Raw genomic sequence first — 57022 nt, 5'->3', positions numbered from 1 at the left:
AAAGAGGAGGAGTTGGAATGACGCATACTTTCAGAAAATACATGCTTGCCGCGGCCTCGGTGATTGCCCTTGCCGGCGCAAGCCCGGCTTTTGCCGCCACCGAACTGACGGTTCAGCGCTTTTTCGGCGCGTGCGATGCCGACTTCGGCACCAATACCGATGTCAGCAAGGCTGTCGGGGAATGCGGTATCATCACCTCGCTTATCAACAAGTTCAACGCGGACAATCCGGATGTGCATGTGACGGTGACGACCGTGGAATGGCCGGGTTATGACCAGCTGACGGCACAGTTTGCTGCCGGCGACCCGCCGGATATCGTCACTATCCACCAGTCGGTACTGGCTGACTATCAGTCCAAGGGCCTGCTGATGCCGCTGGACGACGTCCTGAAGTCCGTTGGCGTTGCGTCTTCCGACTTCACCGATGCCAGCTTGAACGGTGTGACCAAGGACGGCAAGATCTACGGTCTGCCGATCGACAACTGGACCATGCTGTACCACATCAACTTGGACCTTTTCAAAAAGGCCGATCTCCTCAACGCCGACGGCACGCCGAAGTTGCCGACCAGCGTTGATGAACTCACGGCTCAGGCCAAGCAGTTCAAGGAAAAGACCGGCAAGCCATACTTTGTCCAGAACCTGGCGAACGAAGTCGCGCTTTATACCCGCAATCTTTATACCTACCTGTTCCAGCAGGATTCGAACTTCTTTGCCGATCCGAAGCAGGTGAAGATCAATACGCCCGAGGCCAAGAAAGTCCTCGAGATGTACAAGGCGATCTACGACAACGGCTATACCACCAAGGATCTCGACTATGCGGCCGGCATCAACGCCTTCCTCGCAGGCGAGGGCGGCGTTCACCTGAACGGCACCTGGGTCATCGGCGACTATACGGCATCCTCCGAAAAGGCAGGTACCGCGCTGAACGCCGGCGGCTATGCCGTTTATCCCTATCCGCAGCTCTTCCCGGGCAAGAAGGCGCAATATGCCGACGGCCACAGCTGGGCAGTGTCGCAGAAGGATCGCAGCGACGAGCAGACAGCTGCCATCGGCAAGTTCCTGAAGTTCTTCCACGACAACGACTTCGACTGGTCGCGGACCGGCCACCTGCCGGCTGTCAAGGCGGTTCTGGCTTCCGATCAGTTCAAGGCTCTGCCGCATCGTGACACGATTTCGGCAATCGCCACGCTCGGCACTCCGCTGCCGTCTTCCGTCCAGCGCCAGTTTGCGATCCAGGACATTATCGGCCAGGAAATGAGTGCTGCGATCACCGGTCAGAAGGAGATCGATGCAGCGCTCACCGATATGGAACAGCGCATCAACGAGTTGCTCGCCAACATCTGAGGCTTATTCTCCCAAGCCAAGAGAGCAAATGCCCGCCGCAGTCCGCGGCGGGCATTTGCAGTTGAAGGGGGTTGGTTGGAGATTTTTCCGGTCTCAGCGCCGTTTGTCGCCGTCAAAGAAAAGCAGCAGGAAAAGCCCGCAAAGCCCTGCTGCAGCACCGATGATTGCCGTGCCGGAATAGCCGCTGACGCCAGTGCCGATCGCAAAGAGAAGGGCGCTCAGCCCCGCGCTGACAAAGATGTTGACGGATATCAACGCACTGCCAAGGCCCGGCCGCTCGGCGATCAGATCCTGCAGGTAGGTGATCGGAATGCTGATGAGTGCTGCCGCGCCGACACCACTGATGAGGGTCAAGGCGTAAACATGCCATGGCGCAGAGGCAAAGCCGAGCAACAGAAGGTACACGACATAGATGATCGTGCCGATCGCCAGCGCCGTAACGTGGCTCATGATCCGTTGGGCACGGCCCCAGACGACGATGAAGACCACCTCGAGCAGGGCAACGATGCCAACCAGGATCCCGATATCGCCGACCGTCCCGTGTGCGGGGCCCGTAACGATCAGTGGCAGGATGGCACCGTTCACGTGAAGGGTGCTGCTGATCAGCGCCACCGCGATCACGCGGACGAAGACGCGAGGTGAGATGACTTCTGCGAGTGCAGCAAGATAGGAAAGATGATGCGTGGCTGCATTGTCGGTTCCGCTCTGGCGTGGCAGGAACGCGGCGATCAGGCAGAGGCACACCAGGCAGGCAAGGCTTGCGAAGAGATAGGCGGGCAGCATGCTTGTTGACCGCGACAGGAGTATGCCGACAAACCCTGGGACCAGCACCCAGGAGAGTGAAATCATCGCTCTCACGCCCGAGTTTACCGTCGCCACGTCACCGCGTGGCATCCCGTTGGTGGTGGCTCGCACATTGGCAAAGAGCAGGGAATTGAGCGCGTTGTAGATCGGCAGCAGCAACAGCGCACTGAGGACAAAGGTTGCCTGTGTCGGAAAGACGTAGACCGCGCCATAGCCGAAGATGCCGAACACGGCGACCGACAGCATCAGCCTGCGGAACTCACCAAGTCTGTCCGCAAGATTGCCGAGCAGGATGCTGACGGTGACATTGACGGCTGCTGCAGCAAAGATCAGCGCCGAGTAGAGCCCATTGCTCAGGCCAAGCTCGCGGATCGCGATGACCGCTTGATACGGCGAGGTCGCCGCGCCGGCAAAGCCAAAGGCGAAGATCGCAAGCATGCTGACCCGAACTGTCGGGTTGCGGAATACGTCAGGCAGAAAACGGGTCATGATGGGTCGAGGGAAGGAAATCAACCGGCGATGCGGATCGAGACGCCTTAACAGGTTCGACGCGAGGCCGAAACCTGCCAGGAAAAAATCAGTCATTCCAGCGCGCCGAAAGGCGTGCCTGCGGCGTATAGGCAAAGTCGCGGTCAAAGGGAAAGACCGGCCGGATGCGTCGTTTGCTCACCAGAGCTTCGATGTCCTGGTTCACCACCCCCTCCGTCAGCGCCATCAGGTTCGGGTTGGCGATCGGCGCAAGTTCCGGAGAGAGGTAGCCCGACTTTACCACCAGCATGCGCACTGACTTTGGATCGAGCCCAAGGCGCGTGAAATCGGCGATGTTGTGATAGGGCCGTCGGCGGCCAGCAAGCACGACCGTAATCCCTCCGGTCCGTACCACCGCCTGACGCTCGTCAAAGGTACCGGGATCATCGAGGAAGACAACCTCTGCTTCCACGTGGACAGGCGAGCTCGACGGGTCAAGCGTCGCACCGATATCGAGCCCGATCCTTGCGCCCTTGCCGGCGGCAAAGCACGCCTCGACAGCCGGCCGATCCGTAATGCCGGCAAGCAGTGCCCCGTCAAACCGCCGCTCCAGCAAAGCCTTGAGCACATCAGCGCGATCCCCGACACCGCCGCCTGTCGGATTGTCGGCTGAATCCGCTAGGATCACAGGCGCTGTAGAGGCTTCCTCCGCCAGTTCAAGCATTTGTTCGAGCGGCCCGGTCACCGGCCCAAAAACAAAGTTTTCCCGCGCATTCCAATAGGATGCGGCGATCTCTTCAACTGCCCGGGCCGCCGCCTGTCTGTCGGTCGCTGTGACAACCGCGCAGGCGCTCGCCCGCGGTTCGTCCGCCCAGACATAGCCGATCATCAGATTTGCATCGAGAATGCCGGCGCGCCGGTCGATGTCGGGCAGCGTCTTGTAAAGGCTTCTTGCAGGCTCGTCCTCGGTCGAGGTTCGCTCGCCCGGCCAGAGCACCGGCGCCGGTGCCCAGGCTACACCGGGTCGTCTGCCGGATCTCAAGGCGTCGACAAGCATCGACCAGGCACGCACCATTGTGTCCCTGACGTCGATGTGCGGTGCGGTGCGATAGGCCGCGAATATGTCGAGTTGGTCGACAATCTTCTGACTGACATTGCCATGCAAATCATAGCTTGCAGCGACCACGCAGTCCGGACCGACGACGGAGCGGGCCGCCGCGATCCAGTCGCCTTCGGCATCCTCCATGCCCTCGACATTCATGGCGCCATGCATTGCAAGGTAAAGCCCGTCGACCGGCAGGACAGCCTTCAATCGATCAAGAAACTCCGCCTTGAACGCCTGATATGCAACAGCCGAAACCGGACCACCGGGCACGGCGCGTGCGTGAAGTAGCGGGAGATGTTCAACCCCTTCCGCATCGAGAAAACTGAAATAGTCGGAAGCAAGGAGATCGGCCGCACGCAGGACGCGAAAATCGTCGACCGCCATCAGCACCGGCGAATAGGTGCTGCATTCCGTATGAATTCCGCCAACCGCAATCCGCATCGTCGGCCCTCACAGTTTTGGGCTAAGGGGAACGATCGCGGCGAAGCGATGCCAGTCCTTCATCGCCCGCGGCGTCCACGCGGCCTCGGCAATTGCCGGCAACCGTGGGAAGACCAGCCGGTTGAAATAGCCGCGCGACAGAAAGTGCTCCGACCAGATACAGGCCTGGACGCCCTTCATCCTGTCCTTCAGTTCCTCCGGAAATTCACCTTCTGCCTCATAGGCATAGGTGTGGGCCGGCGGCACTGTCCCGGCCCAGCTTGCACCGGGCTCCTGAAAGGCCTCCGCCTGCACCATGTCGAGATAGTAGGCCTGGCCAGGGGTCATGACGACCTCGTAGCCTTGCCTGGCAAGATCGATCCCGACCTGCGGGTTCTCCCAAGCCATCAGCAACGTGTCTGCTGCGGCGACACCGCCGCCATGAGCCACTTCGTTCCAACCGGCCAACTTGCGACCACGGGCGCTCAGCATGTCCTTCACGCGCTTGAGGAAATAGGACTGCAGCGCAAACGTTCCTGAAATCCCTTCCTTCTCCATCAGCGCCTTGGCAAGCGGGGAGGCAAGCCACGAGCCGTTCGCCACCTCGTCACCACCGATGTGGAGATAGGAGGAGGGGAAAAGCTCGACCATCTCGTCGAGCACGTTCTCGAGGAATTCGTAGGTCGCGGGGACGGCTGGATTGAGCGCGTTGTTCGGATAGCCCTGTACGGAGTGATAGCTGTCCGGCGCCTCCTGTCCGTCGGACAGATCGGGCAGCGCCGTCAAGGTGGCCGTGCTGTGGCCCGGAATATCGATTTCGGGGATGATCTCGACGCTCAAGCTTGCAGCGTGAGCGACAATGTCGCGAACGTCCTCCTGGGAATAAAAGCCGCCAACCGGTTCGGCACTGTTGCCGAGTTGAGGCAGGAGCGGCTCATCCGGGCCCCGCAAGACGCCCGTCGTCGTCAGTTCCGGATAGGCCTTGATCTCAAGCCGCCATGCCTCATCATCCGTCAGATGCCAATGGAAGATGTTTACCTTCAACCAGGCAAGGATGTCGATCAGGCGTTTGATATCAGCGACCGGATAGAACTGCCGTGAAACGTCGAGATGGCACCCCCGCCAACCGTATCGCGGCTTGTCGGAAATTGTCCCGGAGACGGGAAAGCGGAACGTCTGTGGATGGCTGCGGGCGCCATGCAGGAGTTGCGAAAGCGAAGTCAGCCCGTATTGCCGTCCGGCAGCATCGGCAAAGGATAGCGTGATCGTCGCGGGCGAGAAGGCAAGCTTGTAGCCTTCCGGAGCTATCGTCGGATCAACCGAAAACTGCAGGGACTGGCCCTGCGGCGAGGCCACGAGATTGAAAGGTGCGTGGTCGCTCTCAAAGAGGCGCCGGCAGAGCGAAAGGGCAGTTGAGACGGCGCGCACGTCGTCAGCCGAGGATCCTTCGGCGGGATAGAGAACGACAGGAAAGCCATCGCCGGGCCTGGCGTCGATTTCAGCCGGCCACGGCTGCAACGAGAATGGAAGCGTGAGCCTGCCTTCCGGGAGAAGCATCGGCGGCGGTTCATTGACGCGACCTTCAAGCAGCAGGTCGGACACTCCAACCGTGACATGCTTGCCATCAGTCAGCGTCACATAGGCGGACTTGGCGCCATCGGTGCAGTGGCGCGCGGGCCTGTGCAGGCCACTGACGGTGAAAATCCAGCTCTTGCCCGGTTCGAGGACGAAGTCGGTTGGCGGTGCAAACTCGTGAAAATTGGCATTGCGGCGCACAAAGGTGGCATTTTCGCAGGCCTTGGCATCGATGACACGCGTCAGCGAGGTGTAGACCAGCGTGAAGCCGGAAAGCGCAACATCGGAAAGATTGAAAAGGGAAAAGGTAAAGCGGCCGTTCGGGCCACCATCCGGCTGCCACGAACTCTCCAGGCGGTAGGGCGCCACAGTCATATCTGTTCCTCTCTTGCTATGTCTTTCAGTAGTGCTCGGATTGCGAAAAGGTACGGGCAAGTTCCGCCTGACCGGCGGTCAGGCCGCAGTCCACCGGCAGGCAGACGCCGGTGATGGCGGCGGCCTGCGGGCCGGCCAGAAATGCAACGGCATTGGCGACATCCCGGGGATCGACAACCCGCTGCAGCGGGTACCAGCGGCGCGCTTCCTCAAAGACATTGGGATTGGCGGCAGCGCGCGCCTCCCAGGCCTGCGTACGCACGGTGCCGGGCGCAACCGCATTCGAGCGGATCCCGAGCTTTCCATATTCCACCGCAATCAGTTTGGTCAGATGCAGCAGTCCGGCTTTCGCCGCGCTATAGGCAGGATGGCCGAAGACGTTCATGCCATTGACGGATGCAATGTTGACCACCGAGCCCTTCGTCGCTTCGAGCTGTCCCTCGACGGCGCGGAAGCAGAGGAACGCCGCCTCGAGATTGAGGGCATTGTCCATCCGCCAGATTTCCGCAGTGGTATCGTGCAGGCTGACGGCGCGCGCAGCACCGGCATTGTTGACCAACGTCCTGACGGCACCAAGCGTCGCTGCACGCTTCGCCATCTCGGCAACACTTGCCTCGTTCGTTACATCACAGCCACAGGCGATGAAGCGTTCGGCCGCGCCCAGCCCATGGGCGGCCCTCTCGGCGGCGGCAAAGTCGATGTCGACCATCAGGATGGCATCGTGATCCTCGGCAAGCCGCTCGGCAATCGCACGGCCTATATCACCCGCAGCACCGGTCACGATTGCTACCGTCTTTGTCATTCTCTACCCCTCTCTGGCATGGAATGGTCAGTCCCCGAGCAGTTGCCGGTCATCGCCATCGCGGTGGGCAACGAGCTGCTGCTTGATGCGGCGCAGCGCTACTGCCGCCTTTGGCTGGATGGCATAGGCGACGAGGCTGGCGAGAATATCGACCGCCGCCAGATAGGCGATGCGGGTCGAGGTGGGCCGGAAGATATTGTTGCCCTCTTGCAGATCGATCGGCACGACGATTTCGGCTGCTTGCGCGACCGGGCTATTGCTCTGGGTGAGCGCGATCGTCGTCACCTTCGACTCGCGCGCAAGAGCGAAGGCACGCACGAGCTCGGTGTTGCGCCCGGTGAATGACGAGCCGATCAGCACGTCGTTCTGCTTGGCGGCGGCGGCCATCATCAATTGCATGCCGTGATCGGAGCTTGCGGTGACATGCAGGCCGAAGCGAAACAGGCGGTTTTGCAATTCACTGGCAATCATTGATGAATTGCCACCAGAACCGAAGGCATAAATCATGTCGGCGCGTGCAAGTCGCTCGGCGGCAAGCTCGATGGCAGCAAGGTCAAGTGAACGATGAAGCAGGAAAAGAGCGTTCTGGGCCTTTGTTATGATATCTTGCGCGACATCGCCCGGATTGGTGCTTTTCGGCTCAGGTTTCAGATATCGCATCCCGACATAGGCTGTTCGGGCAAGCTGGACCTTGAAATCGGAGAAGCTTTCGCAGCCAAGCCGCCGGCAGAAACGCGTGACCGTCGGCGGCGATACGTCAGCCTTTTCGGCAAGCTCGATGATCGAGGCGTTCACCGCGAACTCGAAGTCATTGAGGAGAATATCCGCGATACGGGTTTCCGAGGGCGAAAGCCGGGGCTTCTCTTCCTGCAATGTAGAGAAAATGTCCAACCGAGCTCTCCCGTCCTTTGCGCTACTGATCCTTCGGCTTATACGCGACGCAGTCGATTTCAACCTTGCAGTCGACCATCATTGATGACTGGACGCAGGCGCGCGCCGGCGGGTGGTCGCCGAAATATTGCTGATAGATGGCGTTGAAGGTCCAAAAGTCGCGAGGGTCGTCGAGCCAGACGCCGCACCGCACCACATGCTCGACGCCGTAGCCGGCTTCGTTGAGAATCGCGATCACGTTCTCGATCGTCTTGTGCGTCTGCGCGACGATGTTTCCATCAATGATCTCGCCATTTTCCATGGCAACCTGGCCGGAAACATAGAGCCATCCGTCTGCTTCGACGGCGCGGGCAAAGGGGAGGGACTTGCCGCCGGCACCCTTTTGAACCGTGCCATAACGCTTGATGGACATTGGTCGATCCTTGCAAATTATTTTCGTATTAAGTTGACAAGTCACCATAGAAAGCGGAATTTGACCAGCGAAAAACAGCATTCATGAAAAGAATTTCAATGCGGGGGAGATAATGCGCGATCCTTTCAAAAATCCGTTTCCTGCTTCGGACGCTGCCCGCCACTCGATCTGGGAGATGCTGGTAGCGCGCGATATCGACGCATTCCTGGCTGCCGACTGGTCGATGGTCGAGCATGATTTCGTCGAGGAAGGCTTCCTCGGCATCGACGGACGCAAGCAAGTCAGCCCCGACAAGTGGCGCCTGGCGTTTCCGACTTTGTCGGCCTACCGTGACGAGTGGCTGCGTCAGGCACGAGACTTTGCAACACAATCCTTCTCTGAGGACACCCGTAGCGCCATCTTCACGACCACCACGCTTGAGGACATCGAGATCGAAGGCGAAATGGCGCTGGTGCGCAAGAAGTTCGATGGCGGCCTTACCAAGGCCGATGGTACGCGTGATGTGATGCAGTGGCAGACGCTCTATTATTGCCGCCTGCATGAAGGCCGCTGGAAGATATGCGGCTTCACCGGCTACCTGCCGAACCCGATGGGCTGATCAACACAAAGGCAAACCCTTGCGCATTTTTACGGCGGCGCTCGCAACCGAGACCAATACGTTTTCCCCGATCTGCGTTGATCGGCGCGCGTTCGAGGCGTCCCTTTATGCGCCTCCAGGGCAGCACCCGGAAACCCCGACCCTCTGCACGGCGCCAATCACCGTAGGGCGGCGTGTTTGCGCCGAGAAGGGATGGGAGCTGATCGAGGGTACGGCGGCGTGGGCGGACCCGGCCGGACTGGTGAACCGCTCGACCTATGAGGGGCTTCGCGATGAGGTGCTGACCCAGCTTGAGGCCGCGATGCCGGTCGACGCCGTCATCCTCGGCCTGCACGGCGCCATGGTCGCAGCCGGGTACGAGGATACGGAGGGCGACATATTGGCGCGTGTACGCGCGATTGTCGGGCCTGATGTCCTTGTCTGTGCCGAACTCGATCCGCACAGTCATCTTACAGCCAAAAGGCTGCAGGCCGCCGACTTCTTTGTCTACTTCAAGGAGTTCCCGCACACCGATTTCGTCGATCGCGCGGAGGATTTATGGCGCATTGCCAGCCAGACGTTGGAGGGTCGATCAAAACCCGTCATGTCCGTCTTCGACTGCCGGATGATCGATGTCTTTCCTACCTCGCGCGATCCGATGCGCTCCTTTGTCGACAAGATCATGCGGCTTGAGAAGGAGGACTCTGATATCCTCTCGATCTCGGTCATTCACGGCTTCATGGCAGGCGACGTGCCGGAAATGGGTACGAAGCTGCTTGTCGTCACCGACGACAAGCCGGAGAAGGGTGAAGCCCTGGCGCGTGAACTCGGCCTCGAGCTGTTTTCGAAGCGTGGTACCTTCATCATGCCGCAGATCGACGAGATTGAGGCCGTAACGCAGGCAGTGGCAGCAACGTCCTGGCCGGTCGTCGTCGCCGACGTCTGGGACAATCCGGGCGGCGGCACTGCCGGCGATGCCACCGTCCTGTTGCAGGAACTCCTTGCAAGGGGTGTGAGAGATGTTGCGATCGGCACGATCTGGGACCCGATGGCAGTGCAGATCTGCATGGCGGCGGGAGAGGGGGCCGAAATTCCCCTGCGCTTTGGTGCCAAGTCCGCACCTGGCACCGGCAACCCGGTCGATGGCGTCGTCAAGGTCGTGAAGCTCGTCACGAATGCTGAGATGCGTTTCGGCGAGAGCTTTGCGCCATTCGGCGATGCAGCGCACATTGTACTCGACGGCATCGATATCATTCTGAATTCGACGCGCGCCCAGAGCTTCGACCCAAGCCTTTTCTCGGTCATGGGCATCGATCCGACGTCCAGGAAGATCCTGGTCATCAAATCGACCAATCATTTCTACGCATCCTTCTCCAAAATCGCTGCGGAGATCATTTACTGCTCTGCCGGAACGCCTTATCCCAACAGTCCGGCCAAGACACCCTATCGTCGGGCGCCGAAGAACATCTGGCCGATGGTCGAAGATCCCCACGGCCGCTAGCGCGGAGAGCCGTCACATGCAGCAAAATTCGTTTGCCGTCGTCGCCAAGCCGGGCGACAGGGTCGCCGACCTTTCAACGCCGCGGCCGATCATCGATGAGGAGCGACTGGCGGCAAACATTGCCCGCACGCAGGCCTACATGGACAGGCACGGCCTGAACTTCCGTCCGCACATCAAGACGCACAAGATCCCCGCGCTTGCCACCGAGCAGATCGCGGCAGGTGCCAAGGGCATCAATTGTCAGAAGATCAGCGAGGCGGAAGTGTTCGCTGCGGCCGGCTTCGAAGACATCCTGATCACCTTCAATATCCTTGGCGCGCAAAAGCTCGAGCGCCTTGGCGCGCTCAACGACAGGATCTCGGGTCTGAAGGTCGTTGCCGATAGCGCCGTGACGGTCGACGGCCTGTCCTCTACCTTTCAATCCCGCAAGCCGCTGACCGTTCTTGTCGAATGCGACACTGGTGGCGGGCGCTGCGGTGTCCAGACGCCTGAAGAAGCGAAGAACCTTGCCAAGCGCATTCACGATGCGCCGGGCCTTTCCTTCGGCGGCCTCCTCAACTACCCGAAGCCCGGCTCCGCCGAGGCTGTGCAAGCCTTCCTCGGCAAAGCACTACTGCTCTTGAACGCTGACGGCATTGCCTGTCCGATTGTCAGCAACGGCGGCACGCCAAGCCTCTTTGAGGCTCATCTCGTGAGCGCTGCGACCGAGCACCGCGCGGGCACCTATATCTACAACGATCGCTCCATGGTCCGTGCCGGCCACTGCAGCGAGGCCGACTGCGCCATGCATGTACTGGCAACCGTCGTGTCGCGCCCGACCGCAGATCGCGCTGTCATTGACGCCGGATCGAAGGCCCTGACGTCCGATCTGCTTGGCTTCTCCGACTTCGGAACAGTCGTCGGCTATCCCGAGGCGGTGATTACTGGTCTCTCCGAGGAGCATGGCGTCATCGACCTTTCAAAATGCGGCGGCAAGCGTCCTGAGATCGGCGAGAAGATCCGCATCATTCCCAACCACACCTGCGTTGTCTCCAATCTCTTCGACACGATGGTGTTTCATCGTGACGGCGTCGTCACACGTGTCGAAGACGTGGCTGCGCGCGGTCTTGTCTGGTAGGGCCTTGGGTGCAGGGCCTTGTGTGCAGGACCTTGGGTGCTTTCCCTATCAGCCTCGGTCGTGGGGAGGTTTGCGCGCTGGCAACCTCTTTGGTGCCCGCTCACGACCCTCAATCTGGCGGCGAAAGCTGAAATGTGTCATACTCGTACTGGACGACCGCAGTCTTTGAGGCGGGCTCGTTAGAACGAGAGTTTCATAGCCGCCACCGACCCCTTCGGTGGCGCAAGTGCCGTCGCCGCCCCTATGGCGAGTCATTTAAAGCAGCATTGACTTCCAACAAGCCCACGCAGGCGGGCTATGCCACGCGACTCCTTGGATTGCATCCGGAGGCGTGCCGCCCTTTGCGTTGGGCGTCAATTGTGATTCAGGCAGATTCAACGGAGGTACATGCCATGAATAGCATGAGAACCCTTTGCTTTGGTCTATTGGCTTCCGCACTGACATCCGCGCTGGCTGCGCCGACTGTTGCGCAGCAGCAGGCAAAACCCAATATTCTTGTCATCATGGGCGATGACGTCGGCTGGTTCAACATTGGCGCCTATCACCGGGGCATCATGTCCGGGAAGACGCCCAATCTCGACAAGCTCGCGTCCGAGGGCTTGATGTTCACCGACTACTATGCCGAGGCAAGCTGCACGGCTGGCCGGGCGAGTTTCATCACCGGTGAAATTCCGTTGCGCACCGGCTTGACGACGGTCGGCCAGGCGGGCGCGGATGTCGGCATGCCCGACAAGGCGGCGACCCTGGCCACCGTCCTCAAGACAGAAGGATACGCCACTGGACAGTTCGGCAAGAACCATCTTGGCGATCTGAACAAGTATCTTCCGACATTGCATGGCTTCGACGAGTTCTTTGGCTATCTCTATCACCTCGATGCGATGTCTGACCCCTATTGGTATTCGTTTCCGAATGACCAATCCTACCGGGACAAATTCGGTCCGCGCAATCTGGTCCACAGCTTCGCGACCGATACCGACGACACTTCCGAACAGCCGCGCTGGGGCAAGGTCGGCAAGCAGAGGATAGTGGACGAGGGTCCCCTGGCACCTTATCCCGACATGTCCAACGTGCCGAACATGCATGACATCATGCCCAAGGCCAAGTACGACATGGGCACGTTCGATGAAGTGCTGGTCAAGGCTTCGTGCGACTTCATGGATAAGGCCAAGACCGATAACAAGCCGTTTTTCGTCTGGCACAACACGACGCGCATGCACGTCTGGACTTATCTGTCGCCCAAGTACCAGGCTCTCATGAACAGCGACAGCAACTATGGCCTCGAGGAAGCCGGCGTGGCGCAGCTTGATGATAGCGTCGGCGCTCTTTTGAAATGTGTGGAGGATGCTGGCGAGACCAGCAACACGATCGTCGTGTTCACCACTGACAACGGGGCGGAGGTCTTCACCTGGCCAGACGGCGGCATGACCCCGTTCAAGGGCACCAAGGGTACCGTGATGGAAGGCGGCTTCCGTGCGCCAGCCATCATTCGGTGGCCGGGCAAGGTCAAGCCGGGAACGGTCGAGAACGGCATTTTTTCAGCCCTGGATTGGTTCCCGACGCTAGCAGCGGCAGCCGGCAATACTGAGATCACCGACCAGTTACTGAAGGGTGTGCAGCTGGGCGACAAAACCTACAAGAACCATCTTGACGGCTACAATCAGCTGGATCTGCTGCTCGGCAAATCACCGTCCGCACGGCATGAGTTCTTCTATTTCGGCGGCCCTGCTCTCGGGGCAGTTCGCATTGACAACTTCAAGTTCCAGTTCTTCCAGCAGCCCCAGGGCTGGCCCGGTGGAAAGGTAACGACGGACATGCCCACCATGGTCAATATCCGTCAGGATCCGTTCGAGCGCACACCGTCGATTGGCGAGCAAAGTCTCAATGACCTTGGTGGAGGATACATGAATGACTTCTTTGCCCGCGAGTTCTGGCGGTTTGTCAGCGTTCAGGACGAGGTCAAGAAACTCGCCCTGACAGCGGTCGATTACCCGCCAATGCAGGACCCGGCTTCCTTCAATCTGGATGCGGTCAAGAAACAGATAGATGCCGCTATCCGGAACAAGCCGGGCAACTGACGAATAAATCTCAAGCAGCGGGCAGCCGGCAAGGGCTGCCCTTGCTGTCCGCGCGCAAACAGGATCACCGTATGGCGCCGAGCCAACACCGTCTGCTAGGTCCGCATTGGCTGAGGCGAGGCACGCTTTCCGTTGGCTGCAATTGAGAAGCCCCGGCAACATGACCTGTGATGTCGAACCCGCGCCTTCCTTTGGTGTCGGACACTTGACCTTACGCGATTGAAAAGCATCTTCTTTTGTGTGGGCGTCAGGCACGCGGGAGGTCACGTCGATGAGAGTCTCAGTTGCAGTGGGAATGGCAGCAAGTCTGTTGGCAATATCGGCGGCCGAGCCGCCCTGGCAATGGCAGACCTTTCACGGCGTACGGATGGATTCCGATCCCGTGCTGCTTTCGCGGTTTGACAGGATCTATCGCTATTGCTTGCCCGAAGCCAACTATCGCGGCTCACCCTATCCGACAAATGCCTGGCACATCACAGCGCTGAGAAGCTGCATGTATCGATTCGGGGTCGTGGACCGGGGGGCTTATTCCTATCCGGCCAACAGGCTCTTCTATCCTCTCTTCTGAGGTGGAGCGCCAGCACGGGTTTGGTGATCACGCAGCCGTGGGGTTGAGGAGGTTCATGTCGATGCTCGTCAGCTCCACATGGCGCTCGAACGAGATGCCTACCTCATCGAACAGATGGCAGTCGGCAACGTTGATCCCGGTGACGAGTGGCTGATCCGGGTGAACAGCGGCGCGCCCATGCAGCGTCGCGCAGAAATTCTCGCTTTCGCCGTCGAGCGACGCATAGGCGACCGTCTGGGCGCCAAGGCGCTCGATGACAGACGGCGTAACGGTGAAGGCGATGTCGCCAGACCCGATCTGGATATGCTCCGGACGCACGCCCAAGGTCAGCTGTTTGCCAATAGCGCCGCCTCTTGGCGTGACAGGGATCACCGCCTTCTGTCCTTTGTAGTCGATTTCGATGCCGGCATCGCTGATACCTGTGCAGGTGACGGGCAAGAAGTTCATCTTGGGATTGCCGATGAAGGCGGCAACAAAGATGTTGGCAGGCTTGTGGTAGAGTTCCAGCGGGGCGCCGGTCTGGGCGATCTCGCCGGCATTCAAAACCACAATCCGGTCCGCCATGGTCATCGCCTCGATCTGGTCGTGCGTGACATAAATCATCGTCGCCTTCAGCTGGCGGTGCAGTTTGGCAAGCTCGATGCGCATGTCGGCTCGCAAGGCAGCGTCGAGGTTGGAGAGTGGTTCGTCAAACAGGAATATCTTCGGTTCACGCACGATCGCGCGGCCGATTGCAACGCGCTGGCGCTGACCGCCTGAAAGCATCCCCGGCTTCTGTTGCAGGCGCTGATCCAGGTGGAGGATGCGCGCGGCATGCTCGACCTTGGCCTTCAGCTTCTGCTCTTCCATTTTTTCCACGCGCAGTGGGAAGGCAATGTTTTCGAAAACGCTCATGTGGGGGTAGAGCGCGTAGGATTGGAACACCATGGCGATGCCGCGCTTGACCGGCGGCAGGTCGTTGACCCTCAGCCCGTCGATGACGATGTCGCCGCCGGAGGTTGCGTCCAGGCCGGCAATCATGCGCAGCAAGGTGGATTTGCCGCAGCCTGATGGCCCGACGAAAACTACGAACTCGCCGTTCCTCACCTCAAGCTGAACACCCTTGAGAACCTCGAAGTCGCCGTAGAACTTCTGAACCTTGTTGAGAAGAAGCTGTCCCAAAACTTGTCTCCGGTCACCGCCGCTGCGGCACTGTATGCGATAGTCAAAGGGATCGCGGTTGTTGCGCCCGCGATCCCGACAAAGGCTTACTTGAACGCTTCGATCTCGCCAGCAGCCTTCTTGAGAGCATCGGCCGGCTCGGCCTTGCCCGTCACGACAGACTGTACCATTTCGATCATCGAATTCTGGAAGCCCTTGTAGTCGGTGAAGAGCGGCTCGGGACCGCCGAAAGTGATACCGTCGATGAACGGCTTCCACGACGGATCAGCCTTGACGAACTCATCGACCTTCGGCGACGGACGCAGCGGCGTCAGGCCGGCACCACCCTGAAGTTCGTATTCGCCTTGCGGGCCCGGCGAGGTGATGAACTTGGCGAATTCGATCGCCTTGTCTTCCACACCCGTACCCTTGAAAACCGCCAGGCTGTCGGTGATGAGCAGCGTGCCTTCACCCTTGGCCGACGGGCCGAGCGGCAGCGGTGCGACGCCCCAGTTGATCTTGGTGTCCTTCAGGCGGGCAGCAGCACCCGAACCTGCCTGGATCATGCCGACCTTGCCATCGAGGAAGATGGCGCGGATTTCGTTCTGCTCGTAGGCGGTTGCGCCTTCGACGGAGTAGGGCGTGATGTCCTTGTAGGCCTGCAGGGCGGCCAGGACTTCCGGGCTGTCCATGACGATCTTATCGCCGTCGATCACCTTGCCGTTGTTGGTGTAAACCCAATGCATGAACTGATGCATGGTGTTGTCGAAGGTCTTCGCCGGGAGGCCGTAGCCTGCAATGCCGGTCTTTTCCTTGATCTGCTTGGCGGCGGCAATTTCCTCAGCCCAGGTCTTCGGCGGGTTCTCCGGGTCGAGGCCGGCCTGCTTGAAGATGTCCTTGTTCCAGTAGAGTGCCTTGGTCGAGAAGGCGACCGGCACGCCCCACTGGTTGTTGTCGAAGGTGACGGTGTCGACGATGTTCGGGTAGTAGCTCTTCTTCTCGTCGTCGGTCATCGGCACCGGAACGATCAGATCGTTCTGGGCGAATTCCTTCAGCGTACGCGAACCGACATAGGCCATGCCGACCGGAGTGCCGGCAGCAGCCAGCGTCGTGGCCTTGTCCTGGCACTGTTCCCAGCCGACAACCTCAGGCGTGACCTTCCAGCCTGGGTTCTTGCCTTCCCATTCCTTGATGTATTTCTCGTGGATCGGATCGATCTTGTCGCCGCAATAGATCCAGCTGATCTCCTTGTCAGCGGCGTGCGCGGTCATTGCGCCGAGCGCGGTTGAGCCGAGCAGGGCAAGGGCCATCAGCCCGGTCTTGAATTGAATTGTCACGTTGTTAGCTCCCGTTTTTTCTCTGGTGGTTGACTTACTGTTTCACCGCGCCCGCGGTCAGACCGCTGACGAGATACCGTTGAAGGAAGAAAATCACGATCATGGCCGGCGCAATGCCGACGAAACTTGCAGCCATCAGTTCATTCCACACGACTTCCTGGCGGCCGAAATAGGCGAAGAGTCCGACCGGCAAGGGCGCAAATTCACTCTTGGAATTGAAGGTGAGCGCGAAGATGAACTGCTGGGCATAGGAGCCGATGAAGGTGGTGATCGCAACTACCATGATGCCCGGCATGGCGATTGGCAGGATGACCCGGCGCAGGGTATAGAAATGGCTGGCGCCGTCGACGAATGCGGCTTCGTCCAGCTCCCGTGGAATGCGCATCATGTAGGTTCTGAGCAGCCAGATCGCCGAAGGGATCAGGAAGGCAACGCCGGGAACCATGATGGCGAAATAGGTATTCAGCAGGCCGAGCGTTCGCATCAGCCGGAAGAGCGGGATGAGCAGCACCGCGCCCGAAAACATGTTGACGGCCAGGAACGCGCCGAGCAGCAGCCCCGCGCCTTTGAATTCAAACCGCGCGAACGCATAGGAGGCAGGGATGACGAGCACCAGGACAACGGCGGTGACGATGGTCGAGATAAAGAAGGAATTGAAGATGTAGCGCGCAAAGCCCGGCACGCTTACCCACATGGTCCGATAGGCCTCGAACGAACCGTTCTCGGGGATGAACCGGTAAGGCGATGAAAAGAGCTGGCTGAGCGGCTTCAGCGATACCAGGAAGCCCTCGACGAAGGGCGCAAGCACGAAGGTAAGGAACACCAGGATGCCGGCATAGATGCCGATGATCTCATACCATTTGTACCGATGGATCAGCAGATGCGGCTGTTTCATCGCTTGTCTCCGGAAGTAAGGCGGCTGGTCACGCGGAAGTAGCAGACGCAGAAAATCGACAGGAAGATGCAGATCAGCACGGCGCGCGCGGCGCCTTCCCCGTATTTGTTCGAGCCGATCGCGGTTTTATAGGTGTCGATGATCATCGTCGTCGTTTCGCCGCTCGGGCCACCACGCGTCAGGATCCAGATGATGTCGAATGAGTTGAAGGTAGCGATCAGCGACAGCATCGACATGGTGATCATCGACGGGACGATCAGTGGCAGGGTAATGCGCCGGAAGCGATAGAATCGGCCGGCCCCGTCGGTCCAGGCGGCCTCATAGAGATCCTGCGGAATCGCCTGCATGGCCGCGAGCATATAAAGCGTGACCAGCGGAACGCCGATCCAGACATCGGTGATGATCGTCGCCCAGAACGCTGTGGACCCCTGCGCGAGAAATGCGACCGGCGCGTCCACCAGCCCGAAGCGCTGCAGCATGCCGGAAATCATCCCGAACTGGCCGTTGTACATCCAGCCCCACATGAAGATGCCGATCGCCATTGGGACAATCCATGGCGGCATGGTCAGGACGCGGAAGAGCGCCCTGCCGGGAACCGCAGAATTCAGCATCGTTGCGCCGAACACACCGATGATCATCTTGATGGAGACGGAAAAGAACGTCCAGATGAAGGTGCGAATGATGACTTCGGCGAAGGTAGCATTGAAGATCTTGCTATAGTTCACCCAGCCGACCCAGTTCGTCGTCTTCTTCAGCGACGCATCGGTGAAGGAGAGGATGAATGTGTCGACCAGCGGATAGGCGACGATCACTGCGACATAGAGGACTGCCGGAAGGAGAAGTATCCAGGCAAAGATGACTGCGTTGCGTTGGACGCTCATCTTGCCGCCCTCCTCAAGCCGCTCTTGCGTGCAGGGCTTCGTCGAACCTGTCCCAAATCGGGCGCAGATCGATCACCGCCTTTTTCAACCTTGCCTCGTCCATCGATAGGGCAAGGATGCCGGCCTCAAGGGCATTGAGTGTCGAAACAGGAAGTTCGGTACCGGTACGCACGCTGTCGAGCAAATCCGCTGCCATCTGCTCGTCGGCGCCGTAGTGCTGCGAAAGCTCGGTCGCGACGTACTTGTTCTCGACAACCTTCTTGCCTGTCAGCTGCTCATGAACATCAAGATAGCCTCGGACGAAATCGCCCTCCGCCATGCCGCGCGATCCCATGATGGCAAAACGGCGGAACTGGTCGGGAACGTTGAGGTTGGTATGGAAATTCATGCCGACGCCATTGGCGTATTCGACGATCGCCACCTGATAGTCGATGATGTCGCCGTCACTGTCGAAAACCTTGTCGGAACCCATCCAGCCGCTCGGCTTGCGGTGAAAAAGCTCCAGGTCGTTGATGCCTTCGCGTGCGGGATCGTTGGCCGGAATGAAGCTCTTGCGGCCGCCGAAGCTTGCAACGCGCTCCGGACGAGCGCCGACGACGCCGTTGTAGAGATCAAGGTCGTGGCAGCACTTTTCCAGCATGAAGCTGCCCGAATAACGCTCGTAGCGACGCCAATCGCGCATGAAGAAAGCGCCGTGGTAGGGCTCGATATGCTCCGAGGCCTCGATCGAGACGATCTGTCCAAGCTTGCCTGCGGCCTGAATGGCGCGAAGGTCCTTGTAGAGGGGCGAATAGCGAAGGACGAGACCAACCATCAGTCGCTCATGACCGAACTTCGCCATCAGACGGGCGAGCTCAATGCTCTCGGCGACCGTCGTGACGATCGGCTTTTCGCAGAAGACCTTCAGGCCACTTTCAAGACCCAGCCTGATATGATCGAGATGCATGTGGTTGGGTGAACCGATCATCAGGAGATCGAGCTTTTCCCTGGCGATCAGCTCCTCAGGGGAAGTATAGGCCGTGCCGGCAGAGATGCCTTTTTCGACAAGACCCGGAAGACCTGCCGGATCGGGGTCGACGTAACCCACGATCTCGAAGCTTTCATCAACGGACTTGAAGACGTAGCCAAGGTAGCCGAGCCTGAAACCTAGCCCGATAATTCCCACTTTCATGCTCTTCTCGTTCCCATTCACGTAATTTATTTTCGTCAAGTTGGGGCAAAATTTCGAACTCGTCAACACGAATCCCGCGAAAAGTTGCAAGCATGAAATTAATTTTCATAACCGCCCATTTCCCAGCTTCAATCGCCTTCAATCGGGCATGAACGCCCGTTCTCGCCGCGCGCAAACGCCGAAGGATGGCCTGCGAGCTTGCGTGAAGGCCCGGCAACGGCGAAATACGCCGTCGTCGCGCTGCCTGGATCTAGCGGTTTCGCCGTTTGCCCTCGAGCAGATCGAGCACGGAATTTGCGGCATCGAGAACGTTCGTGCCAGGGCCGAAGACCGCCGCAACCCCGTGGTCCATCAGGTACTGGTAATCCTGCCGCGGAACGACCCCTCCCACCACGACGATGACATCGCCGGCGCCCTGTGCCTTGAGTTCGTCAACCAGTTGCGGTGCCAGTGTCTTGTGGCCAGCCGCCAGCGACGACATGCCAACCACGTGTACCTTGCTGGCGACCGCGAGGTCGGCGGCTTCCTTTGGCGTCTGAAAGAGGGGCCCTGCCAGCACATCAAAGCCAATATCGCCAAACGCCGAGGCGATCACCTTGGCGCCGCGGTCATGACCGTCCTGACCAAGCTTGGCAACCATGATTCTCGGCCTGTGACCGAGGACCTTGCCGACTTCGACCATGCGGTCCTTCAGGACTGCCAGCTCAGGCTCGTCGCGATAGGCTTGACCATAGACGTCCCTGATGACCTCGGGCTCGGCTGCATGGTCCCCGAAGGCCCGACGCATGGCATCGGAGATCTCGCCAACCGTTGCCCGCGCGCGCGCCGCTTCGATGGCTGCCGCAAGCAGGTTCCCATTGCCGCTGTTTGCGACCTCCTCGAGCGCCTTGAGGGCCGCTTGTACTGTAACGCCATCGCGGCGGCGTTTCGTGCCTTCGATCCGCGCAATCTGGGCGGTGCGCACGGCTGCATTGTCGATCGCCAGGATCTCGAGCTCTTCTTCCGTGTCGAGACGATATTTGTTGACGCCGACGATGACCTCTTCGCCCTTGTCGACCGCCGCCTGGCGTCGCGTCGCCGCTTCCTCGATGAGCCGCTTGGGCAATCCCTCGTTCACCGCCCTGGTCATGCCACCGAGCGCCTCGACCTCCTCGATCAAGGCCCAGGCCTTGTCGGCAAGCGCCTTTGTCAGGCTTTCGACATAGTAGGAGCCCGCAAGCGGATCAACGACATTGGTCACGCCCGTCTCATGCTGAAGAATGAGCTGCGTGTTGCGGGCAATGCGCGCAGAAAATTCCGTCGGCAAGGCGATTGCCTCGTCGAAGGAATTGGTGTGGAGCGACTGCGTGCCACCCAGAACCGCCGACATTGCCTCAAAGGCGGTGCGGATGATGTTGTTGTAGGGATCCTGCTCCTGCAGCGAGACGCCTGATGTCTGGCAATGCGTGCGCAGCATGAGGGAGGACGGTTTCCTGGGCTCGAACTCCTCCATGATGCGCGTCCAGAGCAGGCGCGCAGCACGCAGCTTCGCCGCTTCCATGAAGAAGTTCATGCCGATGGCGAAGAAGAAGGAGAGGCGGCCGGCAAAATCATCGACGTTCAATCCCTTGGCGAGCGCGGCACGAACATATTCGCGCCCGTCGGCAAGCGTGAAGGCGAGCTCCTGAACCAGTGTGGCGCCGGCCTCCTGCATGTGATAGCCGGAGATCGAAATGGAGTTGAACTTCGGCATCTGCCTTGCCGTGTATTCGATAATATCCGCAACGATCCGCATCGAGGGCTCCGGCGGATATATATAGGTGTTGCGAACCATGAACTCCTTGAGGATGTCGTTCTGTATCGTCCCCGAAAGCTCGGCCCGGGACACACCCTGTTCCTCGCCAGCCACAATGAAGCTCGCAAGTATCGGAATGACGGCGCCGTTCATCGTCATGGAGACCGAGATTTTCTCCAGCGGGATGCCATCGAACAGGATCTTCATGTCCTCGACGCTGTCGATCGCAACTCCTGCCTTGCCGACATCGCCGACGACGCGCGGATGATCGCTGTCATAGCCGCGGTGGGTTGCAAGATCGAAGGCCACGGAAACGCCCTGCTGGCCGGCAGCGAGCGCCTTGCGGTAGAAGGCGTTGGAGGCCTCTGCGGTGGAAAAACCGGCATATTGCCGGATCGTCCAGGGGCGGCCAACATACATGGTGGCACGCGGCCCCCGGGTAAAGGGCGCAAAGCCGGGGAGTGACCCGAGATGCTCGGCACCCTTTATGTCGCCTTCGGTATAGAGCGGCTTGACGTCTATCCCTTCGGGCGTGTGCCAGACGAGCGTCTCGGGCGAGGCCTTCAGCTCTTTTTCGGCAAGAGCCTGCCAGTCGCCAAGCGTTTTCTTCGTCATTCTGTCCTCCGGCATTCTTCTTTTGCCGCAGGCTAGCACTTTAACCGCCTGCGGCGCGATAGAGCCTTAGGATAATTTGTTCGCGAATGTCTTGCCCCCTTCGACATCCGAGCTTGTCAGGAAACGCTGACCGGTTTGGAGCGCAACCGGCTTGCAGTTGCCGGATCTGCCCTTCTGCAAAGCTGTGGCGGCAAGCCTTTCATGATGAGCTCTGCATCGGCGACAGCCATCGAGCCAAGCGCGTAGAAGGCGTCACGTGTGCCGCCGGTGCGATGTGCCGACAGCAACAGCCCTTCCACCTTGCGAACGGGATCGTCGGGAGCGACAGGCTCGTCGGGGAAGACATCGGTGGCGGCACGGATATGGCCAGAACCCACCGCTTCGAGCATTGCCGGAAAGTCGACGACTGCTGCGCGGCTCATCAGCAGGAAGGCGGAGCCGGGCTGCATGAGCGCAAACTCCCTCCGGCCGATGAACCCTTCGTTCTCGCTTGTCACACTGGCAAAGACGAAGACGACACGGCTTTGGCTGAGTACCTCATCCAGCGATGCCGGCATGCAGTCGAGCCGCTCGATGATCTCGGCCGGCAACCAAGGATCAAAGACGCGCACCGTATTGCGAAACGGCCGGACAAGCTCGCGCAATTGGCGACCGAGATCACCAAAGCCGACCAGGCCGACCGGTGCGCCGGCGAAGCGAAACGTCCCTTCGTTTCCCGCAAGGCCATAGTCTTCGACACCGGCTCGAAACTGCCGATCAGCCATGGTGATGCCGCGGGCAAGATCGATCGCCATGCCGAGTGCAGCTTCGGCAACGGGTGAGGCGAAGGCCGATGCAGGGGTGATCACCCAGATGCCCCGCTCGACACAGGCCTGGTAGTCGATGTTCGGCAGGAAGTTCGACTCGACATTGATAATCGCCTTTAGCCTCGGCGCGCGATCCAACCGCTCCTTCGGCATGTCGGTCTGACCGAAGATCAGCACCGTATCCGGCAACAGGGCTTCCACCTGGTCAGCCGGCATTTGCCGATCTTCGGAGACGACGACATCTCCGAGTTGCTCAAGACGGCGGCGAACATCCGGCGTCATGATGAGATCGAGCGTTCGCGGCAACGGATCGACAAGAATGATATTGCGACTCATGGTTCCTCCCCTTGCCTCCAGAATGAAAATGCGCGCGGCTTTCGCAAGTCCCTTGTGCGCCAGGAAACGCTCAAGGTCCGAGTGAGGATACCATCAAAGGGTCTTCCCTGACCGTCTGTACCAGGAAATCAAGAACTGTGCGGACCCGCAACGGCAGGTTCTTGCGCGATGGGTAGACGATGTTGATCGGCAGGCGTGCCGGAGGAAAATCGGGCATCACGCTTATCAGCCTGCCGGCCTCGATGTCGGGGCAGGCGAGGATGTGCGAGAGCACTGCAAGACCGCCCCCGGCCAGTACCGCGCGATGCACCGCGACCGCATTGTTGGCAATCAGGCGTGGCGCGATGCGCACCGAAGTCTCGTCGGAACCATTGGAGAATGTCCACGAGCGCAAATCTCCGGCGCGGCTGTAGCAGATGCAGTCATGGCCGCCGACGTCGTCGGGCGTTTCGGGCATGCTTCGTCGTTCGACATAGCTCGGTGCTGCAACGAGAAAGGCGGTCGTCCATCCAATCCGCCGGCACATCAGATTGCAGTCAGAGACGGGACCGAGGCGCACTTCAAGGTCGATGCCATCGCCGATCAGGTCGGAAGGCTCCTCGCGAAAAATCAACTCGACAGAAAGCCCGGCATGGCGATCGAGCAGACCGGCAAGACGCTCGCTGACATAAAGACCAAGCGGCGCGGGCAGGGTGAGCCGCACCCGACCGGATACCGTGGTGGCCTCGGCACAGGTCGCTTCGTTGAGCGCGTCCACCGCTTCGACCACCTTCAGCGCCATCGCAATCATCTGCTCGCCCTCGACCGTCAGGGCAAGCGCATTCGTACTACGATGCAGCAGGCGCGTGTTGAGATGTCCTTCCAGAGCGGAGACCTGCCGGGAGACCGCCGGCTGTGTCAGGTCAAGGTCGATCGCCGCTGCAGAAAACGAGCCCGTCTCCGCAACCCTTAGAAAGGCTCTGAGCGCAGATACGATGTCCATTCGTCCCCCATACATTTTCGACATAAGCCTTATGCAACAGTCTAGGTCGGAAGCGCTTTACTGTCCAGCAATTACGGATATCTTATGTCCATAAGGATACGTGATATCCGTAATTAAGGAGACAGACATGTCACAGCGCCTCAACTACGCACAGCATTCCCCCGAACTCTTCAAGAAGATCTCGGATCTCAGCATGAGCTTGAAGGACAGCACCATCGAGCAGAAAATCCGCGATCTCGTGAACATCCGGGCTTCCCAGATCAACGGTTGCGCCTTCTGCCTCGACATGCATGTCAAGGAAGCCAAGATCCACGGCGAAAGCGAACTGCGCCTCTATCATGTCGCGATCTGGCGTGAATCGAACCTCTTCGTTCCGCGCGAGCGGGCAGCTCTTGCCTGGACCGAGGCCGTCACGAAACTTCCGGAAGGCGGAATTCCCGACGAACTCTACGAGCGGGTCCGTGGCCAGCTCTCGGAAAAGGAAGTCTCCGACCTGACTTTCTCGATCATGGTCATCAATGCCTGGAACCGCGCGAGCATCGCCTTCAAGGCAGTACCCGGCTCCGCCGACAAGGCCTATGGCCTCGACAAGGCCGGCCTCAACTAGGCCGGCCTCAACTAGGCCCGTAACCTCAAAGCCATCCGCGCGGAAATAACCGCCCACAAAAGGAATCTTGAAATGATGAAGTCGCTTTTTGTCGCGGCTGCGCTCGCAGCCGCATCATTCAACACAGCCGTTGCCGCCGAGGCAGGCGGCAAGGCTGCCAAGGTCACGCTCGTCTATGAGCATGAACTGCCGAACGCCCCGGGCAAGAGCATCAAGGGTGTTCTGGTCGAGTATGGTCCGGGCGGCTCTTCCGAGGGGCACACGCATCCGAATTCCGCCTTCATCTATGCAACGGTCCTGGAAGGCTCGATCCGCAGCCAGGTCAATGATGGGCCGGTGAAAACCTACAAGGCCGGCGAGAGCTTCTCGGAGATGCCGGGCGACCGTCATGGCGTCAGCGCAAACGGCAGCAAGGCAAAGCCGGCCAAGCTCCTTGCCGTTTTCGTGGTTGACACCGACCAGAAAGAACTGACCTATCCCTTGAAGAAGTAGGCGAGGACGGGGCCGGGTGTCGACCGCGCACTCGGCCCCCTACAGCGCGGCAATTATCGCGATCGGAGCTGCCATGTTCAACGACCCACTTTCGTTGCCGCTTGTTCTGATCAACATTCTCGGCGTAGCCGGCATTGTTGTCTGGCATCTCCAGGGCCGTGACCGCCCGACTGCCCGGCTGATCGTCCAGATCCTTTTCTTTGCAGGCATGACCACCGTCCTCGTTTTGGCAGGCATCCTGCCTCATCGCGTTGAGGAGACGCAGCTTGCCGGCGCGATGGCATTCCTGTCCATCTCGGCAAGGGTATTGTGGTGGACACATCTGGCATGGACCCTCATCGGCTTCGTACGGATCTATATCGTTCTGGAAAAGAGGCCGCGTGAAGCGCGGCTGTTGCAGGATCTGATCGTTGCCGTCGTCTATCTCGGTGTCGCGCTGTCCATCCTGGGCTTTGTCTTCAAAGCACCGATCGGCACCCTGGTGGCAACGTCGGGTGTGGTTGCCATCATCTTCGGCCTGGCGCTGCAAAATACCCTCGGCGACGTGTTCTCGGGGATCGCGCTGACATTGGGGCGGCCCTTTGCCATCGGTGACTGGATCTTGCTTGGCGACGGCACCGAGGGCCGCGTCATCGAGAACAACTGGCGCTCCACCTTTCTGCTCACCGGCGCTCACAATGTCGTCATTCTGCCCAATAGCGCCCTGGCGAAGGTGGGGCTTACCAACCTCAGCCGTCCTGATGAAACGCATCAGATCACGCTGCTCGTCCGGATCGCGGCAAACCATAGCCCGCAGCTGGTCGAGGAGGCGCTGCGAACCGCGTTGCAATCAAGCACGCGCATCGTCCAGGATCCACCGCCGATCGTCGCTCTCAAGGGGATTGATGCTGTCGCAATCGAGGCAGAATTGCAGTTTCGCGTGACCAGTCCAGCAAACAGGACGCCGGCGCGCAACGAAGTGATCGATCTCGTCCACCGCCACTGCCGGGAAAGCGGGCTCTCGCTCGCAATGCCCCCTCAGAGCTATCTCTACGCATTGCCCGACGCAAGCGAGGTCAAGCTGCGATCAGCCAGCTCGCTCTAACACCCACTCGGAGCTGTTCTTCCAAAGGTCCGGCGGAATATCCCTCGCCAGGGTCTCGATCAGATCGGAAAAGCAGACGCTGCGCAATTTCTGGCGCCAGGCTTCGTCAGCGTCCCACATGACGCGCGCCACCGCGCATGGACTGCTTTCGCAATAATCGTGGGGCCGACAGGGATTGTTGGCTCTGATGTTGTTGCAGACAAAGGTCTGCGCCTTGCCTTCGACGGCCTCGACGATGTCGAGAAAGGTCAGATCGGCGGGTGCTCTTGCCAGTCTGTAGCCGCCAGATGGGCCGAGCGTCGTATGAACGAGACCTGCTTGAGAAAGGCTCTGCAGCGCCTTCGAAAGATATTCCTTGGGAAGTCCGTGGAACTCGGCCAACGCCTTCGTCGACAGGTAACGGCCTTCGGGCAGACCGGCAAGTATGGCGCAACAATGCAGCGCCCATTCGACTTGGCTTTTCAGGATCATCATTTCCGTCCGAAAGGGTACCGAGCGGCACCAATTAAGGACAGAAAGTATCCCTATTTCGCGGCAATGTAAACGGGACAAGAAAGCAACAAGCGTCAGCAAGGTCGCCAGCAATCAGCCAGCGGCCAGCCGTAAAGCCCGGGACCGATCTGCTCCGGTATTCAGGCACCCCCGGGCTGCAACATGGAAGCAAAGGATGTGGACGGCACCAGCCTTGTCAGACCATCTCTCGCAATCGACGACCCGTTTCCTGCAGCAGCTTGAACGCCTGATATCGCCGATCGTGCTTGTCTCTAAGCGCGCCTGAAACAGGGCGATAGACCTTTGCAATACGCGACATGACAGCCATTGCGCTGGAAAGGTCCGGGTAGTGCCCGCCGGCGACCGCCCCGAGCATCGCAGCCCCAAGCAGCACCGGCTCAGGGCTTGTCACGCTGGCCACCTCCGTTGCCGTGGAATCCGCGATCATCTGCAGGACGAGGGGGCTGTTTGCCGCGCCACCACTGGCCATGATCAAGTCGATATCGATTGCCTTGTCGGCCAATGCGTCAAGCAGTTGCCGCAGCCCGCAGCCGAGACCTGCAAGGCCCGCCACGTAAAGTGCGACAAGCGAATCCTCGCTTTCGTCGAGCGTCAATCCGGCGATCAGGGCTCGTGCATCAGGGTCGGCAAAGGGCGCCCGGTTGCCGAGAAATTCGGGCACGACGACGATGCCATCGGCGAGGGCGGCAACACCATCCCCTGCGCGAGCGGCTGCTCGCTCCAGATAGCCGACGAGCGACAGTCCCTCCGCCTTGGCACGCGCCTCGATTGCACCGGCGGCCGGGTGCATGCGCACCAGATAGTCAATTGCGGCGCCTGCCGCTGACTGTCCGCCCTCGTTCAGCCAGAGGCCTGGAACCATCGCGGAAAAATACGGACCCCAGACCCCATCGACAAAGGTGGGTTGGCCTGTTGTCGCCATCGAGCAAGCCGAGGTCCCGAAAATATAGGCGAGCCGTCGGCCGATGTCAGCGCTTCGTTCTGTTTCGACTTCACCTGCGCCCAGCGTTCCAACTCCTCCAGCATGCGCATCGATGAGCGCGGCGCCAACAGGCGTGCCGACCGGCAGGGCGAGCTCGGCAGCCGCTTCGACGGAAAGCCCGGTGCCGAGCGCGACGCCCGGCGCGACAATATCCGTCCCGATCCGCCTGAATTCATCGGCGGCCAGATCCTCAAGGCCGATGGCCCGAAAATAGTCGGCGTCCCAGCGCCCTTCATGGGCGAGATAGGTCCATTTGCAGGTCACCGTGCAGACCGATCGTGCCAGGCTTCCCGTGGCACGCCACGTCAGATAGTCGGAAAGGTCGAAGAAGTGGGTGGCCGCCTGGTATTGCTCGGGGAGGTGCCGCTTCAGCCACAGGAGTTTCGGGGTCTCCATCTCGGGCGAGATGCGGCCACCGACATAACGCAGCACCGCATGCCCACCGTCGTTGATTTCGTCGGCTTCCGCGACCGCCCGGTGATCCATCCACACGATGATGTTTCTGTCGGGGTCACCGGAACGGCTGAGGCTGATCGGGGCTCCACCCCTGCCGACAGCCACCAGCGAACAGGTGGCGTCGAAGCCGATGCCGGCGATCAAGGCCGGGTCGATGCCCGCATCTGCGACGGCCTGACGAACGGTGCCGGACACTGCCCGCCAGATATCCTCGCTGGACTGCTCCACGACGCCGCCAGCCTCATGCCAGATGGCAATCGGCTGCTTGGCTGACGAGAGTAGACCACCGCTCTCGTTGAATACCCCCGTGCGCGCGCTGCCGGTACCGACATCTATGCCGAGAAAATAGCGTGCCATGTCTAGAGATCCGTGCTGTGAGGCAAAATGACGAGGTCGCGAATTGTCACGTTGCGCGGTCTCGTCAGCATGAACGTGACGGCGTCGGCCACTTCGCTGGCTTCCATCAGACCGCCTGCTGCGATGGTCTCCTCGAGCTTGGCCTTCGGCCAATCGCTGATCAGGGCGGTGACGACGGGGCCCGGCGCGACGGCACCGACGCGGATGCCATGCTTCATCACCTGTCGCCGAACAGTGTGAACAAACGCCTGCACGGCGAACTTGGAGGCAGTGTAGATCGGCTCCCAAACCACGGGAACCAGGCCCGCGATCGAGCTTGTCATGATGATGTCGCCGGTCTGCCGTTCGACCATATGTGGCAAGACGGCCTGAACGGAGCGGAAAGCAGCATTGACGTTCAAATTCAGCATGCGATCCCAGGCATCGGGATCCCCTTCGACGACATCGCCGCCGATATAGGCACCGGCATTGGCGTGGAAGATGTCAAGCTGGCCGAACTTTTCCAGGATTTGCGGCATCATCGTTGCAACGCTTTGCGGGTTCGTCAGATCGATGACCAGCGGAAATGCCTGCGGGCCAAGTTCAGAGCAGATATTCCTCAATGACTCCTCTGCCCGATCGATGAGAACGACACTGACGCCCTCGGCAAGCAGCGCCTTGGCGCATTCAAGGCCGATCCCCGAAGCCGCGCCGGTGACCGCTGCGACCTTTCCCGAAAGTTCCTGTCTCATAGCATTCCTTACCTTTTGTCTTGGACCTTTTATCTTGGGTCTACGCGCGTCCGTGCGACACTCTTGAACGGCGTGCGAGTGAATCGACGATGACGGCAATGGCAAGAACGGCGCCCGTGATCATGTAGCGAAGCGACGATGACAGATCGAGCAGCGTCAGTCCGTTGGCGATCGACTGGATGACGATGATGCCGAGCAGGGCCGAATAGGCACTGCCTCGACCGCCAAACAGGCTGGTTCCGCCGATGACGGCAGCGGCGATGGCATTGAGGTTGACGTCGCCCGTTCCGGCCTGCTGGCTTGCCGATGCAAGACGAGCCGCAGACAGCACGCCACCCAGCGCAGCCAGTATCGAGCAGAGCATGAAGGCGCTCGTGTAGATCAGGCGGACATTGATGCCGGCACGGCGCGCAGCCTCGCGATTGCCGCCAACAGCGGTCATTGAGCGCCCCCACTTGGTCCGGGTCAGCGCGTAGCTCATGGCCACGACCAATCCCACGAAAAGGCCGAACATCCACGGAATGCCGCGGTCCTGGTTGAGATAGAAGACGATGAGCTCCAGCACAACGGTGATGAGGATTGCACGCAAGACGAGGCTGCCAAGCGAGCGTGAGGACAGGCTTGCCTCACGTCGGCGAACGACGGTCCGGTAGCCGGTCACGAACAGCACGATCCCTGGGATGGCGGCGAGCACGTAGGAAACAGGATCGGGCATGACGAGCAGCTGTCCGAAATTCACGACCGCCGAACCGTAAGGCAGGTTGATCGAACCGGTCGCGCCGAGAAGATAGAGCTGCATGCCGAGAACCGCGAGCAACCCGGCCAGGGTCGAAACAAAGCTCGGCATGCCCAGGCGATTGAACAGCAATGCGTACAGAGCGCCGATGAGGCCACCGGCGACAAGAGCGGCAAGGATCGCCAGGGCAACCGGCCAGCCTTCGTTGACCCACAGCATACCGACAAGTGCCGAGGCAAAGCCGCTGATCGAGCCGACGGAAAGGTCGATCTCGCCGACCATCAGGATGCAGACTATGCCGAGCGAGATAACGCCAACCGTGGAAGCGTCGAACAAAAGGTTTACGAGATTATTGGCCGAAAGAAAGATCGGATTGAGCGAGGCGAACACTGTCCAGATGAGAACCAGCCCGACGACAACAGGCAATGATCCAAGGTCACCCGATCGCACGCGATCGGCGAAAGCCCGGACGGCGCCGCTGACGCCGGTTTCATGTTTGACGCGAACGTCGCTTCTATCCAGCAACGGCGCTGACGGCGCGTTCTGATTGGCGTTGCTGCTCATGGGCTGTCTCCATCAGTGATCTCCTGCGACAGCTGGCGTCGGCTTGCCCTGCGGGAGACGGAATTGTCGGCAGCTCCGGTGATGGCACTGACGAGTTCCTGGTTGGTTGCGTCGGGATAGAATATTCCATTGTTGCGACCGAGGCGCAGGACCACGATGCGGTCCGCCACGGCCCGGACGTCTTCCATGTTGTGGCTGATCATGATGACGCCGAGGCCACGGTCGCGGACCCGTTCGATGAGGTTCAGGACCTCCGCCGTCTGTGCCACGCCAAGTGCGGCCGTCGGTTCATCGAGCATGATGAGCTTCGGTTCCAGGAGGAGTGATCTGGCGATCGCCACCGTCTGGCGCTGACCACCGGAAAGCGAGGCGATCGGAATGCGAACGCTTGGGATGCGCGCAGAGAGTTCATTCAGAAGCTTCCAGGAACGCACCTCCATCGACACTTCGTCGAGCTGCAGCGGACTGGTCTCCCGGCCAAGGAAGATGTTGGCGACAACATCCAGATTTTCGCAAAGGGCGAGATCCTGAAACACCGTCGCAATGCCCAGATCAAGTGCGGTGCTGGGGTCGGAGAGCGTCACCGGCTTGCCTGCGAAGGTGACGGTGCCCGATGTCGGCTGGTGCACGCCGGCAAGAATTTTGACGAGCGTCGACTTTCCAGCACCATTGTCGCCGACCAGAGCCACGACCTCTCCCGCATGGACGTCGAGATCGATATCCGTCAGGGCCGACACGGCGCCGAAATTCTTGGAGACGCCACGCAGGCTGAGCACCAGCTCGCCGGTCGGAGGCGCGTCGTGTTGATTGTTCGTCATCGAGGCAAGCCTTTCCGTATTTTCGCATGATACCTGCAACAAGCCCCCCGACGACAAGCGCCGGAGGGCCCTCGGGAGGAGCTGTTAGCTGCCAATGCCAAGCTTCTTGCAGCCTTCCGCGTAGCGGTCGCCGCAAAGCTGTTCGGGTGTCTGGATCGGCTTGCCGTTGACCGTCTTGTCGATGATCTCGGCCTTGAGGTTTTCGGCCGTCACGAGTGCCGGCGTGAACAACTGTGTCGGCGTGTCGAACAGCTTGGTATCGGCCTTTGGCGTTTCGCCGGCAAGCAACTGCATCGCGACGTTGGCCGCAGCGGCAGCAACGATCTCGCTCGGCTTGGAGATGGTGTTGTACTGGTCGCCGGCGATGATCAGCTGCAAGCCGGCAATCGTCGCGTCATTGCCTGTCACTGGCGGGACCGGATCCACACCAGCCGCCTTGAAGGCGGCGACCGCTCCACCGCCGGTACCGTCATTTGCCGCCACGACGCCGATGATCTTCTTGCCGAAGCGGGTGATCTGGCCACTTGCCCACTGCTGAGCCTTCGGGGGCGCCCATTCCGGTGTGTCATATTCGGCCAGAACCTGGTATCCGCCCTCAGCGATGCCCGCATGGATGCCCTTCTTGATCAGGCCGGCGGCCGCGTCGGTCGGCGAGCCGTTGATTTCGAGCAGACCACCATCTTCCGGCTTGACGTTGTTCTTCTTCAGATGCTCCACGAGCGATGCGGCAATCATCTTGCCGATCTCTTCATTGTTGAAGGAAACGTAGTAGTCGGCTGCTGCGGACGGGATCGGGCGGTCATAGGCGATGACCTTGACGCCCTGACTCTGTGCCATCTTCACCAGCGAAGCAGCAGCGGTGGAATCGACCGGGTCAAGTATGATTGCCTTGGCACCCTGCGAAATCGCAGAGTTGAACTGCTGCTGCTGGCGCGATGCGTCGCCGTTGGCGTTCTGGTAGATTACCTTGCAGCCGGCGCAGAGCTTTGCCATTTCGGCCTGGAAGCCCGGGAAATCATGCTCTTCATAACGTGTCGAGCTCTGGTCGGGCATCAGGAAGGCGACGGTCGCGTCCGTGACTTTGGCCGATTGTGCAAAAACGGACGTTCCACTGAGAAGGCCCAGCGCCAGAACCGCGGCGCCTGCGAGTTTCGTCGAAAGTTCAGTCATTTTCGGTTTCTCCATTGAAGAGATCGATTGTTGCGGTTACTGACTCAGACCCGTGGCTGGCCCGAGTTCGAAAGCGTACAGAGCCCCGGTCCGAAGCTGACGGTCAAAGACGGCAGCCGGCCGCACTTCTGAGCTGCACCTGTTTCCAAATTTGAAGACAAGCGATCCCTTGCGGAGGCCGCCACGGTCTCCGTTCGCACTTGCCCTCAATGTGTCCTGTCTCCTCCCGTCCTCCTTGAGTTAGGCGGCCTCCACCGCTTTTTCGTTTTGTGCCCTCAGGGCTCGGAACCTTGAGGGCGGCATCCCTTTCTGCGCGAGAAAGTGCCTGTTGAAATTCGAAAGGTTGTTGAAACCCGATGCGTAGCAGATATCGATCACCGCCAACTCCTGGCTGCTCATCAGCAGTTGACAGGCGAGGTTGATGCGCAGGCGGTTGACATACTGAACCACCGAGAAGCCGGTGTGCTTGCGAAACGACCTGGAAAATGCGCTCGGCGTCTGACCGGCAATCGCCGCCAGATCGGTCTCGGAAAACGGTTCGGTCAGGCGCTCGCGGATATATGCCAGCGCCTTGTTGGTGCCGATCGACATGTAACCGGAGGGATCGGGCTGGTAGTCGGATGTCGTGAGCGCGACGTGATTGCTGGCGCCGGTCAGGAGTTCGACGAGTTGCATGAAGAGCGCGATGCGACGGGCACCCACGGCCTCCAGCATTTCCTGCATGATCGGCTTTGCAAGTTGAGCCGTCTCGAGCGGGAAGAGCACGCCCCGACGGCTATCGGCAAGCACCGAGCGGAATCCCTTCAGCTCCGGAAGAATGGAAAGCAGGCCATCGATGAAGGCCTCGGAGAATTGCAGAACCAGGCATCGCTGGTCGATGCGCCGGTCGTCGACAACGTCGCTCACCCAGTTGTGGGGCAGGTTTGGGCCAGTCATGACAAAATTTCCCGGCTGGAAGTCACCGATGAAGTCGCCGACAAAATAGCAGCCGGACGTCTCGGTGATGAGGTGGATCTCGTATTCGGGATGAAAGTGCCACCGCACCGTATGATAGGGATATCCGTGCGACCACATCTTGAAGGACTCGCCGGATCGTATCTGGACGACTTCCAGATCGGGCTCTGATACATCCCGCATACGACAACCCCTCCCTGGGATACACTTAGCTGCCAGGCCTTGAACGGAGGAGCTCTCCCGGCTCCATCCCGCGACCATGGAAGAAGTTTAGCCGGATGCGACAGGGGGCTCCACCACATTTGACCTCGCCGGCCGATACTTTTTTGTCATCCGATTTAGCGTTACCTAGATGCCCCCTGACATATTTCCAGCTGAATCTGCTTTTGCGGCCGGCGACCGCGGCCGCTGTGGTGGGAGAGAATGCTCTGGCAGGGGAGACACGTTCTCGTCACCCTTTCCCTCGGGCGAAGAGGACCACATGGTCACCGGCATATTGCTCGCCGTTGAATCGGGGCTTGCGATCCCTTGACGCTCACGAACGTCAGACCGGCTCAATCTGAATGTCAGGCTCGAGCGTGCTCCGGGACGGCGGGCGCCTTGGTTGCCTCGCCCTCAAGCAACCGGTCCACGATCATCCGGCCGATCGGGATGGACGAGGTTGCCGCGGGTGAGGGGGCATTGCAGACATGCAGCATTCGTTCGGTCTGCTTGAAGAGAAAATCATGGACCAGGCTTCCGTCGTCCATGACCGCCTGGGCGCGAATGCCAGCCTGTGGGCTCTGCAGGTCATCAAATGTCAGGGACGGGCAATATTTCCGGCATTCGGCAAGATAGCGGGCGCGCGATGCGGAATTGGCGAATTCTGACATTGCCGAGCGCCAGTTCCTCCGGGCCATTTTCCAGAAGCCGGGAAATGTCGTCATACTGGCGACATCAGCGATCGCAAAGCTGCCCTTGGGGTAGCCCTCGCGCGAAAAGCCAAGCACTGCGTTCGGGCCGACGGTCATGCCACCGTCGATCGTTCGCGTCAGGTGAATTCCGAGGAACGGCAGATCCGGATCGGGGATTGGATAGATCAGGCGCTGTGTGACCTTCGCCTTCGATGCCGGCAGTGCGTAGTATTCCCCCCGGAAAGGCACGATCCGGTGGCTGATCTTCACGCCGGCCATCAATGCGATGCGGTCCGATTGGAGACCGGCGCAGGCTATCAGTCTCCTCGCTTCGACAGGACCGGACGCGCTTTCGATGCGCACGCCCTTCTCGTGTTCGTGAATGGCTATGACTTCCGTTCCGCGCCTGATTTCACCGCCTCCGGTCTCGATCGCCCGTGCCATGGCACGGCAGACAACCGCATAGTCGACGATCCCCGTGGAGTGGACGAGAAGGGCACCGAGACCCGCGATATTGGGCTCATCGGTTCTCAGTTGCGCCGTCGACAGCCGCGCATAGTCGATGCCGTTTTGCCGCGCCCTGTCCTCAAGCGCCTCCATGCGTTGCATCTCCGCATGATCCGTCGCGACCAAGAGCTTTCCGCAGGTTTCGAAGGGGATGCGATTTTCCGTGCAGAAGCGCTTCGTCGCCTCGGCGCCCTCGCGGCAAAGCTTTGCCTTCAGCGAACCGGGAGCATAGTAAATTCCGGCATGGATGACGCCACTGTTGTGGCCTGTCTGGTGTCTTGCAAGCTCCGGCTCTTTTTCCAGGATTACGATGCTGGTGCCTGGCATTTTTTCCTGCAACGCCATGGCGACCGCCAAACCGACGATGCCGCCGCCAATAATACAATAATCATACATCTTGCCGCCCGACTCCGACTGTTGCCTGTCGCAAGGCTAGCACTCGCTCGCCACGCCGTCTTGAAGTTCTTATGACGTAACTTGCTCGTCAGGCGCGGGCATAGAGCGCGCGGTTCTTGTTGCTGGGGGGCGCATGTCGACGCCATCGTCGCGGGAAATTGGCAAAGGGCGGCCGGGTTCTCACCGTCAGAACGAAAAGAACCCGCTGAAGAAAGCGGGGTTGGAGTTTGAACCCCGGAAGTCGCGGTTTCAGGGGCAATAGAGCGTTGAGGCCTCGCGGGGAAGAAGATACGCAAAGCCCAACCCCAAACGGATAGGGCGCGCCCGTTGGTTCCCATCTCTTTTAGAACCTCACCCGAGGCGGGCTTATGACAGGAGGCCTCCCCGGCGGGGGTTGGCGCAAGGGGGGCCTCCTGTTACGGCGCACCTTCGGGACGCCGGTCCCGAAAGCGCCCCACACTAAACTTTATTTACAGTCCTGCTAATATAATTTCTCGGCAGACCTGGACGAAAACGAACCCTCTCCCCCATGTTGCGACCTCTTGTTTGTCAAGGAGCGCGCACTCAGTATTCCGATTGAATCTCTTGAGGTCGAAATAGATGAATGGCATCTCCGCCTCGCCATGCGTTCGGGGCAAATCAGGTTTCGTTTGACGTTACGGGCTACATCGGCACCGTCGGCCGACGAGAACGGCCAGTGGTCGCCGCACAAATCCAACCCGCGCAGCATAGGGACAAAGGGGCCAAGCCCGCGCCGTTCCAGCTCGTTGAACGCTTCGTCGGCGCGGCGCCCCCTGCCAGAAGTCTATTTCTCGCGTGTCGACAGGACGTTGCGGATGGAAAAGCTGGAATTGATCCGCAGCACCCCAGGCAGGGCAGAAAGGATTTCCTTGTGGATTCGTTCGAAAGCGCCGGCACTCTCGACGTCAACGCGAAGCAGATAGTCGGACCCGCCCGTCATCAGGAAGCACTCGCGGATCTCCGGATACTTGCGCACGGCGGCTTCGAAGCGATTGAGGTATTCCTCCGTCTGACGCTCCAGTGTGATCTGGATGATGACCGCAATTGCTTCCTCACCCACCACATCAACTATGGCTGTATAACCTCTGATGATACCTGCCTTTTCCATCAGGCCTATACGACGCAGGCAGGCAGAGGCGGACAGGCCGACTTCCTTGCCGAGGTCGACATTGGACATCCGGGAGTTCAGGCGCAATTGCCGAATGATTTTCCTGTCGAGAGCATCAATCTCATACATTGTCGCCTCATCTATTCGCGCCGCGGATGTACCGCCTTCATCCAGCATCGATTGCGTCGGCAATCCATCGCATGGGATGTTCACCCCGAATAGAAGAGAATCGCGTCGTTTGGCAACGGCATGAAAAGCCGGAGACCATCGCCTCGTCTTCGCCCTGCAGCTGGCCCGCCCACGAAAGATCAAAAGTCTGCCTGCTGAGGGCTTGGTGCCGCTCCTGATGGCCAAACATTCCGGCCATGCCGCAACATCCGGTTGCCGCAATTTCGACCGGCGCGCCAAGAGCAACAAGAACCCTCTTCCAGTCCATCAGGCTGCCGCCAGCGCTTTCGCTGCAATGGACGAACAGCTTGCGGGGCAATCGCGCCGCGGTCAGCTTCGGCAGGGCGCGTCCCTGGGCGATTTCCTCGCTCAGGAATTCCTGGACAAGAAGAATAGGTTCCCCCGCCAGGCCGGCCTTTTTGTATTCCTGGCGGATCATCATGACGAACGCCGGATCGACCCCCACCATCGCCCTGCCGGATCCGGCAACTTCGTCGATCGCCGACCTCAGCTTCCTGGCCTGCCTGATGAACCGGGTTCTGTCGCCGAGCACATGGGCCGCCTTTCCCCCCGGGGACATCGCAACAAAAACAGGCCGGTAGCCAAACCGGCTAAGACCATCTGCGAGCGCCAGGGCTGCCTGTGTGTCGAAAAGCGCCGTGAACGGATCCTGCCAGATGAAGACCGTTTCCTCGTGCCATTGCCGTTTTGCGATCTCTTCGGCGGGAAAGGTCTGATAGCCGCCTCTGCCCACATCGTGAAATGCCAGTGAAGGAAGGTCGCGCAGACCGGACAGTGTCTCCATCAGCGGGTTGAACAGTCTTGTAAAAATCGCCGCGAATCTTCTGTGACGAACCAGAACCGGCGAATATTCCTCCAGCAACAACGCTGCCTTGTCCGCCAGTGATCGCCGACGCTTCCGATAGAGCCGGTCGAGGAAATGCGATTTCATCTCGGGTATGTCGACCTGAACCGGGCAACTCGTCGCACAGGCCTTGCAGCCAAGGCATCCGTCGAGCGCGGCCAGGACATCATCCTCCAGTTCCTCGGTCGCATGGCCGCTCTGATGCATCTGGTGCCAATGTCTCAGCGCGTCGGCGCGGCCTTTCGGGGAATGGCGAAGGTCACGGGTCGCCTTGAACGAGGGGCACATGACGGTGCTGCGCTGATAGCTCAGACACTGTGCATTGCCGTTGCACTTGAACGCCAGGCTGAGAGGATCGCCGTCTTCGGTGTTGACGCTGCGGAACGGGGTCGTCTCGATACCCATCAGGGCCTCGGGGTCCGCGACGAGCTTTCCCGGGTTGAAGCGCTGCCCTGGATCGAATGCCCGCTTGATGCGGTTAAACGCGTCGTAGGCCGTGGCACCAACGAACTCCGCCAGATAGGCGCCGCGCACGCCCTTGCCGTGCTCCCCCCAGAAGATGCCGCCATGCCGGCGCGTCAATTCGAACACGCCGTCCGAGATCGCCTTCATGATTGCCCTGTCTTCGTCGCGATCGATATTGAGGGCAGGGCGGATGTGCAGGCAGCCAACGTCGACATGCCCATACATGCCAAAGTTCAAGCCGTTGGTGCTCAGCAGCCCCGTAAAATCCCTGACGAAGGCGGCAAGGTTTTCGACAGGCACCACGCAGTCCTCGACGAAAGCGATTGGCCGGCGCGTGCCACCGACCTTGCCGAGCAACCCGACACTTGCCGCCCTGACCTGCCAGAGCGCAGCCATTTCGATATCATCAACAGCCACGTGGCTTGCGATTGCGCCGGTAAGCGTCAGCGCGCTCTTGCGCAGGACTTCAACCTGCCGTGCGAGATCGGCTTCGTCGTCTCCGACGAACTCCACGAAATTATAGGCGATCGGCTGCCCGTCGCGAGCGCGAAGCCCGGCAGGCAGCGCCTGCAGAATTCCGGCCGTTTCGGCCAGGCCCTGGACCCATTCGTCCATGACTTCGATCGCCAGCGGATCATGCGCCAGGAGGGCACCGCCCGCATCAAGTGCCGCGGCAAATGTCTCGAAGCCGATGACGACCAGTCGCTTGAATTTCGGCTTCGGCAGCAGACGCAATCTTACCCGCGTGACGAGACCGAGGGTGCCTTCCGCGCCGATCGGTAGCCGCCACCATTCGAGATCGCCTCCAGGCGGTTTGGCCCGCTCGAGATCGTAACCCGTAAAACGCCGTGAAAGCGCCGGCACCTTTTTCAGCAGTGCTTCGCGACCCGACTGACAGGCCCCCTCGATCTCCAGGAGCATTGCATGAGCCCAATCGGGCGGCGGCGCGGCACTGTCCAATGTCCGTCCGCCGTCGAGAACGAGCTCCATTCCGAGGATATTGTCGCTGGTCTTGCCGTAACGCCGCGACCCCTTGCCTGATGCATCCGTGCTCACCATGCCACCAATGGTGCAGCGGCTCGCCGTTGATGTCGTCGGCGCAAAAAAGAGGCCGGTCGACGTAAGCTGCGAATTCAGTTCATCAAGAACGATGCCGGGCTCCACCTCTACCCACTGCTCTTCCACGTTCACCGCCAGTAGACGGTTCATGTACTTCTGAAAGTCTACGATGATGCCGGCATTCAGGCTCTGGCCGTTGGTGCCCGTGCCGCCACCGCGCGCGGTGACGGGAACGCCGCTGAGATCATCAGTATCGAGGACACGCATCAGCCGTCGCACGTCCTCGGCATCGCGTGGGGCAACGACGATATCCGGCGCGATCGCATAGACGCTGTTGTCGGTGGACATGGCTGCGAGAAGTGCAGCATCCCTTGCGACGTCGCCACGAAAACCCTTTTCCTTCAGAAGAGCAGGAAGTCGTTCAAGAGCAGGATGATAAAGGGGCTTCTTCATGTTCTGGTGTATTATCGCTGTAGTCCAGGGGCATCACGGAAGGGCATTGAACCACAAAGACGATGTTCGTATAATTAGAAAGATATGAAGGTATTTTCGGAAAATACGAACTTGGCCCTGCGCCATCCTTGGGCCCCGCTAACGGTGGTATCCGATCCGGTAAGCAATGATCTCAAACTCGCAAAACAATCATTCTGAGCCGGGGTAAAAGATGATTCGAGTATCAAGGTGTCCCTGCGTCCCGCCTCGACCAACCCCCGCTGAACTGGAGCTATTTCTTCCATGAAGATATTTCCAGAAAACACGAACATCGGTTTGCGCCACCTGAGGGCAGCGCTGACTGTCATGGATGAGGGGTCCTTTACCCGAGCTGCGCTGTTGCTCGGGGTCGTTCCCTCAGCCTTGACCGAAACAATTCGGACACTCGAAGCAGAGTGCCGGACGGCAATTTTTGACCGGAAATCTCGTCCGATACGAGCGACTGAAGCGGGTCAGGAATTCCTGGAGGGCGCACGCGATATTCTCGCTCGTTTTGAGCTTTCGCTTGCAAATGTGCGACAAGTAGGCGGTCTCAAGCGGGGGCGGGTGCTCATAGGCGCTGCGCCATCCGCCGTCCTTGCTCCGCTTTCTGAAGCGATCATTAAATTCCGCTCGGATCATCCTGGGATCGACGTCATTGTTCACGACGACGTTGCCGAACGCCTGGCCAGTCTGGTTGTGGACGAAACGCTTGATTTCGCATTGGCCGGGCCGGGTTTCAAGTCGGCCGAATTGCATGAAGAAAAGATCAGCGAAGATAAATTTGGTCTCGTTTGCCATAAAACCCATCGCCTGGCCCAGTCTTCAGCTTCGGTCCTTCTGTCCGACATCGATCCAGATGACCTGATAGTCCTCGACGGGCAGGCCGGTATTGCGAGGATGCTCGCGGACTGCCCTGACCTGCCGCAACAGCTGACCGTCGGCCGCATTCAAACATTCAGCACCATCGCCCAGTTGACCTTGATCAGTCGCAACGCTGGCATAGCCCTGCTGCCACAGCAGGCTGCCGATGTCATCCAAAGTGACGAGATCGTCTTTCGCGAGATCGCCGACCTACACTTGGTGCGCTCGCTCTATCTCTTAACCCGCACTCGCTCGACTTTGCCCCCCGCGGCAAAGCGCTTTATCGCCTACCTCACTTAGCACCCTCTCACAGGACAAGTGGGATCTTGCCTGACAACAGTGGGCTCAGGACAGCGCGAAGATTCTCACCTCCCTCGCTATGCCCTGAAGTTCCTCCATTCTGGAAACCGACGTGATGCCGCTGTCATGCAGGATTTCTGAAACGTGGGTATCCCCGACAATCGCTTCCGTCGTCATGATCACATTGGGATCAGCAAGGCCCTGTACGCGGGAGGCAATATTGACGGTCTGACCGAAGTAGTCCTGCCTGTCGTTGAGATTGACTGCGAGACATGGTCCCTCGTGGATGCCGATCTTCAGGAGAAGATCGTCGCTGCCGTGCTCGGCATTCAACCGAAGCATCGCCTCGCGCATCCGGAGCGCGGCGGCCACTGCGCGGTCCGGGCTCGGGAAGGTCGCCATGACCGCGTCGCCGATTGTCTTGACGACCGCTCCGGTCTCCGCGGCAACGATCTCGTGAAGGACCCTGAAGTGCGCTCGTACCAGATCGAATGCGGCAAGGTCACCGACGCGCTCGTAGAGCGCGGTCGAGCCTCTCAAGTCAGTAAAGAGGAAGGTGAGGCTGGTAATCTTGAGGCGCTGGTCGACGTCAAGTGTGTCGGTCCGATAGATGTCCCGGAAACTCTGGTTCGACAGGAGACGTTTCGCCGTGAGAAAAGCGCGCCTGCGACTCAGCAGGTCGTGTAGCTCGTCTCCTGCAACACAGACGTTCGGTATCACCCTGCGTTCGGTGTGGTTCTCAAGCATGAGCCGCAGTGGGCCAGGACGAAGCGGGACCGTTTCGTTTAGCGCATGCGCCTTGCTGATGACCATCGACAGGTTTTGCCGCTCGTCGGTGGGCTCCCCCTTCACGTCGATGAACTGCGCCGCGTGCGTTGCCGGATCGAAGATGATCACGAATTGCGCCGGCAGGTGCAGTGAGAGGAAAGCCTTCTCCCCCGGAGCCAACTCGATCATCTCCAGTTGGATGCGTGCGAACCTTGCTTCGAAGTCCTCTGGCAGGTCGACTCCGGAACTGAAGAAGATCTGTCGGTAGTATTCAAGCGGTGAAAGCCGATCGGGCTCGTGGGCAGAAATCCTGCGAACCCTTGGACTGACCGTGAACGTCACCTCGACCATTTCGTCGAGGGTTGGTTCGTATCCGGCCGCGCAGAGCGCGCACTGGTACGTTTCCTGATCGACTGTTTTCAGAGTTGCACCGGTGTCCAGGACGCCGCCGCAACCTGGGCAAAGGACATTCCAGGTCATGTCGAACGCGCCAATGCGCGCTGCATGCAGAAATGCTGCGATCGTCTTCTCTTCGTCGAGATGATGCTTGTCAGCAAAGGCGAGGACATTGATGCGATTAAGATCGCGATCGGACCCATGCGTGACTACGCGCTCGATACAGTCAACCGTCTGCGGGTCAGCAGCCTGTCGCAGGGTGGCAAAAAGCGCGTCCACTTCATTCATAAGACACGGTCTCCGTGTGCGTAACCACAAGGGAAAACGCCAACACCCGAATTGTACCACGGAATTTTCTGATCGAAATCTCGCCACCAATGAGACTGGATCGAGGTCATTCAAAAGCCGGGACATTGTCTTTCGAGAGATCGCCGATTTTCGGCTTGTCCGCTCGCTCTACCTGTTGACACGAAGCCGCGCGAGCCTGTCTCCTGCAGCAAAGCGGTTTATCAGTTGCCTTTTCCAGCGGGTGCCGCACGAAACGCTCAATGATCTGATGAAAATTGCGAAAATACGACCGCAATTACTTGTTTCCATAACGGATTGAGCGAAACTTCCGTTTGACGAACGATATCCTCACCCAAGGTAAATCGGGACCGATCATGGACAGCAGTACCTTCAACGTGACGCTTGCAACGGATGCGGCGTCCTTTCCATTGACGTTGGCGCCCCTGCCGTAAACTGCCGACGGTCTGGAGCGCTTTTGCCAACGCCGTTACATCTGAGCTGACGTCTTTCATTTTCTGGGGTGCACAATGAAGATCACCGTTTTGGGCGCCGGCGTCATCGGCGTCACCACAGCCTACTATCTGGCAAGATCGGGACACGATGTAACGGTGCTGGAACGCCAGAGCGGACCAGCGCTGGAGACGAGCTATGCCAATGCCGGTGAGATCTCGCCGGGTTACGCGTCGCCATGGGCCGCCCCCGGAATACCTCAGAAGGCCATCAAATGGCTCTTCATGAAGCATGCGCCGTTGATCATCAGCCCGACTGTCGATCCGGCCACCTGGGCCTGGGTGATGGCAATGCTGCGCAATTGCACCTCCGCGCGCTATGCCATCAACAAAAGCCGAATGGTGCGCATTGCCGAATATAGCCGCGACTGCCTGATTGAACTGCGCGCTGAGACCGGCATTCCGTATGACGAGCGAACCCAAGGAACCCTGCAGCTCTTTCGCACGCAAAAGCAGCTGGACTCGATCACAAAGGATATCGAGGTTCTTGCAAAGGACGGCGTCCCGTTCGAGGTGCTCGATCCGGCCCAGTGTGTTGCCGCCGAGCCCGGGCTTTCGCCGGTGAAGCACAAGATCGTCGGCGGACTGCGTCTTCCCAATGATGAGACCGGTGACTGTTTCAAGTTTACCAATGAACTTGCCAAGCGTGCCGAGGCACTGGGCGTCCATTTCGTCTACGGAACAGATGTCCACAAGCTGCGGATCGACAACAACAGGATCAGCGCGGTGGAAACATCGCGGGGCGTGTTCGATGGCGATGCGGTCGTGGCCGCATTCGGCAGCTTCACGCCAAGCCTGCTGAAGCCGCTCGGACTGAAGATCCCGATCTACCCGGTGAAAGGATACTCGATCACGGTTCCGATCATCGATGAAAGCCGCGCACCGGTCTCGACAATCATGGACGAGACCTTCAAGATTGCCATCACCCGCCTTGGCGACCGGATCCGCGTTGGTGGCATGGCCGAAATCTCGCGCTTCAACAAGGACTTGCCGACGTCCCGCAAGGCAACGCTCGTGCATTCCGTCGAGGATCTGTTTGGTGGGGCAGGGGATCAGAGCCAGGCGCAGTTCTGGTGCGGCCTGCGCCCGATGACGCCCGATGGCACGCCGATCATCGGCAAGACCGTCTACGACAACCTTTACCTCAATTCTGGCCACGGCACGCTTGGCTGGACGATGGCGTGCGGCTCCGGCCGCGTGCTGACAGATATCATCAACAGGGCAAGACCGCAGATATCGATTGAGGGTCTCGATCTCGGCCGCTACGGCTGAGGAGACGAAAGGCAGAATTCGTACGCTATCCTGATAAAATACCGGCGCCGCGATGGCAGCGCCGGGGTTTCACGATCGGGTGGTCAGCGTGCCGCCCAGTTGGCACCACGCCTGAAGATGGTCTTCATCTGAGGCACCGAGAATTCCTTGGCCTGGTGGCCAAGCGAGGAATAGAAAACGCGGCCCTTGCCGTATTTGCGTTTCCAGGCGACGGGCATGACGACACCATCGATCCAGTAGGCGTGATCACCGGTGAACCTCGTCGTGGCCAGCACCTCATTCGAGGGGTCGACGTGCATATAGTATTGCTCGGACGTATAGGGGAAGTCGGCAATGCCTTCCATGATCGGGTCGTCCGGGCGAGTGACATTGACGGTGTAGTCGATGATGTTGCCGGGGTGTGCGACCCACTGGCCGCCGATGATGAACTGGTATTCGACGCATTCGCGGAAGCTGTCACCGGCGCCGCCGTGGTAGCCGGCAATGCCGACGCCACCCTCGATCGCGGCTGCGAGGTTCTTGATCTCTTCCTTTTCGATCTTCGACATCGTCACGATCGGCACGACGAGGCTGAGATCATGGACGGACGGATCCGCAAAAGCCTCGGTCGTGTGCTCGACGTAGACCTTGAACCCGTCTTCCTCCAGCATGTCCTTGATGATTGCGGCGCATTCCTGCGGCTCGTGGCCACTCCATCCGCCCCATACGATCAGTGCTTCACGCATAGTCTTCCTCCTGATGATTACTTGGCCAGTCGCCCGTCGACGAGCGACTGTGACAGCGGCATTGGCCGCTCTGTTTGAGTGGTGATGGCAACCGTGCGCCCGCTCTCGGAGGCAGCGTGGAAGGCCTCCATGACCTCGAGGACATGCAGAGCCAGGTCGCCGTTGGCACGATGCGGCCGGTTCGAGCGGATGGCATGGGCGAGATCCGCAACGCCGATCGAGCGATAATTGCCATCGCCATAGGGCGCCGTCAGCGGCTGCTGTTCGAAGGCGCCACCTTTCTTCAAGACTTCAACATCGCCTCCGAAGTGATTGGGATCGGGAACGATCAGTGTGCCCTCGGTGCCGTAGATCTCCAGTGGCACATGCTTGTGTCCGGCAACGTCGAAGCTCATTCCGATCTGTACGACCGCACCATTGGCGAACGCCATGAGACCAGCGACATGGGTGGGCACGTGTACCGGAATGTGCTCGCCGTTTCTCGGTTCGCTTGTGATCACGCGCTCCTTTCGCGGCGTGATGGCGAAGCCCGCCACCTGCGCGACCGGTCCGAAAAGGTTGACGAGATCGGTGATGTAGTAAGGGCCCATATCGAGCATCGGTCCGCCGCCGACCTCGTAGTAGAAGGCCGGATTTGGATGCCACCGCTCGTGGCCGGGGCACATGAAAGTTGCTGTGCCGCCGACCGGCTGGCCGATGACACCCTGATCGATGAGGGCACGCGCCGTCTGATGCCCGCCGCCGAGAAATGTGTCGGGAGCCGCACCGATACGCAATCCCCCGGCCTTGGCGGCTTCGGCGAGCTTCTTGCCCTCCGCGAAATTGATGCCCAGCGGCTTTTCCGAATAGGCATGCTTGCCGGCCGCAAGCGCCTGCAGGCCGACGGCAACGTGAGCCTTCGGGACCGTCAGATTGACGATGATTTCCACTTTCGGATCGGCAAGAAGCTCATCAATCCTCTTTGCCGGCACGTTGAATTCGCTGGCCTTGGCTTCTGCCAATGCGTGGTTGAGATCGGCCACGCCGCGAACCTCAAGGATGGGGAAGGATGCCATCGCTTTCAGATAGGCGCCGGAGATATTGCCGCACCCGATGATGCCGATACCGACTCGTTCCATGATTTCCTCCCGTTGGATGTCGTGATTTTGCTGCTCAGAGCGCTGGACCAGTGGTGTTCCAGGGCGACTCGTAGAGTTCGTAAAGGGCCACCGCAGCAGCTCCTTGCGCCCAGAAGTCGTCCGTCGAATCGTCGAAGACGAGTTCGGCAACGCCCTTCAGCGATGGCGGAACGGCGAGCGCATAGGCGTTGCGCAGGCTGTCGAGAAATGGCTCACCAAGCGCAAGGCTGGAACCGACGAGGATGACGCGGGGCGGCGCAAACAAGGTGACGATGTTGGCGATCGCAACGCCAACGGCTTCCCCGGCCCGGATGGCAGCACCAATCAACGTACTGTCCTCGGCCTTGATGAGCGCCTGGGCATGCGTCATGCCGCGTCCAAGCTTGATGGCCTCGGCAAAGCGGCCACTGGCCGGCTGCTCGCCGAGGATTTCGGTTTCGCCAGCCTGGCTCGACAGCCGCACGACCCCGTTGGGCCCCATGCCAAGCACCAGGTCGCCGAGATTGTGGCTGAGGCCGCCAGCACCACGAAACAGCTGATTGTCATGAAGCACGCCGAGACCGAGTGTCTGCTCGAGCGAAATCAATACCATGTCTTCCAGGTCACGGGCCTTGCCGAACCAGTGATGGGCAAGCGTGATCGCATGCGCATCGCTTTCAACGATGGTCGGGGTATCGAGCCTGGTCGTCATCTCGCTTGCGAAATCGACATTCGTGTCGCGAAAGATCGGGCTGCTGCGGATATGGCCGGTTCGGTGCTCGATCACGCCGGGAAGGCCAAGGCAGACGCTGTCGACATCCTCGAGCGAAAGGCCGGCATCGACGACGCAGCGACGCACCCCGTCTTCGACGAGGTCTGCGATCACGCCGATCGGCTGGCGGTCGATGCGGATCGGCAGGGTGATTTTCGACAGCACGTCGCCACGGAAATCGGTCACCACGAACACCAGGCGGTTGGCCGCGATCTTCGCCCCGACGACGCGCGCTGCATCGGGATTGAGCTCCAGCATGACGCGCGGTCTTCCGCGTGCCGCCTCGTTGCGAATATCGCCCTCGTGGCGCGGCAGGATCAGCCCGTCGTCGAGCAAGGAAGCAGTGATCGCCGAAACGGTCGTGGTCGACAACTGCGTGCGTTCGCTGATCTCCACACGCGATATGGGCCCGTGACGCCGGATCGTGTCCAGCACGTTCAAGCGATTGATCGCGCGCATCAATTCGGGATCTGCGGTCTTCATCAGGTCGGTCAGGCTCTTCAATGTTAGCGCGGCGTGCGGCGCTCATATTTTCAACGGTATGCGAATTAAATAGCGCGCCAGCAGCCCCTTCTGTCAAGGCAAATCTACCCGATTTCAACGAGGGGAGTTGACATTCGCCAAAACCTCCCGATGATTTAATCCGCATAAGGGAAAAATTGAAGAGGACGATTTTTGCCCTTGCTGGAGGAGAAAATCATGTTTGACCAAATGAAGGCGAAAGCCTTGCTTCGCAGCCGTTTCATCGCCCGCTCGGCGGCCACGGGACTGGCGCTCCTGATTGCTGCGGGAAGTGCCGCGGCAGACACCACCGTCAAGTGGCTGCACCTTGAGCTCGATCCGAACTATGTCGCGATCTGGCGCAAGATCGCAGACAAATACCAGGCCGAACATCCCGGCGTGAAAATCGAAATGCAGTTCCTGGAAAACGAGGCTTTCAAGGCCAAGCTTCCGACCCTCTTGCAGTCGAGCGATGCGCCGGATTTCTTCTACAGCTGGGGCGGCGGCGTGCTGAAGCAGCAGCTGGCGACCGGGACGCTCATGGACCTGACGGCGGCGATGAACGCAAAGGACGGCGCCTGGGTGAAGAGCTACAACCCGGCCGCGATCAAGGGCCTGTCCTACGACGGCAAGATCGGCGCCGTGCCTTTCAAGATGGGCACCGTTTCCTTCTTCTACAACAAGGCCCTTTTCGCCAAGGCCGGTGTCGATGCCGCCAGCATCAAGTCCTGGGATGACTACCTCAATGCCGTGAAGAAGATCAAGGATGCCGGCATCGTCCCGATAGCCGGCGGCGGTGGCGAGAAATGGCCTCTCCATTTCTACTGGAGCTATCTGGTGATGCGCAACGGTGGCCAGACGGTCTTCGACGCGGCCAAGACCGGTGAAGGGGAAGGTTTCAACGATCCGGCGATCATCAAGGCCGGAGAGCAGCTTGCCGAACTCGGCAAACTGGAGCCGTTCCAGCCGGGCTATCTCGGCGCCACCTGGCCGCAGACGCTCGGCGTCTTCGGCGATGGCAAGGCAGCAATGATCCTGGCGTTTGAAAACACCGCGGCCAACCAGCGCACGAATGCCGGTGACGGCAAGGGGCTCGATCCGGACAATATCGGCCGCTTTGCGTTTCCGGCCGTGACGGGCGGCGCAGGCGCCGTCACCGACACGCTTGGTGGATTGAACGGCTGGGCCGTGACGAAGAAGGCGCCGCCTGAAACGCTCGACTTCCTCGCCTATCTGACGAACGCCGAAAACGAGCGCGAGATGGCCAAGGCCGGCATGCTCATCCCGGTCGCCGTTGGTGCCGAGGACGGTGTGACCAATCCGCTGTTGCATCAGTCTGCCGAACAGTTGGCGCACTCGACCTGGCATCAGAACTTCTTCGATCAGGATCTCGGCCCGTCGGTCGGCCGTGTCGTCAACGATGTCTCCGTTGCCATAGTCTCCGGGCAGATGAGCCCTGCCGATGGAGCACAGCAGATCCAGGAAGCCTTCGAGCAGGATCAGCTCTGATCAAGACTATCGCGGCGCGGAGAAGCATCCGCGCCGCCCTCAATCTGAATGAGGAGGATCGGCTTTAATGACCACCATCAGCGCGACGAGCGTCATCCGTCCGCGCCCGACTTTAAGATCGTCGGCGCGCAGCAAGGATCCCAGCCTGGCGCGGCGCCTGCCTGTACTGGTTCTGTTTCTGCCGCCAGCACTGCTGCTGTTCACGATCTTCGTCATCCTGCCGATGGGCGAGGCGGCCTGGTACAGTCTCTACAAGTGGGATGGCTACGGTCTGCCGACACAGTTTGTCGGCATGCGGAATTTCGAGGTCCTGTTCAAGAACAGCGCCTTCATAACAGCATTGAAAAACAATGCCCTGATCATCGTTGTTTCCATTCTGGTTCAGATTCCGCTGGCGATCTGGCTGGCGATGATGCTGGCGCACCGGATCGCCGGTGTGGTCCTCTTCCGCTTGATCTTCTTTCTGCCCTATGTCCTCGCCGAGGTGGCGGCAGGCCTCATCTGGCGCTTCGTCTATGACGGCGACTATGGCTTGTTTGCCTCGGCTGCCCACCTCATTGGCGTCGAGACGCCCTATGTTCTGGCAGACAAGGACCTGGCAATCTATGCGGTGCTGGCCGTCGTCGTCTGGAAGTATTTCGGCTTTCACATGATGCTGTTCATCGCCGGGCTGCAGTCGCTCGACAAGAGCGTGCTGGAGGCTGCCGAAATCGATGGCGCCAGCGGCTGGCAGCGGTTCCGCTACATCACGCTGCCGCTTCTTGGTTCGACGGTCCGCCTGTCCATCTTCTTCGCCGTCGTCGGCTCGCTGCAGCTCTTCGACCTCATCATGCCGCTGACCGGTGGCGGGCCGTTCAACGCGACGCAGACCATGGTCACCTTCCTGTTCAACTTCGGCGTCACGCGCATGCAGGTCGGCCTCGGCAGCGCCGTCGGCGTCGTCCTTTTCGTCATCTGCGTGACGCTGGCCTTCGGCTACAAACGGATATTCATGCGCAATGACTGACATGGCCTCATCTGCCCGGACCGCGACCGGCACGAAGATCTATCTCTATGTCTCGCTGACGCTCATCGCGGCGATCGTGCTGGTTCCCCTGATGACGACGGCACTTGGCGGCTTCAAGGACCTCGGCGACCTCAGAACCAACCCCTTCGGGCTGCCTGCCGCATGGCATCCGGAGAACTATACCGACATTCTCTTCGGAGACCGCTACTGGCGACAGATGATGAATTCGCTGATCATCGCCACCTTGACTGTCTGCCTGACGGTTTCGGTTTCCGCCATGGCTGCCTTCACCTTCGCGCATGTAAAGTTCTTCGGCGCCGGCTTCCTGCTCAACTACTTCCTGATCGGCCTGATGTTTCCGGCCGCGACCGCCATCCTTCCCTTGTTCATCCGGATCCGGGACCTGGGCCTGTTGAATTCCTACTGGGGTGTTGTCCTGCCGCAGGTCGCCTTTGGCCTCGGCATGAGCATTCTCTTGTTCAGGAACTATTTTCGCAACCTTCCGGAAGAATTGTTCCAGGCTGCCATCGTCGACGGCTGTGGCTACATCCGGTTTTTCTGGCACATCTCGCTGCCGCTCTCGCGGCCGATCATTGCAACGGTCAGCATCATCTCCTTTGTCGGCAGCTGGAACAGCTACATCCTGCCGCTGATCATGCTGAATTCGGAAACGATGTATCCCTGGCCGCTCGGCATCATGGTTTATCGCGGCGAGTTCGGCACTGCCTGGCAGCTGGTGCTCGCTTTCATCACGCTGACAATCATGCCAACCATCATCGTCTTCTTCCTGGCGCAGAAGCACATCATCGCCGGCTTGACCGCGGGTGCGGTCAAGTCCTGAGGAGGGCTGCGCCTCAGCCGAAGACGAGTCCGCCATCGACGATGAGGTTCTGCCCGGTAACGGCGCGTGCCCAGGGGCTTGCGAAAAACAGGACCGCGTCAGCCATTTCCTCGGGGGTCGTCACTTGCCGGAGGGGGGTGTTTGCCGCAATCAGATCGAAGACCGCATCCGGTGTGGCGCTGCTCGCTTCGGTAGCGCGCAGCAACCCGCCCGAGACCATGTTGACGGTAATGCCTGATGGGCCTAGCTCTGCGGCCGCCGTGCGGGTCAAGGACAGAAGCGCACCCTTGGCAGCCGTGTAGTCATGGTAAGGCACCACCGGGTTCTGAAAGAGATTGGTGCCGATCGTGATGATCCGCCCAAAACCGGCAGTGGCCATGTCCGGGCGGGCAGCCTGGATCAGGTTCAAAGCCCCCTTCACGGCCGTATCGAGCTGTGATGTCATTTCACCCCAGGTCATTTGGTCGAGCTTCGATCGAGCGTCTCCGTTGAAGCTGAAGTCGGTCAAGGCGTTGTGCACGACTGTCGTCGGCGCACCGAGTGTATCCTTGACCTCGACCACCATGCGCCTGACGGCCTCGCTGTCGCGGACATCCGCCTGGAAGGCTCGGGCACGATCACCCAACGACGCGGCAAGCGCCTCGGCCTCGATGCGGCTGTTGCGGTAGTTGATTGCGACCTTCGCGCCTTGGCGGGCAAAGGCAGCAGCGATGGCGGCGCCCAGGCCACGCCCAGCCCCGGTGATGATGACGGTCTGTTCGCTGATTGCCAATGTCATCTCGAATGTCCTTCTCTCAACTTCCAAAGCTCATGAAAATGCTGAACCGGCCCGTGCCCGGAACCGACAGTCAGCGTATCCGCCTGCGCGACGGCATGGGCGAGGTAGCTTTTCGCATCCGCCACTGCCTCGGGCAGCGTCGCCCCCTTCGCGAGCTCGGCGGCAAGCGCGCTCGACAGCGTACAGCCGGTGCCATGCGTGTTCGCCGTCGGTATCCGGAGCCCCTCGAACCAGCTCAGCCCTGCGGCTGTCGCCAGGACATCAGGGCTTTCCTGGCTTGGCAGATGACCGCCCTTGACCAGCACTGCCTCCGGGCCAAGAGCACGCAACCTTTGCGCCTGCTCAGCCATGTCCGCGCGGGTATCGGCCGAAGGTCCATGCAGGAGTGCTGCCGCTTCCGGAAGATTGGGAGTAAGCAGCGTCGCGAGCGGTAGCAGCCGCCGGGTGAGGACTTCGATCGCAGACAGATCGAGGAGGCTAGCTCCGCCCTTGGCGACCATGACAGGATCAAGAACGATCGGAATGGCCTTGTGGGGTTCGATCGCATCGGCGACAGCGTCGGCGATTTCGGCATTGGCAATCATGCCGATCTTGATTGCATCAACGCGGACATCGGCAAACACTGCCTTGATCTGGTCGGCGACGAAGGCAGCCGGAACCAGATGGACCCCGCAAACGCCCTGTGTGTTTTGCGCCGTCAGCGCGGTCAGCGCCGCCATGCCGTAGACACCGCGGGCGGAGAAGGCCTTCAGGTCCGCCTGGATTCCGGCGCCGCCGGAAGGATCGGATCCGGCAATGGAGAGAACGTTTCGGATCATCGGTGAAGCTTTCTGATGTTTTCCGCGACCTCGCGAGCCGCCGCCTCAGGGTCACGCGTGCCGCAGATCGCAGAGACGACGGCAAGACCGTCAGCCCCAGCAGCAAAGACATCCCCGACATGAGCAGCCTTCAGCCCGCCGATTGCTACTGCGGGAACGGGGCAGATGCGCACGAGGCGAGCAAGGCCAGCGAAACCGATCGGCTCCTTGTGATCCGCCTTCGTTGATGTCGCAAAGACCGGGCCGATACCCGCGTAGTCGACGATTGCCGGATCGATCCCCGCGGCCAGTGCCTCGGTCTCAACGGAGAGGCCAAGGATCATATCGTCTCCAATCCGCGCGCGGGCAGTTGGCGCATCCATGTCCTCTTGCCCGATGTGCAGACCGTCAGCACCAATTGCGACAGCAGCCTCGACGTCATCGTTGACGATGAGCAAGGCACTCGTGCCAGACAAAGCCGCCTTGAGTGCCCGACCTGTTTCGATCATCAGGGGTGTATCGGCATGCTTGTCGCGCAGCTGGACAACGCTCGCTCCGCCAGCAACAGCCGCCCGCGCGGTCTCCACCATGCCGAAGCCGGCACAGAGACCGGGATCGAGGACGAGATAAAGTGAAAGGTCGATGGTCCTCATGCGGAACGCACCCTCGCATGGCGATCGAGGAGCGGGGCGTCAAGCGCTGCAAGCGCATCGAGAAACGCCGGAGAAAACGAACCGGGGCCGTCCGCCCTGCTGGCTGCCATCTCGCCGGCAACAGCAAAGGTCGTAAGCGCGGCAACCGTTGCCTCGAACGGCGCGGCAGGCCGGATCGCCGTGAATGCTCCGACGAGGCAGGTCAGTGCGCAACCGAGCGCGGTCACCTTAGGCATCAAGGCCGACCCGCCTTCAATCCAGGCAGCTCGTTCACCGTCGGTGACGAAATCGACGACGCCGGTTACCGCGACCGTTGCACCGTGTGTCCTTGCAAGCAGCCGGGCGGATTCCTCGGCCTGTTCGACCCCGTCACGACTGTCCACCCCCTGGCCCCGACTTTCGCCACCGGCAAGGGCGATGATCTCGGAGGCGTTGCCGCGAATGACCGTCGGACCGAGTTCCAGGAGCCGATCAACGGCCGCCCGGCGGAATAAGGTAGCATAGTGGGCGACCGGATCGAGAACCCATGGCTTGCCGGACTGGCCGGCGGCGAGGGCTGCCGCCTCCATGCCGCGCAACCAGGATGACGACAGTGTGCCGATGTTGATTGTCAGTGCGCCTGCGATCGCCGCAAACTCGCCAGCCTCTTCTTCGGCATGCACCATGGCGGGAGACGCGCCAGCGGCCAGAAGCACATTGGCTGCGATGTTCATGGCAACGAAGTTGGTGATGCAGTGCACGAGCGGCGGTTGCGCGCGCAACTCGCTCAGCAGCTTTCCCGGTAAGGTTTGATCTTGCATGGTGCGCCTTTCGATCGGGGAGAAAGGCGCGGGGACTGACGCAGCAGGCGAAACGTCCCGAGCGACTCCCTCCGCCGGCATTATCCGGTTCAGGTTCAAAGGGTCCTTCTCAGCCCATCTTTCGAGGGGCGCCCCTGTCTCTCATTGCCTTCTTCTCGCAGAGAAGCACGCGCCTGTCATCCAAAAAATGGACATCGCCGGGTGAGCCCGGCGATGCCGGGAAAGGCCCTGCAGGAGGCGCGCGGCGCCTGCCGGCCTCCTGGCGGTTGCATCACTCATCCGATAGCGCGCCATAATACAGCTGCCGGAAGGACTTGGATTTCCCCCTGCAAACTGCTCACTTCTGGATTGCGGTGAGCAACCTGTTACGGATTCCGGCGCCGCTTTTTGTTTGTCCGAACCATGGCACTTTCCAAAATTTCGGCGGTTATTCCAAAGTCGGCAGCTGTAAGCATTGTTGGACGGCAGCCGAAACAGTGATCGTGTTGCATTTACTTATTTTTGTTTACTTTCCAGGGATTGTGCCAAATGGCATACTCCCGCTCGCTGGGTAAAGGCGAGGTTCATGGGCGGCCGACGATTTGCGGTTCTGACCCACCAGACTGCTTGATTACACGCGGCCAATAGGCCGGCAAGACAATGCCGATGCAATCGTCCAACTCGGTTGGCGACCGAAGGGAGGTCTTGATGCGAACACCTCATGCTGCAGTCTCTGTATCGCTTCCTGCCGTGTGTGTTCTCCTATCTGCTACCATAACAACATTCTCGCCCGCTCCTGCTCGGGCCCAGTTCGTCTGCGCGAACACTGCAAGCTCGGGAGACGGGGCGACTGCCGGTGGTGCCAATGACGTCGCCTGCGGAACCAATGCGACAGCGGTGGGCGCCGCGGGAGCAAACTCCGCTTTCGGTGCGGGAAGCAGCGCGACAGGCGGAGCCGCCACTGCCCTCGGTACAACGACGAATGCTTCCGGTGCATCATCGGTGGCAGTTGGGCAAAATTCTCAGGCGACAGACAGGGGCGCGGTCGCGGTTGGTTTGGGCAGCAACGCCTCCGGATTCAACAGCTCAGCCATCGGGGAAAATAGCAGAGCTGCCGGCGCTGGCGCGACTGCCCTGGGGGTCGACAGCAATGCGCAGAGTGTGGACAGCACGGCCGTTGGTGTTCGAAGCCTGACGACGGGTGCCGGTGCGACTGCCATTGGGGTCGGCAGTCAAGGCACCAGTGTTGATACCTTGGCTGCTGGCGTTAGAAGCGTTGCCAGTGCTGGCGGCGCAGTCGCGCTCGGAGGTGACAGCAGTGCAAGTGGTGGCAATAGCACTGCGGTTGGTAATAGAAGTTCGTCCTCTGGCAATCAGGCAACAGCGATTGGATTTAACAGCAGTGCTCAGGGCCCCAATAGTCTTGCCCTGGGGACCGGCTCAGTGTCATCAGGGCAGAATTCGGTGGCGCTCGGAGCTGGTTCGTCGGATGGCGGTATCGCCAATGTCGTCTCCGTCGGGGCGCCGGCCGCCGAGCGAAAGATCGTCAACGTCGCGCCCGGCACGATTTCGGCGACCTCGACGGATGCGATCAACGGCTCCCAGCTGTACGCCACCAATCAGAATGTCGCCCAGAACACGAACGAACTTGCCGATCACGAGACGCGCATCACGAACAATACCAACGTTCTCAACCTCCATACGACTGAGATCGCCGGCCTCGATACGCGTGTAACCGCAAATACAAACGCCATCGATTCCCTGGACAATCGCGTCAGCAGCCTCGAATCCAGCATGTCGCCGATGAATGGACGCATCGACAAGGCCTACGAGGGCACGGCGATGGCGCTGGCGATGGGTGGGGGAACCCTTCCGAATGACAAGAACTTTGCGGTGTCCATCAATTGGGGCACGTTCGAAGGCGAGAACGCTTTCGCTGGCAGCGCTTACGCGCGGATTACAGAGAATCTGCTGATCCATGGCGGCGTCGGCGTAGGGACGAGCGAAGGTACCTTCGGTGGGACCGCGGGGTTGACATTCACGTGGTGATCGTCCGAGCGCTACAGCCGTTCGGTTCACGCGAGCCGAGATCCCAAACGATGCATTTGCCGTTCAAATTTATCCTCGCGGCGCTGGCAGTCCTTTGCATAGAGGCCTGCCTTGGAAGCCCCGTTCGCGCCGAAATCAAGAAATCCCCAAAGGAAGATGTTTCAAGAGCACCGCGTCCGGCAGATATCGATCGAAATGGCGTTCTTATCCTTGTGCGAAACACGCTTCTTGCCCTCGACCAGGCGAACAAGACTGGCAACTACACCGTTCTGCGGGAACTAGGCTCGCCAGGCTTTCAGGCCAATAATTCCGCGCAACTTGCAGAGATCTTTGCCTCGCAAAGAAAACAGGGATACGACCTGAGTGGCCTTGCGGTTATCGAGCCGCAACTAACCGTGCTTCCGCAGATCGAGCCAGACGGCAAGTTGCATATGGCGGGGTTCTTTCCGTCGGTGCCAATACAGGTGCATTTCGAGCTACTCTATGCGCCTGTCGATCGTCAGTGGAAGCTCTTCGGGATATCAGTGAACTTTGATGAAAGTGGCCCGGCCGCACCCGCAACAACCGACAATCGGGCCCAAAAGCCGGACGTTCCGGTGAAGCTTCCTGACCCGCCGACGCCTGCGGTCCGACCGAAAGCACCTTCTTCAGATTCGGGCCTTTGAGACGTCGACCTCGACGTCGTCGGGTTCCGGTTCCTGCACGGAAATGAGGACTGATCGATACGCCGGGCCATCAGATCTGCTCCCAACTGCTGGTCAAGCGAACTCCCGTGCAGGTCCAGGGGCGCGCCTGTGACAAGCTGGACAGATGATATGTCGGGGCCTAGTGTTCTGAAATGTTGGGATGTCGTCTTCTTCTCTTCGGTTTGATCGTGCTGTTCGCATGGACAGCAGGCGCGCAGCAGATGCCCTGTCCCTTTGAATATCCAGACACGCCGGTCAACCGGTCTCGCGGGGTGGTCGGCTGCTCGCTGCAGTGCGATCAAAAGCTCACGTGTCCCGGCCAGCAGGCGATCGAGCCACAAAAGCTCCCTTCGGCGCAGGCTCCCGGCAATGCGGTCAATGCGAGTGGAACTTGTCCGGAGGGGAAAAACTGGGATTCGAGAAGGAAAACTTGCGTCGCGTGCGCCGCGGGGGCGTCGTGGGATGCCAAGCGCTCGACCTGTTCCTGTGGGACCGGCCGGTTCGTTGATCCGAAGACAAAGCGCTGCGTCAGTTGTCCCGAGAATTGGGGTTGGGAAAAGGGGAGGTGCCTGTGCACTCGCAGCTTGAAATCCACCTTGGCGGGAAAGTCCTGCTCGCCCAAGCAGCCGGTCTGCAGGACCGACAGCGTTTGGGATGCCGAAAACAAGCATTGTGTGGCAGTGAAGCTGCGGAAGCCGAAGGCGTAGTTCGAGATGGATAGACGGCTCCAGACCCCGAATTGAGCTTGTCGTAGATCGTTCGTCCTGCGCGAGGGCAGGGGGCGCGAATTGCACGTAACATCCGCGTCGTTGCTGTAAGAGTACTTCACCAAAGCCCGGCCACCGTAAGGTGCTTGCGTTTCAATGAGGGAACCGGAACGTGATTGCAGCCCGTATTGTTCGGACACTTGCACCTTTGCTCGTCGCGGCAGTTCTTGCCAGCTGCGGTCATCCAAGCGGAGTCATGGCCCCTGTTGCGCTATCGGCGGCAACGCAGAATACCTCAAAGGTCAGCATGCTGGTCGCAACCACGCGCGAACCTTCCG

50 protein-coding genes, 1 pseudogene and 1 riboswitch are annotated in these 57022 nt (G+C 60.0%); of the genes and pseudogenes, 17 read left to right on the top strand and 34 right to left on the bottom strand.

The genetic code is table 11. From position 1 onward, the window contains the following. The first annotated feature begins 17 nt into the window (after nt 1-17). A complete protein-coding gene (locus AC1DPR_RS22410; protein WP_477817209.1) occupies nt 18-1343 on the top strand; it encodes an extracellular solute-binding protein in 1326 nt (441 codons plus the stop codon). Nucleotides 1344-1436: 93 nt separating this feature from the next. On the opposite strand, the gene AC1DPR_RS22405 is transcribed toward AC1DPR_RS22410, so the two are convergent. From AC1DPR_RS22405 to AC1DPR_RS22380, 6 genes are read right to left on the bottom strand one after another with little or no spacing between them, the layout of a single operon-like run. Continuing rightward, nucleotides 1437-2732: an MFS transporter gene (locus AC1DPR_RS22405; RefSeq protein WP_477817208.1), complete on the bottom strand. Its 1296-nt coding sequence runs from the start codon at nt 2730-2732 to the stop codon at nt 1437-1439. After that, a complete protein-coding gene (locus AC1DPR_RS22400; RefSeq protein ID WP_477817207.1) occupies nt 2725-4161 on the bottom strand; it encodes a M81 family metallopeptidase in 1437 nt (478 codons plus the stop codon). Before AC1DPR_RS22400 ends, AC1DPR_RS22405 begins: the two co-directional genes overlap by 8 nt. 9 nt (nt 4162-4170) lie before the next feature. Continuing rightward, a complete protein-coding gene (locus tag AC1DPR_RS22395; protein WP_477817206.1) occupies nt 4171-6090 on the bottom strand; it encodes a beta-N-acetylhexosaminidase in 1920 nt (639 codons plus the stop codon). Nucleotides 6091-6115: 25 nt separating this feature from the next. Beyond that, a complete protein-coding gene (locus AC1DPR_RS22390; RefSeq protein WP_477817205.1) occupies nt 6116-6892 on the bottom strand; it encodes an SDR family oxidoreductase in 777 nt (258 codons plus the stop codon). A gap of 27 nt (nt 6893-6919) precedes the next feature. Beyond that, nucleotides 6920-7783, bottom strand: a complete 864-nt coding sequence (locus AC1DPR_RS22385) for a MurR/RpiR family transcriptional regulator (RefSeq protein WP_018858434.1) — start codon at nt 7781-7783, stop codon at nt 6920-6922. Between the two features lie 22 nt (nt 7784-7805). Then, nucleotides 7806-8195, bottom strand: a complete 390-nt coding sequence (locus AC1DPR_RS22380) for a RidA family protein (protein WP_477817204.1) — start codon at nt 8193-8195, stop codon at nt 7806-7808. 112 nt (nt 8196-8307) lie between these two features. Between AC1DPR_RS22380 and AC1DPR_RS22375 the strand changes: the two genes are divergently transcribed. The 5 genes from AC1DPR_RS22375 (at nt 8308) to AC1DPR_RS22355 (ending at nt 14033) form a co-directional block, all read left to right on the top strand. Next, the gene (locus tag AC1DPR_RS22375; RefSeq protein ID WP_062376155.1) at nt 8308-8793 is read left to right on the top strand and encodes a hypothetical protein; all 486 of its coding nucleotides are present in this window, start codon (nt 8308-8310) and stop codon (nt 8791-8793) included. Nucleotides 8794-8812: 19 nt separating this feature from the next. Then, nucleotides 8813-10273, top strand: coding sequence for a M81 family metallopeptidase (locus tag AC1DPR_RS22370; protein WP_477817203.1), 1461 nt, complete (start codon nt 8813-8815; stop codon nt 10271-10273). A gap of 16 nt (nt 10274-10289) precedes the next feature. Then, nucleotides 10290-11390 (top strand): D-TA family PLP-dependent enzyme, encoded by a 1101-nt coding sequence (locus AC1DPR_RS22365; protein ID WP_477817202.1) that lies wholly within the window; start codon nt 10290-10292, stop codon nt 11388-11390. A gap of 392 nt (nt 11391-11782) precedes the next feature. After that, nucleotides 11783-13465, top strand: a complete 1683-nt coding sequence (locus AC1DPR_RS22360) for an arylsulfatase (protein WP_477817201.1) — start codon at nt 11783-11785, stop codon at nt 13463-13465. Between the two features lie 271 nt (nt 13466-13736). Then, entirely contained in the window at nt 13737-14033 is a 297-nt protein-coding gene (locus AC1DPR_RS22355) for a hypothetical protein (protein ID WP_477817200.1), read from the top strand. 27 nt (nt 14034-14060) lie between these two features. Here the strand turns inward: AC1DPR_RS22355 and AC1DPR_RS22350 are convergent, their stop codons facing one another. The 8 genes from AC1DPR_RS22350 to AC1DPR_RS22315 all read right to left on the bottom strand — a co-directional run bounded on the left by AC1DPR_RS22350 (nt 14061) and on the right by AC1DPR_RS22315 (nt 23970). Next, nucleotides 14061-15194, bottom strand: coding sequence for an ABC transporter ATP-binding protein (locus tag AC1DPR_RS22350; RefSeq protein WP_477817199.1), 1134 nt, complete (start codon nt 15192-15194; stop codon nt 14061-14063). Nucleotides 15195-15280: 86 nt separating this feature from the next. After that, on the bottom strand, nt 15281-16483 hold the full coding sequence (locus AC1DPR_RS22345) for an ABC transporter substrate-binding protein (protein ID WP_210258366.1): 1203 nt from the start codon (nt 16481-16483) through the stop codon (nt 15281-15283). Nucleotides 16484-16544: 61 nt separating this feature from the next. Further along, on the bottom strand, nt 16545-17405 hold the full coding sequence (locus tag AC1DPR_RS22340; protein WP_018858424.1) for a carbohydrate ABC transporter permease: 861 nt from the start codon (nt 17403-17405) through the stop codon (nt 16545-16547). Further along, nucleotides 17402-18286 carry a carbohydrate ABC transporter permease gene (locus tag AC1DPR_RS22335; RefSeq protein ID WP_018858423.1) on the bottom strand — a complete coding sequence of 295 codons (885 nt, stop codon included), beginning with the start codon at nt 18284-18286 and terminating at the stop codon, nt 17402-17404. The genes AC1DPR_RS22340 and AC1DPR_RS22335 overlap by 4 nt, the downstream gene beginning before the upstream one ends. A gap of 13 nt (nt 18287-18299) precedes the next feature. Then, a complete protein-coding gene (locus tag AC1DPR_RS22330; protein ID WP_477817198.1) occupies nt 18300-19457 on the bottom strand; it encodes a Gfo/Idh/MocA family protein in 1158 nt (385 codons plus the stop codon). A gap of 250 nt (nt 19458-19707) precedes the next feature. Then, complete coding sequence (scpA, locus tag AC1DPR_RS22325; RefSeq protein WP_477817197.1) at nt 19708-21846, bottom strand: methylmalonyl-CoA mutase; 2139 nt, start codon at nt 21844-21846, stop codon at nt 19708-19710. Between the two features lie 116 nt (nt 21847-21962). Continuing rightward, nucleotides 21963-22988: a hydroxyacid dehydrogenase gene (locus AC1DPR_RS22320; RefSeq protein ID WP_018858420.1), complete on the bottom strand. Its 1026-nt coding sequence runs from the start codon at nt 22986-22988 to the stop codon at nt 21963-21965. Between the two features lie 70 nt (nt 22989-23058). Then, nucleotides 23059-23970 carry a LysR family transcriptional regulator gene (locus tag AC1DPR_RS22315; protein ID WP_477817196.1) on the bottom strand — a complete coding sequence of 304 codons (912 nt, stop codon included), beginning with the start codon at nt 23968-23970 and terminating at the stop codon, nt 23059-23061. Nucleotides 23971-24097: 127 nt separating this feature from the next. Here AC1DPR_RS22315 and AC1DPR_RS22310 point away from each other — a divergent pair, with 127 nt between their 5' ends. The 3 genes from AC1DPR_RS22310 to AC1DPR_RS22300 all read left to right on the top strand — a co-directional run bounded on the left by AC1DPR_RS22310 (nt 24098) and on the right by AC1DPR_RS22300 (nt 26153). Continuing rightward, a complete protein-coding gene (locus AC1DPR_RS22310) occupies nt 24098-24577 on the top strand; it encodes a carboxymuconolactone decarboxylase family protein (RefSeq protein WP_018858418.1) in 480 nt (159 codons plus the stop codon). A gap of 72 nt (nt 24578-24649) precedes the next feature. Beyond that, the gene (locus tag AC1DPR_RS22305; protein WP_018858417.1) at nt 24650-25069 is read left to right on the top strand and encodes a cupin domain-containing protein; all 420 of its coding nucleotides are present in this window, start codon (nt 24650-24652) and stop codon (nt 25067-25069) included. A 73-nt stretch (nt 25070-25142) separates the two neighbouring features. Continuing rightward, nucleotides 25143-26153 carry a mechanosensitive ion channel family protein gene (locus tag AC1DPR_RS22300; protein WP_477817221.1) on the top strand — a complete coding sequence of 337 codons (1011 nt, stop codon included), beginning with the start codon at nt 25143-25145 and terminating at the stop codon, nt 26151-26153. Here the strand turns inward: AC1DPR_RS22300 and AC1DPR_RS22295 are convergent. The 10 genes from AC1DPR_RS22295 to AC1DPR_RS22250 all read right to left on the bottom strand — a co-directional run bounded on the left by AC1DPR_RS22295 (nt 26136) and on the right by AC1DPR_RS22250 (nt 39369). Then, nucleotides 26136-26624 carry an RrF2 family transcriptional regulator gene (locus AC1DPR_RS22295; protein WP_477817195.1) on the bottom strand — a complete coding sequence of 163 codons (489 nt, stop codon included), beginning with the start codon at nt 26622-26624 and terminating at the stop codon, nt 26136-26138. The genes AC1DPR_RS22300 and AC1DPR_RS22295 overlap by 18 nt on opposite strands. A 217-nt stretch (nt 26625-26841) precedes the next feature. After that, on the bottom strand, nt 26842-28461 hold the full coding sequence (locus tag AC1DPR_RS22290; protein ID WP_477817194.1) for an FGGY-family carbohydrate kinase: 1620 nt from the start codon (nt 28459-28461) through the stop codon (nt 26842-26844). A 2-nt stretch (nt 28462-28463) separates the two neighbouring features. Further along, nucleotides 28464-29192 carry an SDR family oxidoreductase gene (locus tag AC1DPR_RS22285; protein WP_477817193.1) on the bottom strand — a complete coding sequence of 243 codons (729 nt, stop codon included), beginning with the start codon at nt 29190-29192 and terminating at the stop codon, nt 28464-28466. A gap of 40 nt (nt 29193-29232) precedes the next feature. Beyond that, nucleotides 29233-30492 (bottom strand): sugar ABC transporter permease, encoded by a 1260-nt coding sequence (locus tag AC1DPR_RS22280; RefSeq protein WP_018858412.1) that lies wholly within the window; start codon nt 30490-30492, stop codon nt 29233-29235. After that, on the bottom strand, nt 30489-31310 hold the full coding sequence (locus AC1DPR_RS22275; RefSeq protein WP_018858411.1) for an ATP-binding cassette domain-containing protein: 822 nt from the start codon (nt 31308-31310) through the stop codon (nt 30489-30491). Before AC1DPR_RS22275 ends, AC1DPR_RS22280 begins: the two co-directional genes overlap by 4 nt. Before the next feature lie 84 nt (nt 31311-31394). Beyond that, nucleotides 31395-32480: an ABC transporter substrate-binding protein gene (locus AC1DPR_RS22270; RefSeq protein ID WP_112643212.1), complete on the bottom strand. Its 1086-nt coding sequence runs from the start codon at nt 32478-32480 to the stop codon at nt 31395-31397. A 240-nt stretch (nt 32481-32720) separates the two neighbouring features. Then, nucleotides 32721-33617 carry a cupin domain-containing protein gene (locus tag AC1DPR_RS22265; protein WP_477817192.1) on the bottom strand — a complete coding sequence of 299 codons (897 nt, stop codon included), beginning with the start codon at nt 33615-33617 and terminating at the stop codon, nt 32721-32723. A gap of 383 nt (nt 33618-34000) precedes the next feature. Further along, entirely contained in the window at nt 34001-35230 is a 1230-nt protein-coding gene (gene lhgO, locus AC1DPR_RS22260) for an L-2-hydroxyglutarate oxidase (protein WP_477817191.1), read from the bottom strand. 805 nt (nt 35231-36035) lie between these two features. Beyond that, nucleotides 36036-36488, bottom strand: coding sequence for an Lrp/AsnC family transcriptional regulator (locus AC1DPR_RS22255; protein WP_477817190.1), 453 nt, complete (start codon nt 36486-36488; stop codon nt 36036-36038). A gap of 37 nt (nt 36489-36525) precedes the next feature. Then, nucleotides 36526-39369, bottom strand: a complete 2844-nt coding sequence (locus AC1DPR_RS22250) for an FAD-binding and (Fe-S)-binding domain-containing protein (RefSeq protein WP_477817189.1) — start codon at nt 39367-39369, stop codon at nt 36526-36528. A gap of 282 nt (nt 39370-39651) precedes the next feature. Here AC1DPR_RS22250 and AC1DPR_RS22245 point away from each other — a divergent pair, with 282 nt between their 5' ends. Further along, on the top strand, nt 39652-40551 hold the full coding sequence (locus AC1DPR_RS22245; RefSeq protein WP_477817188.1) for a LysR family transcriptional regulator: 900 nt from the start codon (nt 39652-39654) through the stop codon (nt 40549-40551). A 45-nt stretch (nt 40552-40596) separates the two neighbouring features. Here the strand turns inward: AC1DPR_RS22245 and AC1DPR_RS22240 are convergent, their stop codons facing one another. Both AC1DPR_RS22240 and AC1DPR_RS22235 read right to left on the bottom strand, forming a co-directional pair. Beyond that, nucleotides 40597-42003 carry a DUF5939 domain-containing protein gene (locus AC1DPR_RS22240; RefSeq protein WP_477817187.1) on the bottom strand — a complete coding sequence of 469 codons (1407 nt, stop codon included), beginning with the start codon at nt 42001-42003 and terminating at the stop codon, nt 40597-40599. A gap of 257 nt (nt 42004-42260) precedes the next feature. After that, nucleotides 42261-42515: a hypothetical protein gene (locus AC1DPR_RS22235; RefSeq protein WP_477817186.1), complete on the bottom strand. Its 255-nt coding sequence runs from the start codon at nt 42513-42515 to the stop codon at nt 42261-42263. 15 nt (nt 42516-42530) lie between these two features. Here AC1DPR_RS22235 and AC1DPR_RS22230 point away from each other — a divergent pair, with 15 nt between their 5' ends. Beyond that, on the top strand, nt 42531-43784 hold the full coding sequence (locus AC1DPR_RS22230; RefSeq protein WP_477817185.1) for a D-amino acid dehydrogenase: 1254 nt from the start codon (nt 42531-42533) through the stop codon (nt 43782-43784). Nucleotides 43785-43867: 83 nt separating this feature from the next. On the opposite strand, the gene AC1DPR_RS22225 is transcribed toward AC1DPR_RS22230, so the two are convergent. The 3 genes from AC1DPR_RS22225 to AC1DPR_RS22215 are packed head-to-tail and all read right to left on the bottom strand — an operon-like array spanning nt 43868 to nt 46861. Further along, nucleotides 43868-44509 (bottom strand): ThuA domain-containing protein, encoded by a 642-nt coding sequence (locus AC1DPR_RS22225; RefSeq protein WP_018858401.1) that lies wholly within the window; start codon nt 44507-44509, stop codon nt 43868-43870. Between the two features lie 17 nt (nt 44510-44526). Further along, the gene (locus AC1DPR_RS22220) at nt 44527-45627 is read right to left on the bottom strand and encodes a Gfo/Idh/MocA family protein (protein ID WP_477817184.1); all 1101 of its coding nucleotides are present in this window, start codon (nt 45625-45627) and stop codon (nt 44527-44529) included. A 34-nt stretch (nt 45628-45661) separates the two neighbouring features. Continuing rightward, on the bottom strand, nt 45662-46861 hold the full coding sequence (locus AC1DPR_RS22215) for an ROK family protein (protein WP_477817183.1): 1200 nt from the start codon (nt 46859-46861) through the stop codon (nt 45662-45664). 216 nt (nt 46862-47077) lie between these two features. Between AC1DPR_RS22215 and AC1DPR_RS22210 the strand changes: the two genes are divergently transcribed. From AC1DPR_RS22210 to AC1DPR_RS22200, 3 genes are all read left to right on the top strand, one after another. After that, nucleotides 47078-48388, top strand: coding sequence for an ABC transporter substrate-binding protein (locus AC1DPR_RS22210; RefSeq protein ID WP_018858398.1), 1311 nt, complete (start codon nt 47078-47080; stop codon nt 48386-48388). A 67-nt stretch (nt 48389-48455) separates the two neighbouring features. Beyond that, entirely contained in the window at nt 48456-49394 is a 939-nt protein-coding gene (locus AC1DPR_RS22205; RefSeq protein ID WP_477817182.1) for a carbohydrate ABC transporter permease, read from the top strand. Next, nucleotides 49387-50235: a carbohydrate ABC transporter permease gene (locus AC1DPR_RS22200; RefSeq protein WP_025661306.1), complete on the top strand. Its 849-nt coding sequence runs from the start codon at nt 49387-49389 to the stop codon at nt 50233-50235. The genes AC1DPR_RS22205 and AC1DPR_RS22200 overlap by 8 nt, the downstream gene beginning before the upstream one ends. Before the next feature lie 13 nt (nt 50236-50248). On the opposite strand, the gene AC1DPR_RS22195 is transcribed toward AC1DPR_RS22200, so the two are convergent. Genes AC1DPR_RS22195 through thiM form a run of 4 tightly spaced genes read right to left on the bottom strand, consistent with a single transcriptional unit; the run spans nt 50249 to nt 53263 of the window. After that, on the bottom strand, nt 50249-51013 hold the full coding sequence (locus tag AC1DPR_RS22195) for a 3-oxoacyl-ACP reductase (RefSeq protein ID WP_477817181.1): 765 nt from the start codon (nt 51011-51013) through the stop codon (nt 50249-50251). Next, nucleotides 51010-51831: a bifunctional hydroxymethylpyrimidine kinase/phosphomethylpyrimidine kinase gene (gene thiD / locus AC1DPR_RS22190; protein WP_477817180.1), complete on the bottom strand. Its 822-nt coding sequence runs from the start codon at nt 51829-51831 to the stop codon at nt 51010-51012. Before thiD ends, AC1DPR_RS22195 begins: the two co-directional genes overlap by 4 nt. Continuing rightward, nucleotides 51828-52463, bottom strand: coding sequence for a thiamine phosphate synthase (gene thiE / locus AC1DPR_RS22185; RefSeq protein ID WP_477817179.1), 636 nt, complete (start codon nt 52461-52463; stop codon nt 51828-51830). Before thiE ends, thiD begins: the two co-directional genes overlap by 4 nt. Next, a complete protein-coding gene (gene thiM, locus AC1DPR_RS22180) occupies nt 52460-53263 on the bottom strand; it encodes a hydroxyethylthiazole kinase (protein WP_477817178.1) in 804 nt (267 codons plus the stop codon). Before thiM ends, thiE begins: the two co-directional genes overlap by 4 nt. 49 nt (nt 53264-53312) lie before the next feature. Then, nucleotides 53313-53409, bottom strand: a riboswitch (TPP riboswitch). Nucleotides 53410-53902: 493 nt separating this feature from the next. Here thiM and AC1DPR_RS22175 point away from each other — a divergent pair. Together AC1DPR_RS22175 and AC1DPR_RS22170 are read left to right on the top strand one after the other, a co-directional pair. Then, on the top strand, nt 53903-55291 hold the full coding sequence (locus tag AC1DPR_RS22175) for a YadA-like family protein (RefSeq protein ID WP_477817177.1): 1389 nt from the start codon (nt 53903-53905) through the stop codon (nt 55289-55291). Between the two features lie 50 nt (nt 55292-55341). Continuing rightward, a complete protein-coding gene (locus AC1DPR_RS22170) occupies nt 55342-55956 on the top strand; it encodes a hypothetical protein (protein ID WP_477817176.1) in 615 nt (204 codons plus the stop codon). 319 nt (nt 55957-56275) lie between these two features. Here AC1DPR_RS22170 and AC1DPR_RS22165 read toward each other — a convergent pair whose 3' ends face one another. Then, the gene (locus tag AC1DPR_RS22165) at nt 56276-56932 is read right to left on the bottom strand and encodes a hypothetical protein (RefSeq protein ID WP_477817223.1); all 657 of its coding nucleotides are present in this window, start codon (nt 56930-56932) and stop codon (nt 56276-56278) included. Here AC1DPR_RS22165 and AC1DPR_RS22160 point away from each other — a divergent pair. Then, a pseudogene (locus tag AC1DPR_RS22160) lies at nt 56857-57022 on the top strand (esterase); the annotation flags it as partial. The gene AC1DPR_RS22165 and the pseudogene AC1DPR_RS22160 sit on opposite strands and share 76 nt — an antisense overlap.

The organism is Rhizobium sp. 01T417, assembly GCF_056398905.1.
This window is presented reverse-complemented; position numbering and strand designations above follow the sequence as displayed.

Excerpts from the sequence above, each read along its gene's own strand:
- AC1DPR_RS22265 (WP_477817192.1), bottom strand. The coding sequence starts at position 33,617 with ATGCGGGATGTATCAGAGCCCGATCTGGAAGTCGTCCAGATACGATCC.
- AC1DPR_RS22290 (WP_477817194.1), bottom strand. The coding sequence starts at position 28,461 with ATGGCACGCTATTTTCTCGGCATAGATGTCGGTACCGGCAGCGCGCGC.
- AC1DPR_RS22295 (WP_477817195.1), bottom strand. The coding sequence starts at position 26,624 with ATGATCCTGAAAAGCCAAGTCGAATGGGCGCTGCATTGTTGCGCCATA.
- AC1DPR_RS22235 (WP_477817186.1), bottom strand. The coding sequence starts at position 42,515 with ATGAAAGACGTCAGCTCAGATGTAACGGCGTTGGCAAAAGCGCTCCAG.
- AC1DPR_RS22405 (WP_477817208.1), bottom strand. The coding sequence starts at position 2,732 with ATGACTGATTTTTTCCTGGCAGGTTTCGGCCTCGCGTCGAACCTGTTA.
- AC1DPR_RS22280 (WP_018858412.1), bottom strand. The coding sequence starts at position 30,492 with ATGAGCAGCAACGCCAATCAGAACGCGCCGTCAGCGCCGTTGCTGGAT.
- AC1DPR_RS22395 (WP_477817206.1), bottom strand. The coding sequence starts at position 6,090 with ATGACTGTGGCGCCCTACCGCCTGGAGAGTTCGTGGCAGCCGGATGGT.
- AC1DPR_RS22210 (WP_018858398.1), top strand. The coding sequence starts at position 47,078 with ATGTTTGACCAAATGAAGGCGAAAGCCTTGCTTCGCAGCCGTTTCATC.
- AC1DPR_RS22315 (WP_477817196.1), bottom strand. The coding sequence starts at position 23,970 with ATGGACATCGTATCTGCGCTCAGAGCCTTTCTAAGGGTTGCGGAGACG.
- AC1DPR_RS22380 (WP_477817204.1), bottom strand. The coding sequence starts at position 8,195 with ATGTCCATCAAGCGTTATGGCACGGTTCAAAAGGGTGCCGGCGGCAAG.
- AC1DPR_RS22360 (WP_477817201.1), top strand. The coding sequence starts at position 11,783 with ATGAATAGCATGAGAACCCTTTGCTTTGGTCTATTGGCTTCCGCACTG.
- AC1DPR_RS22335 (WP_018858423.1), bottom strand. The coding sequence starts at position 18,286 with ATGAGCGTCCAACGCAACGCAGTCATCTTTGCCTGGATACTTCTCCTT.
- AC1DPR_RS22195 (WP_477817181.1), bottom strand. The coding sequence starts at position 51,013 with ATGACATTGGCAATCAGCGAACAGACCGTCATCATCACCGGGGCTGGG.
- AC1DPR_RS22330 (WP_477817198.1), bottom strand. The coding sequence starts at position 19,457 with ATGAAAGTGGGAATTATCGGGCTAGGTTTCAGGCTCGGCTACCTTGGC.
- AC1DPR_RS22300 (WP_477817221.1), top strand. The coding sequence starts at position 25,143 with ATGTTCAACGACCCACTTTCGTTGCCGCTTGTTCTGATCAACATTCTC.
- AC1DPR_RS22310 (WP_018858418.1), top strand. The coding sequence starts at position 24,098 with ATGTCACAGCGCCTCAACTACGCACAGCATTCCCCCGAACTCTTCAAG.
- AC1DPR_RS22240 (WP_477817187.1), bottom strand. The coding sequence starts at position 42,003 with ATGAATGAAGTGGACGCGCTTTTTGCCACCCTGCGACAGGCTGCTGAC.
- AC1DPR_RS22355 (WP_477817200.1), top strand. The coding sequence starts at position 13,737 with ATGAGAGTCTCAGTTGCAGTGGGAATGGCAGCAAGTCTGTTGGCAATA.
- AC1DPR_RS22270 (WP_112643212.1), bottom strand. The coding sequence starts at position 32,480 with ATGACTGAACTTTCGACGAAACTCGCAGGCGCCGCGGTTCTGGCGCTG.
- AC1DPR_RS22170 (WP_477817176.1), top strand. The coding sequence starts at position 55,342 with ATGCATTTGCCGTTCAAATTTATCCTCGCGGCGCTGGCAGTCCTTTGC.
- thiM (WP_477817178.1), bottom strand. The coding sequence starts at position 53,263 with ATGCAAGATCAAACCTTACCGGGAAAGCTGCTGAGCGAGTTGCGCGCG.
- scpA (WP_477817197.1), bottom strand. The coding sequence starts at position 21,846 with ATGACGAAGAAAACGCTTGGCGACTGGCAGGCTCTTGCCGAAAAAGAG.
- AC1DPR_RS22340 (WP_018858424.1), bottom strand. The coding sequence starts at position 17,405 with ATGAAACAGCCGCATCTGCTGATCCATCGGTACAAATGGTATGAGATC.
- thiE (WP_477817179.1), bottom strand. The coding sequence starts at position 52,463 with ATGAGGACCATCGACCTTTCACTTTATCTCGTCCTCGATCCCGGTCTC.
- AC1DPR_RS22345 (WP_210258366.1), bottom strand. The coding sequence starts at position 16,483 with ATGGCCCTTGCCCTGCTCGGCTCAACCGCGCTCGGCGCAATGACCGCG.
- AC1DPR_RS22250 (WP_477817189.1), bottom strand. The coding sequence starts at position 39,369 with ATGAAGAAGCCCCTTTATCATCCTGCTCTTGAACGACTTCCTGCTCTT.
- lhgO (WP_477817191.1), bottom strand. The coding sequence starts at position 35,230 with ATGTATGATTATTGTATTATTGGCGGCGGCATCGTCGGTTTGGCGGTC.
- AC1DPR_RS22320 (WP_018858420.1), bottom strand. The coding sequence starts at position 22,988 with ATGAGTCGCAATATCATTCTTGTCGATCCGTTGCCGCGAACGCTCGAT.
- AC1DPR_RS22305 (WP_018858417.1), top strand. The coding sequence starts at position 24,650 with ATGATGAAGTCGCTTTTTGTCGCGGCTGCGCTCGCAGCCGCATCATTC.
- AC1DPR_RS22245 (WP_477817188.1), top strand. The coding sequence starts at position 39,652 with ATGAAGATATTTCCAGAAAACACGAACATCGGTTTGCGCCACCTGAGG.
- AC1DPR_RS22175 (WP_477817177.1), top strand. The coding sequence starts at position 53,903 with ATGCCGATGCAATCGTCCAACTCGGTTGGCGACCGAAGGGAGGTCTTG.
- AC1DPR_RS22365 (WP_477817202.1), top strand. The coding sequence starts at position 10,290 with ATGCAGCAAAATTCGTTTGCCGTCGTCGCCAAGCCGGGCGACAGGGTC.
- AC1DPR_RS22400 (WP_477817207.1), bottom strand. The coding sequence starts at position 4,161 with ATGCGGATTGCGGTTGGCGGAATTCATACGGAATGCAGCACCTATTCG.
- thiD (WP_477817180.1), bottom strand. The coding sequence starts at position 51,831 with ATGATCCGAAACGTTCTCTCCATTGCCGGATCCGATCCTTCCGGCGGC.
- AC1DPR_RS22200 (WP_025661306.1), top strand. The coding sequence starts at position 49,387 with ATGACTGACATGGCCTCATCTGCCCGGACCGCGACCGGCACGAAGATC.
- AC1DPR_RS22410 (WP_477817209.1), top strand. The coding sequence starts at position 18 with ATGACGCATACTTTCAGAAAATACATGCTTGCCGCGGCCTCGGTGATT.
- AC1DPR_RS22285 (WP_477817193.1), bottom strand. The coding sequence starts at position 29,192 with ATGAGACAGGAACTTTCGGGAAAGGTCGCAGCGGTCACCGGCGCGGCT.
- AC1DPR_RS22215 (WP_477817183.1), bottom strand. The coding sequence starts at position 46,861 with ATGAAGACCGCAGATCCCGAATTGATGCGCGCGATCAATCGCTTGAAC.
- AC1DPR_RS22220 (WP_477817184.1), bottom strand. The coding sequence starts at position 45,627 with ATGGAACGAGTCGGTATCGGCATCATCGGGTGCGGCAATATCTCCGGC.
- AC1DPR_RS22230 (WP_477817185.1), top strand. The coding sequence starts at position 42,531 with ATGAAGATCACCGTTTTGGGCGCCGGCGTCATCGGCGTCACCACAGCC.
- AC1DPR_RS22375 (WP_062376155.1), top strand. The coding sequence starts at position 8,308 with ATGCGCGATCCTTTCAAAAATCCGTTTCCTGCTTCGGACGCTGCCCGC.
- AC1DPR_RS22390 (WP_477817205.1), bottom strand. The coding sequence starts at position 6,892 with ATGACAAAGACGGTAGCAATCGTGACCGGTGCTGCGGGTGATATAGGC.
- AC1DPR_RS22205 (WP_477817182.1), top strand. The coding sequence starts at position 48,456 with ATGACCACCATCAGCGCGACGAGCGTCATCCGTCCGCGCCCGACTTTA.
- AC1DPR_RS22275 (WP_018858411.1), bottom strand. The coding sequence starts at position 31,310 with ATGACGAACAATCAACACGACGCGCCTCCGACCGGCGAGCTGGTGCTC.
- AC1DPR_RS22255 (WP_477817190.1), bottom strand. The coding sequence starts at position 36,488 with ATGTATGAGATTGATGCTCTCGACAGGAAAATCATTCGGCAATTGCGC.
- AC1DPR_RS22225 (WP_018858401.1), bottom strand. The coding sequence starts at position 44,509 with ATGCGTGAAGCACTGATCGTATGGGGCGGATGGAGTGGCCACGAGCCG.